This window comes from Luteimonas sp. J29 (genome assembly GCF_000472505.1).
In the GTDB taxonomy this organism is placed as follows: Bacteria; Pseudomonadota; Gammaproteobacteria; order Xanthomonadales; family Xanthomonadaceae; genus Luteimonas.
Window position 1 is genome coordinate 506,237 of record NZ_AWZR01000001.1, and the last position, 53,679, is coordinate 559,915.

Here is a 53,679-nt window from a genome sequence, read left to right on the forward strand (position 1 = left end):
CTGTTCGACCTGCTGCACGAGGACGTGGAGTGGGTCGTGGCCGGAACCAGCCCGGTGTCGGGCCGCTACGGCTCGCGCCAGGCCTTCCTGGAGCAGGCGGTGGCGCCGATCGGGGCGCGCCTGGCCACGCCGATCGCGCCCGAGGTCAGGCAGGTGCTGGCGCAGGGCGATGCCGTGGTGGTGCTGTGGGACGGCGTGGCGACCCGCCGCGACGGTGGCACCTACCGCAACAGCTACGCGTGGCACCTGGTGTTCGAGGACGGGCGCATCGTGCGCGCGACGGCCTTCCTCGACACCTGGGCATTGCAGCGGCTGATGGAAGACTGACGGGCGTCCCGCGCGGGGCTTGCGTCACGCGGGGCCACGCATGTCGTGGCGCGACCGGGGCGCAGGTGTCGGCGCGCCATCACCGGCGCCGATCGGACGGGCGCAGCGCGGCAGCGCGTCCTCGGGCACCAGGGCCGGCGGCGGGGCCGGTGGGAACGCGCCCTGGAGACCTGGCGCCCGAAGCCGCGCCTGCGACAGGGAAGCTGGCAGTGAGGCCTCAGTCGGACGCGCTGCCCGGGGCCGGCGCACCGGGTTGCCACAGCCAGCGCAGCACCTCCGGCAGCAGCCGGCCGCCGTGGTCGTCGGAGTGGCCGCCGTCGCCCCAGGCGTGCGCCAGCTGGTAGCGCGGGCCGTCGTCGCCGCGGCGGTCCGCTTCCGTGTTCGCCCACTGCAGCGCCGCCAGCATCTGCTGGTTGGCGAGGAACCAGTTCCCGTGCTCGTTGTCGAGGTCGTTGCGCCCGTCCTGCAGGAAGATGCGCAGCGGCCGGATCGGATGCTTGCGCACGAGCGTGGGGTAGAGGTCGCCACCGGGCACCATCGGCCGGCCGTCCTCCTCGGGGCGGTAGCCGATCGAGACATAGCTGCCGATGAAGCTCACCACGTTGCCGAACACGTCGGGCCGGTGCCAGGCGACGGTGAAGGCGGCGATCGCGCCGCTGCTGGTGCCGCCGATCGCGCGCCGTGCCGGATCGTCGCTCAGCGCGTAGCGCTCGCCGACCAGCGGCAGCAGCTCGTCCACCAGCATCCGCGCGTAGGTGTCGTCGAGCGCGTCGTACTCCTGCGCGCGGTGGTCGGGGTTCGACATGCCGAGGTCGTCCGGATAGCGCTCGCCGCGATGCCCGGGCGTCACGAACACGCCGATCGTCGGCGGGATGTCGCCCCGATGGACCAGGTTGTCCAGCACCGCCGGCACGCGCAGCGAACCGTCCGGGTGGGTCGCGCGCTGGCCGTCGTGGAAGACCAGCAGGTTCGCGGGGCGGGACGGATCGTGCCCGGCGGGCACGTGGATCCAGTAGCGGCGCACGGTGCCGGGAATGACCCGGCTGTGGAACTCGAACGGCCCTTCGAGCCGGCCCCGGGGCACCCCGGGCTGGACCAGCGAATCGGCGGTCAGTCCATATCGGCGCGGCGCCTCATCCGACGCGGCGCCGGCGCCGGGCACCGCGGCGGCCAAGGCGAGTGCAAGTGCCATCCACGGCATGCGCATGCGTGTCGTCCCCGTCGTTCCCGGACGCAGCCTAACCCGGGGCGGCTGGCGCCGGAAGCGTGTCGGCGCCATGGCCCATGCTCACAGCCCCATGTAGCGCTCCGCGTACCCGCGCCGGATCGCCTCGAGCAGCGACTCCTCGCTCGCGTATCCGCCCTTGGCCCTGCGTTCCTCGTACAGGGTGCGGAACTCGTCCGTCTGACGGAAGGCCTCGAACTTCGCCTCCTTGAACCGGGCGAACTCCTCGTGCGACAGGTCGAGGCGTTCCAGCACCTTGCCCTCGGCGATCCGGAACACGACGTAGCGCTCGTACACCGACTCGTAGCCCATGTGCACGTATTCGACCACCTTGCCCTGCGGCACGACCAGGGCGCCGCTGTACCAGTCGGCCAGGATCGGTGGACGCGGCCGCCGGAACAGCTTGCGCAGGATGCTGCGCTCCTTCATGCGCGGGCCAAAGTCGCCGGTGAAGATCTTGGCATCGAGCAGCCGCAGCTCGCCGTCCGCGATCTCCCAGTACGCGACGTAGCCCCGCCACAGCGCGCTGTTGGTGACCGCTTCCTCCGGAAGCGTCCACTCGATCCTGTCCAGGTGCGGCCAGAGCGGGTTGTTGTGGAGCGAGTGCTCCTCGCCGTCGAAGGTGATCCGGTCCGGGGCCTGCGCCGTGGCGTGCGCGGCGGCAGGCAGTAGCAGGGCGAGGCAGAGCGCGAAGATCGCGGGAATCCGTACCATGGCATTGCTCCTTGCAGGTCGGCGGCCCTCCGCGGCCGCGTGCAGCGGCGAGCCTACACCCGCGATGGCCCGGGCGGAACGCTCAGTCGCCGCCCAGCTCCCGGTCGATCCCGCTGGCGGCGAGGAAGGCGTCGAAGTCCTGGATGTCGAGCATCTCGCGCAGGGCGGCGGACTTGTCGTCGGCGCGCTCGTAGTAGGCGCGGGCGATGCGGTAGCCGATCCAGTAGCCGAGGTCGGCGGGACGGTCGCCGCGGGCGTTGGCGCCTTCGTACAGCCAGCCGGCGTAGTCGGTGCCGTGCATCCGCGCGCCGAACTCCTGCCACAGCGCGGCGGCGCGCGGTTCGGCCCAGGCGTGGACGTGGTCGTTGATATGGCGTCCGGCGCCGAGCTCGGCGATGAAGTCGGCCACGCCCTCGCCGATGGCGGCCTGGAGGAGGGTGGGCTGGCCGTCGATGCGCGCGCGCTGCTGGAAATGCACCCATTCGTGGGCCACGATCGCCGGCAGGTTGTCGAACTCGCCGACGACGGCGCGGTGCCAGTCGCCCAGTTCGTCCAGCGGCGTGCCGGGTGCGCGGCCGAACATCTCGACGCCGATCATGAGCCCGGTGGCGTCCGCCGTGCCGCCCGAGTTCATGCGCCCGACCAGGAAATAGACGTCGGGGAACACCGCATCGGGCACCAGGGTGCGCATGCGTCGCAGCGTGTCGCGGATCCGCGGCACCTGGTCCTCAAGCTTCGGGGTGAGCCTGCGCAGCGAGGCGTAGTAGCGCGGATGCGCGTCGATGGCGGCGACCAGCTTGCCGGCATCGCCGATGCGCAGGCGGACGAAGGTCTCAAGGCCCGGGCTGCCCGGCTCGAGGTAGCGGGCCTGGAAGATGCGTGCGCGGGCCTCGGCATCCGTGGCGTCGGCGGCCTCGTCCCAGGCCTGCCAGAAGCGGTCGATGTCCTCGGTGACCAGGCGCGCCTCGTCCGGTTCGAGCGGGAAGGCCGGGGCCTGCGCGCAGGCCGACAGCGGCAGCAGGCAGCACAGCAGCAGCGGGAGGAGGGTTCTACGCATGGCGGATCGCGAGGTGGTGGCAGCGTCGCGGCAGGCTAGGGCCACGCCGGCGAACGGACATCGGCCGGAGGACACCGTGACCGTCGTCATGGGTGGTCCACGGCGTGTCCGGTTCCTGGCCGCGACCGCGTGGCCGCCACCCGGACGGACCCTTCTCCCTCCCCCGCCTGCGGGGGAGGGCCGGGGTGGGGGCAGGGCCGCGTACGGCGCACGGCCGGGAATGGCACGCCGCCCACGTTCCGGCAGCGGTGCGAGCACGGGCGGCGGGCGCCGCTGCTGGCGCGAATGGCGGCCGCGGTCAGCGGCAGCGGCCGCCGCGTTACCCGCCGCGCTCGCGGGCGTCGAACTCGGCGCGCGCCTGCTCGATCTTCTCGAGGTTCCGTTCGGCCCAGATCCACACGCCGCAGAACGCATCGCCCAGGCCCAGGCCCAGGTCGGTGAGCCGGTACTCGACGCGCGGCGGCACCACCGGGTGCACCGTGCGCAGCACCAGCCCCTCGCGCTCCATTTGCCGCAGGGTCTGGGTCAGCATCCGCTGGCTGATGCCGGGCACCAGGCGCGCGATGCGGGTGAAGCGCAGCTCGCCGTGCTCGGCGAGCACGTCGATCACGATCATCGTCCACTTGTCGGCGACGCGGCCGATGATCCCGTGCACCAGCGCCTCGACGCGTGGATCGGCCTGCCGCGCTTCGGCTGCCAGCTTCCTGCGCACTTCCTCGTGCCTGGCGCTGTCGATGGGCATGGCTTGCTTCCCGTTGGGTAACCGACTTACCGCGAAGTCAAGAACGCACTTTCCGGTGCCGTCTTTCGAATCGGATGTGTCGTTCCTATCCTGCTCTTCGCGCCTCGTGCAAGGCGTCATTCCCCCACACGACGAACGCATCTCCATGACACGACGAACCCGAAACCGGCTGCTGGCCGCCATCGCCGGGTGGTGCCTGGCCACGGCGGTCTCCACTTCACACGCGAACAATACGCAATCCGGCGCGGAGCACAACAGCATGAAACAGACTGGCAACACCATCGTCATCACCGGCGGCGGCTCGGGCATCGGCCGCGAGCTCGCCCGCCGCTTCCACGCGCTCGGCAACACGGTCATCGTCGCCGGCCGTCGCCTCGAACCGCTGCGCGAGACCATCGGCGACCGCGACCGCATGCACGCGATGCTCGTCGACGTCGCCGATCCAGCCAGCATCGCGGACTTCGCCCGCGAGCTCGTCGCCCGGCATCCGGATACGAACGTGCTGGTGAACAACGCCGGCATCATGCGCTTCGAGGACATCTCCCGCCGTCGCCCGCCCGGCGACGCGGAAGCCACCGTCGCCACCAACCTGCTCGGCCCGATCCGCCTGGTCGACGCGCTGGTCGAGCACCTGGCCACGCGCCCGGACGCGGCGATCGTGAACGTGTCCTCGGGCCTGGGCTTCGTCCCGCGCACCGACGCGGCCACCTACAGCGCGACCAAGGCGGCGGTACACTCCTACAGCGTTTCGCTGCGTCACGTGTTGCGCGGCCGGGTGCAGGTGATCGAGCTGGTCCCGCCGGCGGTGCAGACCGAACTCACGCCCGGCCAGTCCACGCGCGATGGCTACATGCCGCTGGAGCAGTTCATCGACGAGGTGATGGAGCAGTTCACCCGTTCGCCGGTGCCCGACGAGGTCCTGGTCGATCGCGTCAACTTCCTGCGTCGCGCCGAGGCCGAAGGCCGGTTCGCCGACACGCTCGAGCGCCTCAACGCGCACTGACCGCGGCCCGAACCGGGCGGGTGCGCCGCCCGCGTCCCGTGCGCGGTTGGCGCGCCTAGGGCGACCCGGTGTCGGCGCCGGCGCAGTAACGTTCGATGACGTTGCGGGCCACCTCGGGTGGCGCGATCCGGTCGAGGTCATCCTGGCCGACCATCTCGCTGCCGTAGAGCACGCCGCCTTCCCACTTCGCGGTGCGCGCCTCGCAATCGACCGCCAGCGTGGCCGAGAGCTCGCCGCTCTTGCCGTCGCGCAGCACGTTGTACAGGCCGGGCACCGGTTCGTCGAACTCCACCAGCGGCCAGACGTACCAGCGGTCGAAGTAGAGGCCGTCCTCCATGCGCTCGGTGTGGACGATGGCCCCGTCGTCGAGCGCGCGGCGTTCGCCCAGCGGATCGTCGCCGTCCTGCGCCAGCGCCAGGCCGCAGGCCGCGGCGATCGCCAGCATGCACGGCATCCTGCTCCAGCGGCCCATGGCGTCCTCCCGGGGGTGTGCTCGCCGGGAAGATACACCGGGCGTGGCCCGGGCGGCCCGCCTGGCGCGGCCCGGCGTGCCGCAGCGCGTTGACGATGACCCGGCGGGCGTCGAAGCCGCCCATGCCGAAGACGTCCGCGAACCAGGGGGGCGGCGCGCACCGGGGGCGCCTCGCGGGGTCGCGCGGACGCGATGCGCGGCCGGAAACGACAACGGGAAGCGCGCCGCGCTTCCCGTTCCAGCGTTATATCCCGGTGGGGGACTTGCGGCAATGCCCGCGGCGCAGGGCAGGATCGCCGTCCTTCCGCGACAGCCCCCTGGAGGACCCGATGCTTGAAGCGCCGATCTACTACCACGGCACCCGCGCCGACCTGCGGCCTGGCGACGCGATCGTCCCCGGCCATCCCTCCAACTTCGGCACCCGGCGGCCCTCGCGCTACGTGTACCTGTCGGCCCGGCTGGAGTCGGCGATCTGGGGCGCGGAACTGGCGGTGGGCGAAGGCCCGGGGCGCGTGTACATCGTCGCGCCGACCGGCCCCATCGAGGACGATCCGAACCTGACCGACCGCAAGTATCCCGGCAACCCCACCCGCTCCTACCGCACCGCGCAACCGCTGCGCGTGCTCGCCGAGGTGCACGGCTGGATCGGCCATCCGCCGGAGCAGCTGGAACGGATGCGCGCCTTCGTCGCCTCCCTGGGCCCGAAGGCCGACCCGGAGGAGGACTGAGCGGCGCGGCCCGGCCTGCGCGGATCCCGCGGATTTTCCATGCCCGGGCCGGGGCCTCTAAGATCGCGCGGACCAGCCTCAGGGGAACCGACACATGGGCATGTTCTCGTGGACCGCGCGGCCGCCGTCGATCCTGCGCGACGGTGGCGTCATCGCCCCCGACGAGCGCCTGCCCTGGCCACAGACCGGGCTGATGGGCGTGCAGCACGTGATCGCCATGTTCGGCGCCACCGTGCTGGCGCCGATCCTGATGGGCTTCGACCCCAACCTCGCGGTGCTGATGAGCGGCATCGGCACCCTCATCTTCTTCGTCGTCACCGGTGGCCGGGTGCCGAGCTACCTCGGTTCCTCGTTCGCCTTCATCGGGGTGGTGAACGTGGCCACCGGCTACGTCGCGGGGCAGGGCGCCAATCCGGCGATCGGCGTGGCCCTGGGCGGCATCATCGCCTGCGGCCTGGCCTACATCGTGGTCGGCGTGCTGGTGCACCTGGCCGGCACCGGCTGGATCGAGCGCCTGATGCCGCCGGTGGTCACCGGCACCGTGGTCGCGGTGATCGGGCTCAACCTCGCCTCGGTGCCGGTCCGCAACATGGCCGCGGACAACTTCGACGCCTGGATGCAGGCGCTCACCTTCGTCTCGGTGGCGCTGGTGGCGGTGTTCGGGCGCGGCATGGTGCAGCGGCTGCTGATCCTGCTCGGCCTGCTCGTCGCCAGCGTGGCCTATGCGGTGCTCACCAACGGCATGGGGCTGGGCAAGCCGGTCGACCTCGCGCCGGTCCTCGCCGCGCCGTGGTTCGGGCTGCCGTCGCTGCACGCGCCGGCGTTCGACAGCCGCGCGGTGATGCTGATCATGCCGGTGGTCATCATCCTGGTGGCGGAGAACCTCGGCCACATCAAGGCGGTCACGGCGATGACCGGCCGCGACCTCGACCGATACATGGGCCGCGCCTTCATCGGCGACGGCGTGGCGACCGTGGTCTCGGGCGCGGCCGGCGGCACCGGCGTGACCACCTATGCCGAGAACATTGGCGTGATGGCGGCGACCCGGATCTATTCCACCGCGGTGTTCGTGGTCGCGGCCGCGCTGGCGATCGCGCTCGGTTTCTCGCCCAAGTTCGGCGCGCTGATCCAGGCCATCCCGCTGCCGGTGATGGGCGGCGTGTCGATCGTGGTGTTCGGCCTGATCGCGGTGGCCGGGGCCAGGATCTGGGTCGACAACCGGGTCGACTTCTCCGACCCGCGCAACCTCGTCGTCGCCGCCATCCCGTTGATCCTGGGCACCGGCGAGTTCACCCTGAAGTTCGGCGAGTTCGCCCTCGGCGGCATCGGCACCGCGACCTTCGGCGCGATCGCGCTGCAGGCGCTGCTGGGGCGCGGCGGAACCCGGCGCCGCGCCTGAGCGCGGTGGCGGGTCACTTGATCGCGGAGGTGTCGGACAGCACCATCCCCGGTTCCCAGCCGCTCTCGCGCAGGAAGGCTTCGGGATCGTCCATGTCGAGGATCCGCGCCACCGCCGCGCGCTTGTCCGGGGCGTTGGTGAAGTACGCCTTCACGATCCGGTAGCCGACCCAGTAGCCGAGATCGTAGGGTTCGTCCGAGCCCGGCTGGTAGTTGAACATCCACGGATCGAGGTCGGTGCCGTGCATGTCGGCCACAAACCGCTCCTCGATCTCGCGTTCGCGCCCGCGCGTCCACTCGGCATGGCGCGCGTTGCCCACGCCGCCGGCGACCAGCTCGGTGAGGAACTCGGCGGCCCCTTCGAGCAGCGACATGCGCAGCACCGTCGCGTCGGGGTCGCCAGGCTCCAGCCCCGCGCGCGCCAGCGCCTGCCGGGTGTGCACGTACTCGTGCACGACGACGTACACGAAGCGGTCCTCCGGATCGGGATTCATGAAGTCGGCCGCGCACAGGGCCTCGAGGCCGATCGTGGCGCCGGACGCGTCCGCCATGCCCACCGGGCGCCCGCGGCCGACGACGATCGCCACTGGCGGCCAGGCGGCGGTCGGATAGAGCTCCGACAGGCGTCCAAGCGCATCGGCCAGGCGCCGTTCCACCGCTGGCAGCACCGCCAGGCAACGCCGCGCATTGGCGTAGATCTCCGGCTCCGACTCCAGGCGCTGGGCGATGCGTTCGCCGGTCACGCGCCGCGCCTGCGCGAACGCGCGCAGGCTCCGGCTGCCTTCCGCGAGGTAGCGGTCCAGCTGCTCGACGCCTGGCCGGCCGCCGGTGGCCTCGTACAGGTCGTAGAAGCGCGTCACGTCCTCGGTGACGATCACCGGCCTGGGGCCTGCATGGGCCGGCGCCACGCAGGTGCCGCACAGCAGCATCGCCAGGGTGGCGCGCGCGATCACGTTCATGGGTCGAACCTATCGCGGCCGGTCACATGCCTGCAGTGTCGATCGTCATGGACACGACATCGTTGCCGGTGCGCGGGCTGGCGTGGTCTGATCCGCGTGCGGGCGCATGCGGCCACCCGTTCGCGACGAGGAGAGCGCCATGTGGAAGACCAGGCTGTCGGGCCCACTGTTTGTTGCCCTGCTGTGCGTCGCGCAGGCCGTTGCGTCGGAGCTGTCGCCGGCGATGTCGCGCGCCGACGCGGTCGGCGTGATCGCCGAACTGCGCCGCATCGTGGCGCCGCGAGGCGTCGAGCGCTACGAGTTCGTGGACGTTGGCGGCATCCGCCAGTTCGTCAGCATCCGCGGCCAGGACCGCGCCAATCCCGTGCTGCTGGTCGTGCATGGCGGACCGGGCTTCCCGACGTCCGGCATCGCCTGGTGGGCGACGCGCCCGCTGGAGGAGTACTTCACCGTCGTGCATTGGGACCAGCGCGGCGCCGGCAGGACCCACCTCGCCAATGATCCCGCCGCGGTCGCGCCGACCATGACGCGGGCGCGTTTCGTGGACGACATCGAGGAGCTCGTCGCCTGGCTCAGGACCGAGTTCCGGCAGGACAAGGTGTTCGTGCTCGGGACTTCGTGGGGCAGCGTGATCGGCCTGGAGTTCGCCAGCCGCAGGTCCGACTGGCTGCATGCCTACATCGGCATGGGCCAGGCCGTCGACATCCCCGAGAGCGAGCGCCGCGGCCACGCATACGCACTCGCGGCCGCGCGGGCCGAAGGCAACGCGCAGGCGATCGCCGAACTCGAATCCGTCATGCCCTACGCGGCACCGGGCAAGCCGATCCCGCTCGAGCACATCGTGCTCGAACGCAAGTGGTCGGACCACTACGGCGGGGTGATGGCCTACCGCCAGGGCCAGGTGGACGGCATGGCGGTGCGCCTTTCGCCCGAGTATCCGGACGAAGACGCCGCGCGCGCCTATGCCGGCAACGGCTGGTCGCAGGACTTCCTGCTCAGCGACGTGCTGGGCGTGGACCTCGGCCACGTCACCCGACTCGACTGCCCGCTGCTGGTCCTGGCCGGCCGCCACGACCGCACAGTCAACTCATCCGTCGCGCGCGAGTGGTTCGACGCGGTGGAGGCCCCCTACAAGCACTTCGAGTGGTTCGAGCACTCGGCCCACGAGATCCTCGCCGAGGAACCCGGCAAGCTGCTCCTCACCCTGGTCCAGCACGCGCGCCCGCTCGCCGACCCACCCCCCGCCGCCGGCGGCGCCCCGTAGGAGCGGCTTCAGCCGCGACCCGGCCATCCTCGCGGCGACGGGCATCGCGCCCCGTCCCACGGCACCCGGGCACTCAGCCTGTGGTCTCGAACGCCGCGTGGTAGGCGACGGTGCCGGCTGGCAGGTCGTGGCCGAAGGGCAGGGCCTGGAAGTACTCCGCCGGGACGTCCGGCAGCACCAGTCCGGGCACCGTGCGGAACCCGAAGCGCCCGTAGAAGGACGGCTCGCCGAGGACCACGCAGCCGGGGCCGACCCGGCCGTGCGCAGCGCGTCGAGTACATGCACGACCAGGCGCGTGCCGATGCCGCGGCCCTGGTGCCCCGGCGCCACCGAGACCGGGCCCATGCCGTGCCAGCCGGCCGCGCCGCCGCTGATCTCCACGGGCGACGCACCCGCGTGCCCGACCACCACGCCGTCCTCCGTCGCCACCAGCGAGACCGACAGGCAGCCCGCCTCGCGCAGCGCGCGCACGATGAACTGTTCGGTGCCGCTCGAATAGGCGACGGTGCCGAACGCCGCGCGCGTGACGGCCTCGATCGCCGCCGCGTCCTGGTCCCGCTCGTCGCGAATGTCGAAGGGGTGCATCTGGCGGGGCCACGGTGCCTGGGGATCCAATCCTGACACGTGGGCGCCGCCGCTGCCCGGCCAACGCCTTTGGACCGGACACGACGGGAAGAAGCGCCGCCGGACGGACGGGTGGGAGGAGGAGGCCGTCCGCCCGGCGGCGCGGGACGGGTGCTAGAGGACCGCGTAGGCACGCACCGGGAAGGTGCCCATGCCCTGGACCTTCACCGGCACCGCGGAGAAGCGGAAGCCCGACGACGGCAGCTGCTCCAGCCCGCGCATGTGCTCGACGATCGGGATCCCGGCCGCGAGCAGCAGGGTGTGCACCGGCCGGCGCCTGTCTTCCATGTCGTCGATGTTGAGCGAGTCGATGCCCACGAGCACCGCGCCCTGGTCGCGCAGGTGGCGCGCCGCGTCCTCGGTGAGGTAGGGGTGGCCCTGGAAGTACCGCTCCGTGCGCCAGTGCCGCGCCCAGCCGGTGTGCACCAGCACCGCCTTGCCCGCGACGTCGAGGCCCTCGAAGTCGGCGGCGGTGATCGCGCGCTGTCCGCGCTCGGGCACGTGCAGCGCCACCGCGGGCAGGTCGGCCACCGAGGAGAGCTCGAGGCCGGCCAGGTCGGTGCCGCCGTCGAAGCGGTGGGACGGCGTGTCCAGGTAGGTGCCGGTGTTCGCCACCATGCTGATCCGGCCGATCTGGAACTCGGTGCCCGGCGCGTAGTGCGCGCGGGACTGCACGTAGGCGATGTGGTCCTCGATCCGCGCCGCGGGCAGGCCGGGGAAGGTTTCCATGCCGTCCTCGATGGCGTGGCTGAGGTCGATGAAACGTCGGGGCGTCGGTTGCATGTAGGCCTCCGGGGGATAGGCGAGCAATGCGAACAGCAGCGGCAGCAGGAACTGCGCGAGCGCATGGGCGGCCGGCCTCATCGGGCGCCTCCCTCGAGCTCCGCCAGCCAGGCGTCGTCGGACCCGTCGCCGATGTCGCTGAACAGGGGCGTGGAGAAGTATCGCTCACCCGTGTCGGGCAGCATCGCCAGGATGCTGGCCCCGGGTCGCGCGGACGCCGCCGCCTTGAGCGCCGCGGCGACCGTGGCGCCGGCCGAGATGCCGACGAGGATGCCCTCGTGCGTGGCCATCCGGCGCGCGGCGTCGATGGCTTCGTCGTCGCCGACCGTGAGCAGCACGTCGCAGGCATCTCGGTCGAGCACCGCGGGCAGGAAGTCGGGCGTCCAGCCCTGGATCCTGTGCGGCGCCCACGGCCCGCCGCCGAGCAGCGGGGCGCCAGCGGGCTCGGCCACCACGATCGACTTCTCCGGGCGCGCCGCGCGCAGCACGGCGCTCACGCCGGTGAGGGTGCCGCCGGTGCCCCAGCCGGTCACGAAATGGTCGAGCGGGCGGCCGGCGAAGTCGCGCAGGATCTCGGCCGTCGTGCTCTGGCGGTGGTAGGCGGGGTTGGCCTCGTTCTCGAACTGGCGCGCGAGGAACCAGCCGTGCCGGCGCGCCAGCTCCTCGGCCACGCGCACCATGCCGCTGCCGCGTTCGGCGGCGGGCGTCAGGATCACGTGCGCGCCGAACGCCTTCATCAGGCGGCGGCGCTCGACCGAGAAGGTCTCGGCCATCACCGCTACGAACCGGTAGCCGCGCGCGGCCGCGACCATCGCCAGGGCGATGCCGGTGTTGCCGGAGGTGGCCTCGACGATGGTGTCGCCTGGCCTGAGCAGGCCGCGCTTCTCGGCGTCGAGGACGATGGCCAGGGCGAGGCGGTCCTTGACCGAACCGCCGGGGTTGAAGGACTCGACCTTCACGTACAGGTCGACGTGCGGAGGCGCGATGCGCTGGAGCCGGACCACCGGGGTGTGGCCGATGGTGCCGAGGATGCTGTCGTGGATGGGCATGGGAAGTCCGTGCTGCAGGGGGTGGGGCCGTCCCGCGGGGGGCGGGTGGCCGGGCCATGTTCCCGGGGCCGGCCCCGCCACGCTTGAGGAATCGGCTCGGGAAAGCTTGGGAAATCCTTGGGCCGGGCCGCCCGGCGCCGCGCTTTGCGTAAGACATCGCAGCCCCGTTCCCGCCGCGATGACCACTCCCCTGTCCATCCACGACGTGTTGATCGACTTCGACGGCCACCGCGTGCTGCGCGGCGGCGTGGAGCAGCCGCTCGAACCCAAGGCCTTCGCGGTGCTGTCGCTGATGGCGTCGGCGCCGGGGCGGGTGTTCGCCCGCGACGAGATCCTCGATGCCGTGTGGGGCCATCGTCACGTCAGCCCCGGCGTGCTCAACCGGGTGATGTCGCTGTTGCGCCAGGCGCTGGGCGAGGACGCGCAGGCCCCGCGCCTGCTGCATACCGTGCATGGCGTGGGCTACCGCTTCGAGGCCGGGACGGCGCCGGTCGCGGTCGAAACGGTCGCGTCGCCCGCCGGCGATGCACCGGTGCCGGCCGGCGGGCGTCCGTCGCTGGCGGTGCTGCCGTTCCGCACCCTCGGCGGCGGCCGGCACCGCACCGCCCTGGGCGCCGCATTCGCCGCGGAACTGATCGCGGAGCTCTCGCGCCTGCGCTGGCTGTTCGTGATCGCGCGTGGTTCCTCGTTCCGCTTCGCCGCCGACGACGGCGACTTCGACCGCATCGGCCGCCTGCTCGGCGCCCGCTATTGCCTGCGCGGCCTGCTCGAACTCGACGAGCCGCGCGCGGCGATCACGGTCGAGCTCGTCGACACCGGCGACGGCCACGTGGTCTGGGGCGACCGCCTTGCCGGTCCGCTGGACGGCCTGCACGCGCTGCGCGAGGAAGTGCGTGCACGCACGCTCACCGCGCTGGAGCTGCATATCCCGCTGCACGAAGCCGCGCTGGCGCAATCGCGCCAGCCCCGGGACATCGATGCCTGGGCCGCCTTCCACCTCGGCGTGCGCCACCTCTACCGCTTCACCCGCAGCGACAACGACGCCGCGCTGCGCTGGTTCGGCCGCGCCGTCGAACTGGACCCGAAGTTCCCGCGCGCGCACGCCGGGCTGTCCTTCGGTCATTTCATGACCGCGTTCCTGCGCCACACCGACGACGTCGCGGCCGAGACCTCGCGCGCCCGCCGCTGCGCCGAGCACGCGTTCGAACTCGACCCGCTGGACCCGTTCGTCAACCTCGCCCTGGGTCGCAGTTTCTGGCTGGAGGGCGATCTCGAATCCGGCCTGGCCTGGCTTGAGCGCACCACCGGGCTCAGCCCGAACTACGCCCAGGCGGTGTACTCGCGCGCCTTCGTCGAGGCCCTGCACGGTCAGGCCCACGGTGCGAAGCAGCACGCCGACCTGGCGATGCGGCTCAGCCCGCTCGACCCGCTGTACTACGGCATGCAGGGCACGCACGCCTTCGCCCACCTGGCCCTTGGCGAGGACCGCGAGGCCGCCGCCTGGGCCGCGCGCGCCGCGCGCTCGCCCGGCGCGCACGAGCTGATCTCGATGAATGCCGCGGTCACCGCGCTGCTTGCCGGCGACGCGCCGGCTGCCGCACGCTGGGCCGCCGACGTGCGCGCACGCAACCCCGCGCTTGGCCGGGACGACTACTTCCGCGCCTTCCCGATGCGCGTGGACGCGGCGCGCAGGCGGGTCGAGGGCGCACTGCGGCGGCTGGGGTTCTGAGTGCGCCCGGCCGCAGGCCGCATCCGGGAATGCCTGGTCGGGTCAGGGCGAGGGTCCCGGGTGCGCTGCGCTTACCCGGGCTACGGATGGGGCATCGTGTCGCGGAGGTGCGTAGCCCGGACAAGGCCACAGGTCGCATCCGGGTTGCCTCGTCGCGTCAGGGCGAGGGTCCCGGGTGCGCTTCGCTTACCCGGGCTACGGCCATGCGGGTCAGTGGGTGACGCGGCCCGGCAGCAGGTCGGGCAGGCGTTCGAGGGGCAGGTAGCCTTCGGATTCCGGGTCGGCGGGCAGGGCGCCGACCTGGAGGTGGTGGACCTGCGCGGCCAACGCAAGCTCGCCGATGCCCACTTCGAGCATGGTGTAGGCCGCATCGAGGAAGTCGTCCTCGCGTCCGGCATCGTAGTGCGGGAACGCGACCTCGAGGCCAAAGAAGCCAGGATCGTCGGGATCCTCGAGCGCCGCGAAGCGCGCCTGCTTCGGATCGACCGCGATCCCCGAGCGGTTGAGCACGAAGCCGAACCCGCGCGGCGGCTTGAACGCGGTGATCTCCCAGCCCTCGAGCCGGGGCGCCGCGTCCACCAGCGCCACCACGTCGGGGAAGGCCTCGGCGTTGCCTTCGGCGGTGATGATCAGGTGGCCGGTACCGTCGCGCAGGACGCCCATCTCGAACCACAGCTGGTCGGAGACCTGGTGCAGGTGCTCGAGCAGTTCATCGGTCAGCGCCTCGCGGCCCGGATCGGTCCGGTCCTTGAACTGCCGTTCGTGGGCGGTGAACCATTGCCAGAAGTCGTCGGATGCCGTCACGTGGCGCCTGCGCGGGAAGAGCAGGCGCCAGTGTGCACCGGCCCGACCGCGCGCACCACTGCCGCGGTGGTGCCCGCGCAGCGGCTGCCGGCGCGGCGGTGGCCGGACGGATCAGTCCAGCCAGGTGCCGCCGCCGGCCTGGCAGCTGGCCGGCAGCGAGGCGAGGTCGTCGTGGCTGCGCTCGTAGTAGAACGCGTGCAGTGAGGACTGGCCGAAGAGGCCCTTGCAGCTGCCCTGGCTGGGGCTCGGGCAGGTGTCCAGGTAGGTCACTTCGCCCGCCTTGCCGCCCATCTGGGCCGAGGTCTGCGCCAGCGACTCGCACAGTTCGCGGTGCGCCTGTTCCGGGATGTCGGCGCCCGCCTGCAGGCAGTCGCGCGAGCGCACGCGCTGGCCGAGGATCTCGAATTCGCCGGCGATCATGCAGGCGCGGGTCGCGGCGTCGGTGGCGACCGCCGGCGCCGCCACTGCCTCGGCGTGCGCGGATCCGGTCGTGGCCGGTTCGGCCGGCGCGGCCGCATCGGCGGGCGACGTTGCCGGGCCATCGGCCTGCGAGCAGGCGGTGGCGACCACGGCCAGGAACAGGGAGGCGGCAAGCATTCCGTTTCGCATCGTTGGGCCTTCGTGGTGGAAAGCGGGGCATCCTGCCATCGCGGCCCGGGTCGCCAAGCGTGGCGAACGTCACGTGTATGGCGGACCCGGGTGCGCTGCGCTTACCCGGGCTACGGGGCGTCGCCCGGACAAGGCCATCGGCCGCATCCGGGACCGCGTGGCAATGATCGACGCGGCGGACCCGGGTGCGCTGCGCTTACCCGGGCTACGAGGACTACGGCGGCGTCAGAAGTCGAACTCGCTGGTGAGGTGGCCCAGCAGCAGCTCGAACGTCTCCAGCTGGCTGATGATGTATTCCTCCACCCTGGCCATCGGAAGCTCGAAGTCGAACTGCAGGTAGGGATCCATCTCCTCGTCCAGGTAGATCCGGCCGTAGCGGTACTTGCGGTTGTACTCGTTCGCGAACTGGAAGCTGGAGCCCGGGGTCAGGTCCAGGGCCGTCTCCAGCTGCAGCGAGCGGCAGCGGCTCTGGCGGCAGTCGAAGAAGTTCATCCGCGCGTGCAGGCCGTCCATCTGGAACACGATCCGCGGATCGCCCGCGCTGTCGCGTCCCAGCTCGGGCGACAGGTCGAGGTCACGGAGGATACGCAGGGCCTCGGGGCCCGAGATGGTGCCCGGCGACGACTGGGCGAAGGCCGCCTGCGGGGCGGCGAAGGCGAGCGCGAGGAGCGCGGCGAGCAGGAGCTTGCCTGGCAGGTGCATGGTGGATCCCCCCTGGGTTGTGCCGCGTGATCCTAACCCGTTCCCCCGGCCACCCGGCAAGATGCCTGGGGACGATCGCGGGCTGGCGGAAGGCGCCTCGACGGCCGGTGCCCGAGTTCCGGGCACCGGTATGGCAGGGGTCCTGCAACGACGGTGGCCGCGTTGTCGGCTCCCGCTCCCGCGTCCGCGTCCTCGACGGAGGCGTTCGTGGGATGCGTGTCGATCCGCGAGGTGGGCGAGGGCGAACGTGGCTAGGCCCTGTTCCTGTCGAGCGTAGTCGCGTTCAACGGCACGACGCCGGACACCGCGGCCGTGGCGGACCAGTTCGACGCCGACCTGCGCGCCCGCTACGGGCGGCCTGGCTCGACCTTCTGCACCACCCAGGCCAGCGAGCGGGCGATGCGCGACCTGCTGGAGCAGTCGGCGCGCCAGCACGCGGGCAAGGAGATCGTGCGCACGGGCATCGTGCCGCGGCGGTAGCGCGGCGAAAGCCCGGAGCTTGTCGGGAACGGGTGGTCGCGTCGGGAACGAGACCCCGGACGGACTGCGCCTGGCCGGGCGCGGGGCCAGGCAGGGCGCGCTGCACGTCCGCTTCATCGCGCGGGCGGCACAGTGGCGCCCCTGTCGTTCCCGGAGCCCGCCATGCCGTCACGCCGCCAATCCCGCGCGGGCGCGTTGCTGTGGCAGGACGCGGGCGCCGCGGCGGCCAGTGTCGTCGCCGCCCGCGCGCAGGCGTTCTCCGGGTTCCCCGGGCCCTGGTCGGCCTGGCACCAGGCGGAACTGCTGCGCATGGGGAGTGAGAAGGTCGAGGCCGCCGGGCAAGGGCTGCAGGCGGCCGGCATGGCGCTGGCGATGCTGCCCTGGCGGCTCATGCAGGTCGCCATGCGGCCGGCTTCGTGGACGCCCGCCGGCAGCCTGCATGCGTGGTCGGCGATCGCGGAGCTGTGGTGCGGCGTGGGCAACGCCGCCCTGCGTCCGGCCCGCGACACCGCCGTGCGCAACCGTGCGCGGCTGGCGCGCCGGAGCGCACGCGCCGCGCGGAACTGAACCGGACCACGCGTTCCGGTCGGCCTTTCATGCGGCCGACACGACGGGTGTGGGATCCATCCGCACCCTGTTCGCGTCCGGAACCCCGCCATGCGTCTTGCCCCATCCCTCGCCGCCGCGGCCGCGCTGCTGCTGTCGACTGTCTTCGTCCACGCCCGGGAACCCGAGGCCGTGCCCTCGGTCGACCTGGAGCGCTACGTCGGCACCTGGTACGAACAGGCCCACCTGCCGCTGTTCTTCCAGCGCAACTGCGTGGCGAACACGACGGCGCAGTACGCGCTGCGCGAGGACGGCCGCATCGACGTGGTGAACCAGTGCGACGACAAGGACGGCGATCGCATCGAGGCCACGGCCATCGCGCGCCGCGTGGGCGACAGCACCTCGAAGCTCGAAGTGCGGTTCGCGCCGGCGTTCCTGTCGTTCCTGCCGATGGTGTGGGGCGACTACTGGATCCTCGACCTGGATCCCGACTACCGCTGGGCCATCGTCGGCTCGCCCGACCGCAAGTACCTGTGGTTCCTCACCCGCGAGCAGGCCTTCCCCGGGGACCGGCTGGACGCGCTGGTCGCCAGGGCGCAGGACATGGGGTTCGATACGTCGAAGCTGATCCGCACCGTTCAGACCAGCACGCCGTAGCCGTGGCCCGGGCGACGCGTCGCCCGGACAAGGCCGGAGGCCGCATCCGGGACCGCGCGGTACTGATCGATGCCGTGGGTCCCGGGTGCGCTGCGCTTACCCGGGCTACGGCCGGGTGGCGTCGCCCGGACAAGGCCGGAGGCCGCATCGGGGACCGCGCGGTATTGATCGATCTGGTGGGTCCCGGGTGCGCTTCGCTTACCCGGGCTACGGCGTGGCGTCACTTGCCGGCCGGGTTTCCGACGCGGACGAGCGGAACCAGAAACGCCATGTAGTCGGCCTTGCCCAGCGGCACGCCCAGATGGCGCAGGATCGCGTAGGCCATCGAGATGTGGAAATAGAAGTTCGGCAGCAGGAAGTCGCCCACGTACTGCCGTCCCGGCAGGTCGCAGTACCGGTCGGGGCCGACCACGATGCGCTTGACCTGGTCCAGCCGCTCGTCCTGCGCATCGATGGCCGCCACCTGCTCGCGCGTGCGCTGGATGTGTTCGCGCGCGAGCGCCAGCGATGCCACCTCCGGCGGCAGGTTCTCCACCGGCAGGCCGGCGCACCACCACGCGAACCCGTGCGGCTGGTTGCAGGCGAACACGACCTGCGTTCCCAGCGGCGCCATGTCCGGCGCCAGTCGCGCCTGCAGGGTCGCGTCGAAATCCTCGATGTGCCTGGCGCCCGTGTCCAGGATGTGCGCCAGGGTGTCGAGGCGCGACACGAACACCCGCTTGATTTCCGCGATCTCCCGATCAGCCATCGGCAACCCTCCTCGCGTGGTGGAAGGCGCGTAGTCTAGCCGTGGGCCGGCGCGCCGCGCGGGCATTGCGGCGCCGGATGTCGCGTTCGCGCGCGAAACCGCAATACCCGCACATGCAAGTGCGCGTGCGGGGAACGCGCCGCGACGAGGGCCGTCCGGTCGCCGCGAGGCGCCGCCGGGCCTTCGCCATCGCGCAGCCGCGTTGCCTAGAATGCCGCGCTCGATGGAGACGCTCGTCATACGGGAAGCGCGGACTCGAGATGCCGGGGCCATGGCCGGCATCCTCAACGCGATCATCGCCATCGGCGGCACCACCGCGCATCGCGAGCCGTTCGATGCAGCGCGGATCCAGCGCGAGTTCATCGCCCCCGCACGCGGCATCTGTTGTTTCGTCGCGCTGGACGCAGGCGCCGTGCGCGGCTTCCAGGCGCTGGAGTGGTCCGACCCCGACTGGCCGGGCGCGGACCGCCTGCCCGCCGACTGGGCCTTCATCTCCACCTACGTCGCACCCGGCCGGCACCGCCGCGGGATCGGCCGCGACCTGTTCGACCGCACGCGCGCCGCCGCCAGGGCCGCCGGCGTTCGCTTCATCGACGCCTGCATCCGGCTGGAGAACGCGGGCGGCCTGGCGTTCTACGACCGGATGGGCTTCAAGGAATACCGTCGCGGCGCGCAGACCGTGTCCAGGCGGCTGCGACTCTGAGCCGACCGGCGTGTTCCAGCCGCATCCCGCCACCCGGAATCAACGGGGGCATCCAATCCCGCGACCACGTAGCCCGGATAAGGCCACAGGCCGCATCCGGGACCGCGCGGCAACGATCGGTGCAACGCGCCCCGGGTGCGCTGCGCTTACCCGGGCTACGGCCGGGCAATGCGTTGCACCCGTAGCCCGGATAAGGCCGCAGGCCGCATCCGGGACCGCGCGGCACGCAGCGATGCGGTGGACCCGGGTGCGCTGCGCTTACCCGGGCTACGGCCGGGCAGTGCGTTGCACCCGTAGCCCGGACAAGGCCGCAGGCCGCATCCGGGGCCGCGCGGCAAGCGGCGACGCGGTGGACCCGGGTGCGCTGCGCTTACCCGGGCGACGCATGATGTCGGGCGACGTGCTCATCCGCGCCTGGTCGCCAGCAGGACCGCACCGATGCCGCCGAGCACGAACAGCGCCGAGACGGCGGCACGGGCGCTGACCTGCTCGCCCAGGACCACGACCCCCAGGACGGCGCTGATCACCGGGACCGACAGCTGCACCGCGCTGGCGCTGATCGAGGCCAGGCGCACGCGCACCCAGTACCAGATGACGTAGCCGATGCCCGAGGTCAGCACGCCCGACACCAGCGCGCAGGCCACCCCCGCCGGGTCCAGGCGCAGGCTTCGGTAGTTCAACAGCACCAGGGTCAGGGCGAGGGGAATGGCCAGCAGGAAGCTCAGCGCCGTGCCCGCGAGCGGATCCTGGCCTCGATGCCCCGACAGCGAGAACGCCCCCCAGGCGAATCCCGCCAGCGCCATCAGCGCCGCGGCGCCCAGCGGCGGCGCCGAGGCCCCGGGCGCCAGGAACGCCACCAGTCCCCCGCAGGCCACCAGCAGGCCGATCCAGCTGGTCCGCTCGCCCCGGACGAGTCCATACGAGATCATCAACAGCTGGACCGCGGCGAACAGCACCAGCGCGCCCGCGCCGGTGTCCATGTCGCGATAGGCGAACGAGTAGGTCGCCGCGTAGGCGAACAGCATCGCCGCCGGCAGCCAACCGTCCCGCAGCCGTCCCGGACGCGTTCGCTGGAACAGCAGGATCGCCAGCAGCGTGAGCGCGCCGGACACGATCCGGATCGCGGTGAACGACGCCGCATCGATCGACGTCGTGCCCATCCCCATCCGCACCAGCAGCGAATTGCCGGCGAACGCCAGCATCGCCACGCAGGTGAGCAGCGCGACCTTGCCGCGCCCGGCGGTGGATTCCCCCATTGATCGATCCCGGCCCTGCAAGGGCACCGTGGCCTGGCAGGCTGCTGGATCAGGGACGCAAGGGCAAGCCGTCCATGTGTCCTCCCGCCAGGGCCGGCCCGGATCGGGCACTGGAGTGGCCCGGCCTGGCGGACACCTGGCGGGGGCACGGTGCCGGAGGCGTTGGAGGGTCGAGAGGCCTCGGCTCGCGGCCGGCGCCCGGCGCGGGCCGGGGGACGCGACCCCATTCCCTCGTGCCGCGCCCGTCGCCCGGACAAGGCCGCAGGCCGCATCCGGGACCACGCGGCAACACGGAACCCGACGCGGCCCCGGGTGCGCTTCCCTTACCCGGGCGACGGCTCCGACAGGCAGCGCTCGACGGCCACCTTGTCGATGACCGACCACACCCGGGCGATCTTCCCGTCCGCGTACCCGTACATCACGTTCTCGCAGAACCTCACCCGGCGGCCGTTGACGCCCAATCCCAGGAAGCGGCCCGCCGGATGGCAGTCGAACGCCAGGCGCGCCGCCACCGTGGACCCGTCCGCCACCAGCAGCTGCACCTCGAAGCGCAGATCGGGGATCGCCCGGTAGTCCCGCTCGAGCATCCGGCGGTAGCCCTCCAGGCCGATCGGCTCGCCGTTGTAGGCCACCTCCCCGGCGACGAACTCGCCCAGGCGGGACAGCTCGCGGCTGTTGAGGCAGGCGATGTAGTCGCGGTAGAGGCGTACGAGCGGCATGTCGTTCCTGGGTTGCACATCGGAGTCACACCGTAGCCCGGACAAGGCCGCAGGCCGCATCCGGCACCTCGCGACCACCGGGATGCGACGGGTCCCGGCTGCGCTTCGCTTACCCGGGCTACGCGGGCTGACCACTTTTCCCTGGGGGTCGAAGTAGAGGTCCAGCCCTTCGGTGGGATTCGAACCTGTTCCGGCCATCGCTGGGTTCCAGCCAGGTTCGTCGCCCAGGATGGGCTAGTCCAGCACACGCACCAGGAAGTCCGCGACGACCCGCCAGCCTGCGCTGTCGAATGCCAGGGTCTCGAACACGTGGTCGGCAACCAGGGCACCGCCCAACCAGAGCGTAACCGGATGCACCCGCCCGAGGGTGCGCCAGTCGTGCCAGGCCATGACCAGAAGCAGCGAGTCGGCGGCGATGACGGCGAACACCCATTCGGGAAAGGGAACGGCGGGAAAGAGATGCCGGAACCGGAGCCACGCCGGCCAGAGCAGGGCGATCGTGGCGATCAGCATCAGCCGCCTGTGCACGTCGGGACGGCGGCGCTGGTGGACTGCCGCCGCGACGAGCAGCAGGAATCCCAGCATGGCGGTGCAGCTGCCGACGATGCCCGACGTCGCGGATGGCCCCAGCCCGGCGGCGACGTCCCGCTGCACTCCCTGCATGCCGATCGCCACGGTCGACCACGCGACCGCGATGGCGAGCAGGACGCCCAGCCAGCCGAGCCGGCGATGAAGTCCATGGGCACGCGCGCCGATCAGCGTCGCCTGCAGGGCAAACAGCAACACCCACGAGAACATCAACGCGCCGTGCACGTACGCGGCGGGCAAGGGCACGAACGTGCCCTGCGCAAGCGGCAGGAAAAAGGTCTTGCTGAAGCCGGCGACGGAAACGGCCAGCGCAACCCAGGCCATCACCGCGAAGAAGCGCGAACGGGATGGACGGGGACCGGTGGGCAGCCTCATTTCGGCAGTCCTGGCAGGCAATCCGGGGAGGTCGGGGACCACAGCGCGAGTCGAGCAGGAACATGCCGGTCCCGCCCCGGGCCGCGCGAAAAGGTGCGGGCCGCACGGCCGGGCCCTGCTGGCCGTGGAAGTGCATCTGCTGATGGACTACACGGAACGATCGCTTGCGTCCGGCCATCGAGGCCTCGCCCTGCGGGCCGGCGCCATCCTGGACCCGGATGGAAGCAGCGCGGCGAGTGCCATTCCGTCAATGAACCGGCGTCGCATCGACCGGGACGGCGTGCCGGCCGCCAGCGGTCTCGCGGATGTCACCAGCGTCAGCACCTCGAAGTCGCCCGCGAGCATGTCGCGCTCGCCGGCCAGGCCGATCGACGGCGCGTTGTGCTCAACGGGCAAAAATGAACCTGACCCCATTCCCCTTGAAAATTTGGGGTTCAATTTCTGTACAAGGGGTCGCGATAGAAAATGAACCTGACCCCTTTTCTCGACTGGCGCGCCGGCACGCGCGCAGGCAGGCGATCGGCAGCCGGGTGGTCCGCTGAGAAGAGGTCTCCTGCGTCCCGTTCTACGCGGTCCCTTCTCCCGGGATCCCGCCGTGCCCATTGCCGTCGCGGACGTCCGTGCCGAGCTCGCCGGACACGTGCTCGACCAGCTCCCTGGTGTTCTTCGTGAACCCGGCCGCCAGGTCAATGGCGCACCTGTCGGCCTGACCTCGTTCTTGCGGACCCGTTGCCGTCATCTGTAACCGACCACCTCGGTGAAATGCTCCAGCAGCGTCCCGAATATCCCCAGCTGGCTTTCGAGGTACTCGCCCACGCGCGCGTGCGGCAGCTCGAAGTCGTACAGCAGGTATGGATCCATCTCCTCGTCGAGGTACGCCCGCCCGTAGCGGTACCGCCGGTTGTACTGGTTGACCACCTGCGGCGTGGTGCCCTCTTCCAGGTCCAGGCCGACTTCCAGCTGCAACGAACCGCAGCGGTCGTTGCGGCAGTCGAAGAAGTTCATCCTGCAGGTCAGCCCGCCCTGCTGGAACATGATCTCCGGGTCGCCATGCCGGTCGCGCCCCAGCTCGGGCGACAGGCCCAGGGCGGCCATCACCTCCACGGCCTGCGAGCCGGAGATGGTGCCGGGCGATTGCGCGGTGGCCGCGTGCGGGGCGGCGAGGGCGAGTGCGAACAGCGCGGCGAGCAGGCGCCAGCCTGGCAGGTGCATGGTGGATCCCCCCTGGGTGTGCCGGGCGAATCCTAACCCGACCGGTGGTGGCCGGGCGCCACCGCCAGGGCCATCCGGGCGTTCGAGCCCTGGCGTCGTGCGGCGCCGGAAGCGTCGGGTCCAGGGCTGGCCACGGTACCGGCGCGCGCTTCCCCCCGCCACGGTCCCCGCTCGCTGGGGGATCGACGGCGTCGCCCTATACTCGTGGGCCGCAGCCACCACCCCAAGGATCCGGTCATGACCGATCGCAGCCGCCGAGATGTCATCCTCGCCGCCACCGCCCTGGCTGTCGGCGTCACCGCCACCGGCACCCGCGCCGCCGCTTCCACGCCCGCCAGCAAGGCATCGTTCCCGCCAGTCGTGCACCACGTGTTCTTCTGGCTGAAGAATCCGGATTCCAAAGAGGACCTTGCGAAACTGCTTGCCGGATTGCGGACGCTGGCGGACATCGACACCGTGCGGGGCATCCATATCGGCGTGCCGGCCGATACCGAGCAGCGCGGCGTCGTCGACGGCAGCTACAGCGCCTCGGAGATCCTGTTCTTCGACGATGTGGAAGGGCAGAACGCGTACCAGGTACATCCCATCCACAAGCAGTTCGTCGCCGACTGCGAGCACCTGTGGGAGCGCGTGGTGGTGTATGACGCCAAGGCCGTCGCGCCGTAACGGGGCTCAGGAGATCGTCCCTGTGGCAGGAAAAGCAATCTGTCTTGGCCGCCTCACTTGGGCTGGAAGTTCACTTGGCCTGCTTTTTCGAACAAATCCATGGGAAAAGAAAGTCGACTCTGACCCCTGTTTCCCTGGCAAGCGAACCGCACCGAAGAGGGTCGGTTCGTTGGATGCTTCAAAAAATGAACCTGACCCCTTTAACCCCTTTCCTTCGTCGACCAGTGAGAAAGTCGACCTGACCCCAGTTTTCTTCAGTCAGTCGGGGGCACGTGCGTGGACGAACAAATTGACGCCTTCGGGCTCGCAGTCGACCCGAACAGTGCGGGGACACGCACCTGCCTGGGTCGCCAGCGCGAGCAGTTCGTCCTCTGACCGATGGATGAGGGTCCAGTCGCCCATCAGTTCCATGTAAGCACGTGATGTGTTCCGCCGCGCGAAGTTGCCCACCACCAGCTCGCCGGCTGGTTCGAGCGAGGCAAGCATCCGACGGCAGATGGAGGCGAACCGGCGATCATCGAAGTAGTCGAGGAGCCCGGCTGCCCATATCAGGTTGTACTTCGCTGCCGGTTTGAAGCGGAGCGCATTCCCCTGAATGAACCGGATATGGTCCAGGTGTTGGGCGTTTAGGTTGCGCGCGTACTCGATGGCCTTGGGGTCCAGCTCGACGCAATCGAATGTTACCGTCGCGCTGGGGTTGCGGTTGAGCCACTCGTACATGCTCCTACCAGGCCCGACACCCAGCTTCAGCACGCGACCGCCGCCTTCCCTCGCGAGTCGGTCCAGCAATGCGTGGAAGTAGTCCTTCCTGTTGCGCACGGCCTTCGGCGCTGGCTGGGCGTGAAAGTAGCGGTCCCACGGCGCCAAGCGCGGATCAGGGGAAGTCCAGTAAGTGTAGATCCGGTCGATGATCTCAAAGTCGCCGGCATACCCATGAGGCTTAGTTAGGCCGAAGCCCTGCACGCCATTGGGGTCGGTCAACAGCGGAATGGACATGAGTGCCTTCAGGACGTCGTCCTTGCTCAGCTGCCGACCCTCGACGGCCGCGTGGAGCTTCGCAAGCTGGGCATCCAGGAGAACGTACTCGGCATCGGTAGGCCCGCCAGAGGCGATCAACCGTTCGAGGTACTGTACGAAGTCCGAGATCAAGGCACACGCCCCTGCTGTGCATCTTTCGTGGCTAACGGCGGAACGCAGCCGGCCCGGCCACCCCCAAATGGCCTACAAAGGTACGGCCTACAAAGGGGTCAGGTTCAATTTTTTCGGGTAAATGAGCCTGTCCCCTGACTTTTCGTGACCTTGGGCTAGGTGCAAAGGGGTCAGGTTCAATTTTCGGGTAAATGAACCTGACCCCTTTAACTGGATGGTCTCTTTGCGTTCCGGCGGCAACTGGCGGAATGGTGACCAGATGCAAAGGAGTCAGGTTCAATCTTCGGGTAAATGAACCTGACCCCATTCCTTAGAGCTGCGCTGGTAAGTGCACCTGCCCCAATCCTCCGCAACAAATGAACCTGACCCCTTCTTCGCCCTTCTTCCTGCAACGATGATCCTGGCAAGCGAACCGCACAGAAGATGGTCGGTTCGTTGGTTGTCTCAAAAATGAACCTGACCCCTTTAACTGCAACCTTCCCGCAGCGGTGAGGCGGAGGGGAAGGCCAGTGCGGGCAACGGAAGTGGAGGGAACGATGGATTAATTACCTCCGTCCCCTTTTGTTCGAACGCATGCACCAGCTCTCAGGGTTGTTGCACTTGGGGTGTTAATTCACCCTCCGTACCCTCTGTTGCCCTCCTTCACGATCACCCTTTGATAACAGTGAAGTCGCCTGCGCTGGTGAGGATCTCTAGCTCAAGGACAGTATCCGCGCTGCAAGCCAGCGGAAGCCGCAACTGCTCTGCAAATTTTAGCTTAGCCGGAAAATGATCGCGCGGTACCTCGTAAACATCCCGCTTGTAAAGCGACTCGGGTGCCACGATCCACTGCGGCGGCAATAACCCGAGCTTTCGCATGTCATCTCCAAGGGCATCTGCGTCCAGTTGCCGCGCACAGGATTCAAAAGTCTCACCGCTACTGACAATCTGGTACTCCCAAGGGCAGTAGCGGCCTCCCCTAGTTTGTTTCACCGCGAGTTCCCCCTCCATCAGCTCTTCAGCCGGAACTGCTAGATACCTCTCCTCAATGGCACAGTTGCCTCTGTTGACACTGACGCGTTCGACTACAAGCTCGTCGACTTTAGAGGTAATAACGGCAACAGAGCCGAGCACTAGCCGATCGACCATTACGTCCATTACTTGTCGCGAGTCGAGGACTTCACCTTCGTCACGTCCTGCACCACTCCCGTTAGCGCCTAGCGGCGAGGCGGAGTTGCCGACTACGGAACTCGGAATGGTTGCTTCAGGCGTGTCGGCGTCTCCGGCTCCAGTTCGGCCTGCCTGCTCAGACCCACAAGCAGCGAGGAACGCTCCAATGCTGCATAGTAGAAATAGTCGCATGACTCGGAATCTCCTTGCACAACCGAATACTAGAAGGGCGGCTAATCAACGCATGTGCCGCGTCGATAGGTCTCGTCATCACGTCGGACGTCAATTTCTTGCTGCTGAATAGGGCCTTTGTTGGTCCGTTCGCCGGAGGAAAGCTACACCTGGGCGCACTCCTCTTATGCCTGAAGCGCGACAAGCTCAGCAATCTTCTTGGCTACTACCTCCAATGTGTCCTCCGAGGTATCCAGGCCGCTTCTGGAGGCCAGCATGGGGCTGACGTTGCGAAGGGCGTCATAAGTGGTGTTATGGACAATGGGTACCAGCTGATTACGTGCGAGCAAAGTCGAGAGCTCTTTATCAGAGACGCTTTCTTCTTTTGGAAGGCGTTCAAGAAGTGCTGGCGTTACGAGGACAAGCCCAATTTTTGAGTTTGCTAGTCCCTTGTCGATAGCGCGCATCATCGGCACGCCGAGCCCGAGGTCCTTCTCGCTGAACCAAACCTTTACGCCAGCAGCCACAAGTAGTTCATGCAGATGTCTGGCTGAACCTTGTCGGTCATCCCATGCATGACATAGGAACACATCGCGAAGATCTGGTTGCTGTGCTGTGCGCGCCTCGACGACTTCGCGGACCGGCGTGAGTGAGATGATCTGGGTTGGCGTGTACAAGACGGATGATCCCGCTCGCGACCAGCGCGGCCGCGAACTACCGACGGACCGGGTGTTGCCGCCCCCACCGCTATAACTGCTCCCGCTACTGCTAGATGACGGATACGACGACGGTGTATAGCCACTGTAGCTGCTGTAACCGCGATAGCTGCGGTGGCGACAGGCTGGACAAGCAGCTTGAGCTGCCGCTGAGTGGTGCCCGCGAACCGGGGCCGTGCATTGAGCCATTGTCATGCCTCCGTTTGGACTCTACGCGTGGACTAGCGCCTGTGTTGATGCGCTTCAACTGTTGGTTCTGCTGCGGCAAAGTACACTTGGCCCCGTTTCTCAGGCCTGCTCAAGCGCAGCCCACCTCACGAAGGCGTTTCATAAAACGAGCGAACTCACGTAAGGCGCTTAGGTCGTCAGGGTCAACGCCGTCAGGATCGAAGTGCATTACGTCATTCCGGATTGCTCTTACCCGGTTGAGTTGAGAAATAAACCCGACCCGGTCGATTTTGAGGTTTAGCTTTTCCCAGTTGGTGGGTGCTTCAAGGAGGCGAACATACTCGCCGAGAGTCAGGTCGCTGACTCCATTGACTTCCCTTCCTGAGTCGGCCGTGTCGAGTGCGCACCTAAGTTCGACTTGAGTAAACTTCTGATGCAACAATCGTCGCAGCCCAATCTCAATTTCGCCACTGAGTAGGAATGGCTCTGCCAAGCTCTGGAACTGAAGATTGAAGTCGCTAGCGGTGATGATTCCGGTGATGGTCCGATCATTGCCTTGAACTAGGAGGTAGTCATTTGCCGCAACCTTCAAGACAGCGTCGAACAATGGCTCATCGGCCTTTGATATGACTGGCTCCTCCATCGCATCCTGCGCAACATTGCACTCCCTTCCGAGCGCCAAGCGACTGCCGATCGTCTTCCAACTAACCACCCCCTTAATATCCCTCGGGCCAGTCGCGACCGGGACTTGCGAGAAATCGTTAGTGAGCATGACAGTTACCACGCGAGACAATGAGTCGGTGGGGGCGACCATAGTCGGAGGGTGGTTCGCAGCCTCAATTCTGCCGATACGCACAACGGGGTCGACGAGGTCTGCTCCATCGGGGGAGGTGGATTGCTCGAATAAGATTTCTTCGTCGAGCCATACGGTCTCGAAGTCTGGGGTCGTCTTGAGGTTATAACGCTCTAGGGCGGCTCGAATCTCCCGCACCACCTTTGGGCCTCTCCGCTCGGCCTTGAACCAGAGCAGAAGAGAGCGGACGGTCTCGTGCGACGGTGTGACACCGTCGTTTAGCTGCTCGCTGATCGTCGCGAGCTTCTCTTCAAATAATTCGGACAATTACTTCCCCATAGCACGGGCATTTGGTCAATGCTTCGTCCGGCCAGCTATTCACCCGCACTTGCTATACCCACAATTCAAACAAGTCGCACACCCATCCATGATCACCAGCGCCTTGGTGCTGCACTTGTGGCACATCGTCGCGCTGGGCGGGAAGCTGGTGCCGTCGCCGGTGACTTCCACGTCTTCTTCGTGGTGAGAGGACGTCGCGACAGAGCCGCCCCCATCCCGGCCTTCCCCCGCTGGGGCGGGGGAAGGGGCAGGGCCGTCGCTCACGTCACTGTTTTTTTTTGAGCGCGCTTCGTACTGCTTGCGCTTCTCGGCGATCAGGGCCTTCTGGGCCGCGCTCATCTGCGGGTCGTGGAGCAGGCCGATCGACTTGAGGTGCTCCTCGACGATCGAGCCCAGTTCGGCCACCAGCGAGGGCATGTATACGCCGCCGGCCTTGAAGTAGCCGCCCTTGGGGTCGAACACGGCCTTCATCTCTTCCACCAGGAAGGTGACGTCGCCGCCCTTGCGGAACACGGCGCTCATGATGCGGGTGAGCGCGACGATCCACTGGAAGTGCTCCATCGACTTGGAGTTGATGAAGATCTCGAACGGGCGGCGGTGCTCGTGCTCGGTGCCGGCGTTGAGCACGATGTCGTTGATGGTCACGTACATGGCGTGCTCCACCAGCGGCGACTTGATCTTGTAGGTGCTGCCGACCAGCACGTCGGGGCGCTCGATGCGCTCGTGCATCTGGATCACGTCGGCGGTCGGGAGCTCGGCCGCGGCCGGCTCGCTCTTCACCGGGGCGGCCGCGGCGGCCTTCTCCTTGTCATCGGCGGTGACGACGGAGTAACCGGTGATTTTCTTTTCGATCTTGACGGCCATGACGTGTTCCTGGGTATTGCGGGGGACGAGGTTCCGGGGTGACCGCCCGGCCCCCTCGGGGGAGGGGGCGGGCAGGGACTGCATTACTTCTTCTTCGCGGCCTTCCTGGCCGGCACCTTCTTCTTCGCGGGCGCCTTCTTCGCGGTGGCCTTCTTCGCCGGGGCGGCCTTCTTCACCGCCTTGCGGGCCGGGGCCTTCTTCGCGGCGGCCTTCTTCGGCGCCGCCTTCCTGGCGGTGGCCTTCTTCGGCGCGGCCTTCTTCGCCGTCGCCTTCTTCGCGGCCTTCTTCGTGGCCTTCTTCGTGGCCTTCTTCGTGGCCTTCTTCGCGCCGGCCTTCCTGGCCTTGGCCGCGGCGACCTTCTTCTTGTTGGCGGCGCTGGTGTCGGCCAGGGCCTTCTTGGCGGCCGCCACGCGCTTGCTCACCGCCTTGCCGGCCTTGGAGGCGGTCTTCTTCACCGCCTTCTTCGCCTTGCTGGCGGTCTTGCGCGCGCGCTGCACGGCGGTGCTCGCTTTCTCCACGACCTGGGTGCCGAGTTCCTTCGCCGTTCCGGCGACGGTCTCGGCGGCTTGGGTCAGCGTGTCGGTGACCCCGGTGCCGTTGCTCATGGGTAGGTCCTCGTCTGGTTGCTCTGTTCCGGTAATCGGGTGACGGGCAAGGGGCCCGTCGGGCGAAATGTAGCGCGAAGCGCGCGCCACGCAAGCAGTCGAACGAGGCCGTTTCCCGCGTCGCCCCGTCCCTGTTTCCAGGGGGTCGGGGCGGGTGCCCGGGGCGGGTGCCTGGTGGTGCCTGGAACCCGCCGCGGGCGTTGGTGGGGAGCGTCCCGGTGGGCCGTCCTGGCCCATGGTCTGGCGTCCCGTGGCCGTGCCGGCGGCGAAGCCGTCAGAACTTGCCGTAATAGCCTTCCTTCAGGGCGTCGAACAGGTTGGCGGCGGTATGGACCTCGCCGTCGTACTCGATCTGCTCGTTGCCCTTGACCTCCAGCACGCTGCCGTCCTCGAGCTCGAAGCGGTAGGTGGTGTTGGCCAGGTCGGTTTCCTTCACCAGCACGCCCTGGAAGGCGGCGGGGTTGAAGCGGAAGGTGGTGCAGCCCTTCAGCCCCTTCTGGTAGGCGTAGCGGTAGATGTCCTTGAAGTCCTCGTACGGGTAGTCCGTGGGGACGTTCGCGGTCTTGGAGATGGACGAGTCCACCCACTCCTGGGCGGCGGCCTGCACGTCCACGTGCTCCTTCGGGGTGATGTCGTCGGCGGAGACGAAGTACTCGGGCAGCTTCGCCTCCGGGTCGTCGGAGAACGGCATCGCCTTGGGGTTGACGAGGTGGCGGTAGGCCAGCAGCTCGTACGACCAGACGTCCACCTTCTCCTTGGTCTTCCTGCCCTCGCGGATCACGTTGCGGCTGTAGTGGTGCGCGAAGGAGGGCTCGATGCCGTTGGAGGCGTTGTTGGCCAGCGACAGCGAGATGGTGCCGGTGGGCGCGATCGAGCTGTGGTGGGTGAAGCGGGCGCCGGTCTCGGCCAGGCGGTCGACCAGCTCGGGCGCGACCCGGGCGATCTTCTGCATGTAGCGGCTGTAGCGCGCGTGCAGCACCTTGCCCTGGATCTTCTGGCCCACGCGCCAGCCGTCCTTCGCCATCTCCGGGCGCTTGCGCAGCATGGCCGGGGTGACTTCGAACACCTCCTCCATGATCGGCGCCGGGCCCTTCTCCTCGGCCAGCGCCAGGCCGGTCTCCCAGCCCGCCACCGCCATCTCGCGGGCGACGCGGCCGGTGAAGTCGCAGCTCTCGGCCGAGCCGTACTTCATGCGCAGCATGGTCATGGTGCTGCCCAGGCCGAGGAAGCCCATGCCGTGGCGGCGCTTGCGCAGGATCTCGGCGCGCTGCTGCTCCAGCGGCAGGCCGTTGATCTCGACCACGTTGTCGAGCATGCGGGTGAACACGCGCACGACCTCGCGGTACTCCTCCCAGTCGAAGGAGGCCTTGTCGGTGAACGGGTCGCGCACGAACTTGGTCAGGTTGACCGAGCCCAGCAGGCAGGCGCCGTAGGGCGGCAGCGGCTGTTCGCCGCAGGGGTTGGTGGCGCGGATGGTCTCGCACCACCAGTTGTTGTTCATCTCGTTGACGCGGTCGATCAGGATGAAGCCCGGCTCGGCGTAGTCGTACGTCGAGACCATGATCATGTCCCACAGGTGCCGGGCCTTGACGTGGCCGTAGACCTTGCAGGCGACCATGCCGTCGTCGCGGGTGATGTAGCCCTCGGTATAGGGCCAGTCGCGCCAGACCACGGCCGAGGCGTCGGCCAGGTCGATGTCGGCGGCTTCCTTCTCGCTGAGCGGGAACACCAGCGGCCAGTCGCCGTCGGCCTCGACCGCCTGCATGAAGCCGTCGGTGATCAGCAGCGAGAGGTTGAACTGGCGCAGGCGCCCGTCCTCGCGCTTGGCGCGGATGAAGTCGCGCACGTCCGGGTGGCTGACGTCGAAGGTGCCCATCTGCGCGCCGCGGCGGCCGCCGGCCGAGGACACCGTGAAGCACATCTTGTCGTAGATGTCCATGAAGGACATCGGGCCGGAGGTGTAGGCGCCGGCGCCCGCCACGAACGCGCCGCGCGGGCGCAGCGTGCTGAACTCGTAGCCGATGCCGCAGCCCGCCTTCAGGGTCAGGCCGGCCTCGTGGACCTTGCCCAGGATGTCGTCCATCGAGTCGGTGATGGTCCCGGACACGGTGCAGTTGATCGTGCTGGTCGCGGGCTTGTGCTCGAGCGCGCCGGCGTTGGAGGTGATGCGGCCGGCCGGGATCGCCCCGCGGCGCAGCGCCCACAGGAAGCGGTCGTACCAGTACTTGCGCTTCTCGTCGGTCTCCTCGGCGTCGGCCAGGGCGCGCGCCACGCGCTGGTAGGTGCCGTCGATGTCGGCGTCGACCGGGACCCCGTGCTTGGTCTTGAGCCGGTACTTCTTGTCCCAGATGTCCTGCGAGGCGGGCTGCATCGGGATCTCCCGTTCCACGTGCGTCTTCACTGCCTCCAGACGAACCGTGCTCATGCCTGTGCTGTCTCCTGGTTGCCGGCCGGGATCGGTGCCCCGCCTTCTAGTTGTTGTTGTAGTGGGGAACCGTCGCGTCCCGTGGGACGGAGACGGCGAAGCCCGGCGCAGGCGCCGTGCCCCTCTCTAAAGTGTGTGCCTTGCCGCGTTATCGTCCTGATGATCCATGCCCGGTCCCCCCCGTCGCACCCGTGGTCCGGATGGAGCCGTCCGCGGCCAAACCCCAGCAGCTGGGATTCAGTCCGTCAACAGACCCCAAGATGTTGTGGCGAGCCCGGCCAAGCTACGCGCGCCCTACGGGGAAGTCAACAGGATCCGCGAAGCCCTCCAATCGACCGCTGCGGCGCCCGTCCCGAGTGCCTTGGGGTGGCCGCGGGCGGGGCCTGGTTGGCCGCGCAAGGCCGCGTGGGCCGTTTCCCGGGGGCATCGACATTGGTTGTGTCGGAGCCGCGCAAGGGGGCGGGATCCGGATCGATCCGCGAAGGGGACCGGAATGGGAAACGGACGTCTGCTGGCCTGGCTGTTCGCCGTCGCCTGGCCCGCCGCGCATGCCGCCGGTGATGCACTGCCGCATGCCGATGCGCCGGCGCAGGCGCGCGAAGAGGCGCGCGACGAGCTGCAGCGGCGCGCGGAGCAGGCCGGCGCACGGTTGGCCGCGCGGCTGGAGCGCGCGGCGCACGCGACATCGCCGGTGGCGTGGTCGGCGCAGGCATCGCTGCATCCGCTCGGCCAGTCCGTCGAGGACGTCGAAAGCGGCGTCGACCTGTGGCTGTCGCCGCGCCTGCTGCTGGGCGGGAGCCTGTCCAGCGGCGAGGCCTGGCTGCAGTTCGATGCGCTCGGCGGTGGCGGACAGGCGCGGCTGCCGATGGCCAGCCTGCATGCGCACTACCGCGGCGACGGCTGGCATGCCACCGGCGCGGTCGGCGCGGCGCAGGGCCGGGCGCGGCTGCAGCGGCCGATCCAGGCCGGCGAATCGCTCCACCTCGCCAATGCCGACCGTCGCTTCGGCCAGGTGTTCGCGCACGGCGAGGTCGGCCGCGCGCTGGCGCTGGGCGAGGCCCGCGTCGTGCCGTTCGCGGCGCTGGACTACGGCCAGGTGCGCAGCGACGGCTTCGTCGAATCCGGACCGACCGGGCTGGAACTGCTGGCCGGCCCATCGCGCCAGTCGCGGCTGTCGGCGGCGGTCGGGGCGCGCGTCGCGCGCGACTGGCACGGAGCGGGCTGGTCGCTGGGACTGTCCCTGGACGCGCGCTATCGCCGCGGGCTGGTGGACGGCGAACCGCTGGTGGCCGCGTTCCGCGGCGTGCCCGGGGCGACATTCGCGCTGCCCCGCGAGGACCGCGACGGCGTGGAGCTGGGCCTGGGCCTGTCCGGCGCCGGCGCGGGCGGCCTGCGCTGGTGGTTCGACTACGGCCTCGAGGCAGGGTCCGCCCGCGACGGCCGGCGCTGGATGCTGGGGCTTCGGCGCGGGTTCTGAGCGCGCCGCGGTGCCTGCGGGCGACGGGCACCGGCACCCGCGTGGTGCCGGTGCCCACGCTTTGTTTCAGCATCGATTGTACGATCGGCGTCGAGACTGTCCGGCCCCAGGGCCGCTCCCTTCCCGATGCCGATGAAGAATTCGACCAGGACCCTCCTCGCCCTCACCGCCGCGGCCGCGTTCGGCGGCTTCGCCGCGACCGCGATCCGCGAGGCGCTGCAGGCGCCGGTCGGGGCGGCGGAGCCGGTGGCGGCGGCCGCGCAGGTGGCCACCGCGCCGCCTGCGCTGGCGATGCAGGCGCTGCCGGCGGCGGTCGACGGCCAGCCGATGCCGACGCTGGCGCCGATGCTCAAGCGCGTCACCCCGTCGGTGGTGAGCGTGCACGCGGCGCAGCGGCGCCAGGTCAGCCCGTTCGGCAACGATCCGTTCTTCCGCCGCATGTTCCCCGAGCTGTCGCAGGAGCGCATCGCGCGTTCGCTGGGGTCGGGCGTGATCGTGGACGCGACCAACGGCTACGTGCTGACCAACCACCACGTGATCGAGAACGCCGACGAGGTGTCGGTGACGCTGTCCGACGGGCGCACGCTCGCGGCCGAGTTCATCGGCTCCGACCCGGACACCGACGTGGCCCTGATGCGGATCCCGGCCGAGCGCCTGCAGGCGATTCCGCTGGCGCGCGGCGGCGAGCTGGAGGTGGGCGACTTCGTGGTCGCGGTCGGCAACCCGTTCGGCGTCGGCCAGACGGTGACCTGGGGCATCGTGTCGGCGGTCGGCCGCAGCAACCTGCCGGGCGTGGGCTTCCAGAACTTCATCCAGACCGATGCCTCGATCAACCCGGGCAATTCCGGCGGCGCGCTGGTGAACCTGCGCGGCGAACTGGTCGGCATCAACACCGCGAGCTTCAACCCGCGCGGCAGCGCCGCGGGCAACATCGGCCTGGGCTTCGCGATCCCGGTGGAACTGGCGCGCAACATCATGCAGCAGCTGGCGTCCACCGGCACCGTGCAGCGCGGCACCCTCGGCATCGAGACCCAATCCGTCGACGAACGCCTGGCCAGGGGCCTGGGCCTGGACGAGGCGCGCGGCGTGGTCGTCACCCGCGTGTACGGCGACTCGGCCGCGGGCGCGGCCGGCGTGCGCACCGGCGACGTGATCACCGCGGCCAACGGCCAGCGCATCGACAGCCCGGTGGCGCTGCGCAACTTCCAGGGCCTGCAGCCGATCGACAGCCCTGTGACCCTGGACGTGCTGCGCGACGGCCGCCCGCTCAAGCTCACCGCGCGCCTGCGCGCGCTGCCGCGCGACGGCGCCAGCTACGACGAGCGCCTGGCCGGCGCCACCCTGGCCGACCTGCCCGAGGCGGTGCGGCGCCAGAACCCGGACGCGCGCGGCGTGCTGGTCGAGCGGGTCGAACGCGGCAGCCGGGCCTGGAACAACGGACTGCGCGAGGGCGACTACATCTTCGCCGCCAACTCGGGCGAGTTCCGCGACCTGGTCGGTTTCCGCGACAGCCTGGCCGACCGCCCGGAGCGGCTGGTGCTGCGCATTTCACGCGGCCGCCGCGTGGGTGACCTGATCATGCAGTAGGCCGGCGCGCGCCGGCACCCTCCGCGCGCAACGACGCGCCCTTTCCCGAGGAGACGACGATGAGCCCGAGTTCGACCGATGCGATGAAGACCAACCTCGGCACGGCCGGGGCCCACCTGAAGAACGCCGCCGCGGATGCCGGCAGCGCGGTCAGGAACGCCGCCCAGGTCGCCGGCGAGGAACTGAAGGTCGGCGGATCCGCGGTCAAGGCCGACCTCGCCGATTCGGCGCTGGCCGGGATCGCCGCGCTGGAAGAAGGCGGCGACGTGGCCCGCGAGCAGGTCGATGCGCTGCTCGACAAGGGCCGCGACCTGATCGACAGCGCGGCCGACCTGATCCGCGAGCGCCCGATCGCCTCGTTCGGCGTCGCCTTCGCCGCCGGCTGGATCATCGCCAAGCTCGCCCGCAGCGGCGGAGACAAGTAAGCCCGCGACGTGGCAGGGGACGCGCCAGACGACGGCGGCACCGGCGGCGGGGAGCGCAAGCCGGGGCTGGACGAGAGCCTGCGGGCGATCAACGCCGCGCGCCGCGAGGCGCTCGACGCCAGCCGCGGCACGCTGCGCGCCCTGCGCCGGCTGGCCTCGGCGGACTTCGCGCTCGCCCGCAGCGCCTTCGGCCGCGCCCTGGCCTGGGCCGGCGCGGCGACCGTGTTCGGCGCCTCGGCGTGGCTGTACCTGACCGGCACGCTGGTGGCGCTGATGCAGGGGGCCGGGCTGTCGTGGCTGCAGTCGCTCGCCGTGGCGGCGCTGGTCAGCCTCGCCGCCGCCGGGTTCGCCGCCTGGCGGGTGGCACGCTACTTCGAGCACATGGGCATGCACGCCACCCGGCGCCAGCTGACCCGGCTGGGCCTGTTCGACGAGGACGGCAGCGGCGACGACGATGACGACGACGATGTGCCGCCGGACCTGGCCGCCGATGCCGCGCGTGCGGCGCGGGCGGCGCAGGCGGCCGCGGCCGACCCGTCCGTGACCCCGCCGGGAGGGCCGTGATGCGCTTCGAGCAGCTGCGCGACGAGGTGGCCCGGGCCGAACGGCGGGTGGAAACCCGGCTGCTGCGGGCGAAGACCAACTGGCGGGTGCTGGGCACGACCTGGCGCGAGGCCTGGACACCCGGGCGCATCGTCATCGTCGGCCTGGTGGGCGGCCTGCTGTTCGCCCGCGCCAGGCCGCTCAAGCGGGCCGGCGGCCTGGGCGGGATGCCGCTGGCCCGCTGGATCCAGCTGGCGACGAGCCTGTCGGGCCTGGTGACCGCGTTCCGCGCCCGCGATGCGGCCGAGACCGCGCAGGCCGCGGCCGACGACGCGGGGCAGGTGGCCGGGGAGGCGGCAGACACCGTCGAGGCGGCGGTCGACCCGGCCGCCGCGCAGGCCGGGCAGGCGACCGGACCGGTGCTGCGCCACGTGTCGGACGCGCGTCGCCGTCCCGAGCCGCCCTGGACCGGCGAGCCGCGCGCCGCCGAAGCCGCGACCGAACTGTCCGAACCCTGAGCCGGCCGGCCCGCGGTCGAACGCGCGGTGAACCGGCAAGGGCGTCATCACGGGGCCGTGTTCCGGGGCCCTGCATGATCGCCGCGCCTTTCCGACGGTCCCGCCATGCCGCAGTCCGCCACGCCCGACGCTCCCGACGCCAACCTGCCGCAGCCGCGGCCGCGCGCGCCGGCGGCGGTGGTGGTGCTGGCCACGCTGGCGGTGGGCTACACGCTGTGGGCGGCGCAGGCGGTGCTGCTGCCGGTGCTGCTGGCGATGTTCTTCGCCCTGGTCAGCAGCCCGCTGCTGCGCGTGCTGCGGAGGATGTGGGTGCCGCGCTTCCTGGCGGCGCTGCTGGTGCTGTGTGGCGGGCTGGCCGCGACCGGCGCGCTCGGCTACCTGATGGCGCCGTCCGCGGTGGCCTGGGCGCGCGAGGCCCCGCGCGAACTGAGCCAGCTCGCGCCCAAGCTGCGCGAACTGGTCAAGCCCATGCACGAGGCCAACAAGGCGGCCGAGAGCCTCGCCCGTGCCGCCGGCGGCCAGACCGGCCGCCAGCCGCAGCTGGTGCGCACCGAGGCCGATCCCTGGCGGCACCTGGTCACCACGCCGCGGCTGCTGGCCTCGCTGCTGGCGGTGGTGCTGCTGGCGTTCTTCTTCATGGTCTACGGCGAGAAGCTGCAGCGCTCGGCGATCGCGCTGCTGCCCGGGCGACAGCAGCAGAAGTTCACCGTCGACATCCTGCAGTCGATCGAGCGCGAGGTCTCGCGCTACGTGCTGACCATCACCGTGATCAACACCGTGGTCGGCCTCTCGTTCGCGTTCGCGCTGTACCTGATGCAGGTGCCGCTGCCCGAGGCGCTGATGTGGGGCACGCTGGTGGCGCTGCTCAACTTCGCGCCCTACGTGGGTCCGCTGATCGGCGTGCTGGCGATGCTGCTGGTGGGCGTGATCACCTTCGACACGCTGTGGATGCAGCTGCTGCCGGCGGCGGTGTACCTGGCGCTGCACACGATCGAGGGCCAGCTGGTCACGCCGATCATCCTCGGCCACCGCATGGCGCTGTCGCCGCTGGTGCTGATCCTGGCGCTGATGCTGTTCGGCTGGTTGTGGGGCCTGGTCGGACTGCTGCTCGCGGTGCCGCTGCTGGTGTGCGTGAAGCTGGTGCTGGAGCGGGTGGAAGGCATGGAAGGCTGGGCGAAGCTGCTGGAGTAGCCCGCGCGGCCTACAATGGTCGGGTGAAGTTCCCCGTCCGCGCCGTCACCCTCGACCTCGACGACACCCTGTGGCCGTTCGCGCCGATCGGCGCGCGCATCGACCGCGTGCTGGACGAGTGGATGCTGGCGCACAGCCCGGCCACGGCGCGGATGTTCCCGGTCGAGGCCATGCGCGCGCTGCGCGAGGCGGTCTGGCGCGAGAACCCGCGCCTGGCCCACGACATGGGCGCGCTGCGGCGGATGACGCTCGAGCGCGCGCTGCGCGAAAGCGGCGGCGACCTCGCCCTGCTCGATGCCGCCTACGAGGCCTTCTACGCCGAGCGCAACCGGGTCGAGTTCTATCCCGACGCGCTCGACGCGCTCGAACGCATCGCCGCGCGGGTGCCGGTGGTGGCGCTGAGCAACGGCAATGCCGACCTCGTGCGCTGCGGCATCCACCAGTACTTCGCGTTCCAGCTGCATCCGCGCGAGCACGGCGCGGGCAAGCCCGAGGCCAGCTTCTTCCTCGCCGCCTGCGAGCGGCTGCGCCTGGCCCCGCGCGAGGTGCTGCACGTGGGCGACCACGTCGACGCCGACGTGCGCGGGGCCGCGCTGGCCGGGCTGCGCAGCTGCTGGATCAACCGCGTGCAGGCGCAGTGGCCGCACGGGGACGTGGCGCCCGACCTGCACTTCGAATCGCTGGCCGAGCTGGCCGACTGGCTCGAACGTGTGGCCGAACCGGCCTGAGGCTCAGTCCGCGGCCAGGCGCCAGGCCAGCGGCCGCCACGCGCGCGCCGCATGCAGGGCCAGGCGCGCGCTGCGCGACAGCGAGAACGCGCCGCTGGCCACGGGCTCGCGGTCGGGCAGCAGTTCGGCCATGTAGCCGTGCTCGCCGGACATGCTGTCGAAGCAGCGCACCTGCGGCCAGGTGGCCGGCAGCGCCCGCACCAGCAGCCATTCGTTGAGCCGGCCCGGGCTGTAGCGCCTGAACGCCGGGTCCCAGCCGCTCTTGAACGCGTGCAGGGTGTCGCCGAGCAGCATGTTGCTGGTCGAGGCGATCGCTTCGCCGTCGACCACGATCTCCGAGAACACCATCGCCCCGATCGCGCGGAAGCGCGCGCACATCTCGCGGAAGAACGCGGCCTGGCGATCGCACGACAGCAGCGAGGTGCCGGCCTCGCCCTTCCAGCCCTGGTGTTCCAGGCGCATGTGGCGATCCACTGCGGCCTCGTCGGCGGCGGCGCCGTGCAGCAGCCGGAATTCCACCGCGCCGCGCTCGCGCAGGCGCCTCAGGCGCCGGTCCAGGTCCTTGCGCACCCCGGCGGGCATGCGCGCGTCGACGGGGCCGCCGTCCAGGTACAGCACCGGGCGCTCGAAGCGGGCGTGCTCGTGCCAGGTGCCACCGTGCCGCGCGGCCGCGCGCGCGAGCTCGTCGCTGAGCGGATCGCCCAGGGCCATGCGCTCGAACGACAGGCCGTGCCGGCGCCGCGGCGCGTCGGCACGGGCCGACTGCAGCAGGGCGTGGGCGACGGCGGCGTCCTCGCCCTCGCGCACCAGCAGGCCGCAGCGGAAGGAGTGTTCGCTGCGGAAGGTGCCCAGGCGCCGCAGCGGGGCGAACAGGTCCGGGCCGCGTTCGACGAAGCAGCCGACGCCGATCAGCGCGTCGCCGCGCAGCACCCGGACCACGGTGGGTTCGACGCCTTCCAGCCAGCGGGCCGCCGGCAGCACGAATTCGGGCATGGCGAACGGGCTCGACCACGGGGCCGTCCGGCCCAGTCCGCTCCACTGTGCGAGTTCGCTGGCGCCGAGGGACCACAGCGGTCCCCAGCGCACGTCGATGTCATCCAATTGTCCAGCTCTTGATACCGGTCCCCGTCATGGAGAACGCGGAATCGACGGCGTTCCGGCCAGGGCGCGTGGGCAAGCGGCGACGATTGGTTCAAACTGGCGCGATGGACGCACACGCACTTCCGCCGGGCTTCGCGCCCCACGACGCCGACGCCGCGCCGCTGCACGTCGTCGGCCAGGACCGCTTCCGCGACTGGCTGCAGGCCCAGCCCGGGCCGGTGCAGGCATGGCTGTCGCGGCAGCGTTTCGACGCTGCGGCCGGCACCGTGGCACTGCTGCCGGGCGAGGGCGGCGTCGCCGGCGCGGTGCTCGGCATCGGCGATCCGCTCGACCCGTACTCGTACGCGCACGCGCCCACCGCGCTGCCCGAAGGCGACTGGCGGCCGGCCGAGGCGCCGGAACCCGCGGCGGCGCGTGCGCTGCAGCTGGGCTGGGGCCTGGGCGCCTACCGCTTCACCCGCTACCGCGGCGGTGGCCGCGCGCCGGCGCGGCTGGCGCTTCCGGTCGATGCCGAGGCGCGGGACGTGCTCGCCGCCTGCGTGCGGGTGCGCGACATGGTCAACACGCCGTCGCAGGACATGGGCCCGGCCGAAGTCGAGGCCACGATGGCCGCGGTCGCGCACGCGCACGGTGCGCACTTCTCCAGCATCGTCGGCGATGCCCTGCTGGAGGAAGGGTTCCCCGCGATCCACGCCGTGGGCCGCGCCTCGCACCGCGCCCCGCGCCTGCTGCGCCTGGACTGGGATGCCGGCGGCGCGGGCCGCCGTCCGCACCTGGTTCTGGTGGGCAAGGGCGTGTGCTTCGACACCGGCGGCCTGGACATCAAGCCCGCCGATGGCATGCGCAACATGAAGAAGGACATGGGCGGCGCCGCGCACGCGATCGCCCTGGCCGAACTGCTGATGGCGCGCGGCCTGCCGTTGCGCCTGACCCTGCTGGTGCCGGCGGTGGACAACGCCATCGGTCCCGACGCCTACCGCCCGGGCGAGGTGGTGGCCACGCGCAAGGGCATCAGCGTGGAGATCGACAACACCGACGCCGAAGGGCGCGTGGTGCTGTGCGATGCGCTGGCCCTGGCCGGCGAGCTGCGCCCGGACCTGGTGCTGGACTTCGCCACCCTCACCGGCGCGGCGCGCATCGCGCTCGGCCCCGACCTGCCGGCGCTGTTCGCCAACGACGATGCGCTCGCCGCGGACTGGCTCGCGGCCGGCCAGCGCGAGCGCGACCCGCTGTGGCGGATGCCGCTGTGGCGTCCGTACCTGCGCTACCTCACCAGCCACGTCGCCGACCTGGCCAACGCCGGCTCGCGCATGGCCGGCGCGGTCACCGCCGCGCTGTACCTGGAGCGCTTCGTGCCCGAGGGCACGAAGTGGGCGCACCTGGACGTGTACGCGTGGAACGACAGTTCGCGCCCCGGGCGTCCGGCCGGCGGCGAGGCGCTCGGCCTGCGCGCGGCGTACGCCATGCTCAAGGCGCGCTGCGGCGGCTGACCGCCGCGGCGCGCGGCCGCTTCAGCGCAGGCAGCCGCGCCTGGCGGCGAGCCGCGCGTACCACCACAGGAACAGCCCGACCAGCGCGATCACCACCGGGAAGATCGCGCCGCGCGCGCCCATCATTTCCCACAGCGGCGTGGTCAGGTAGTTCGAGGTGAACTGCACCACGATCGCGAACAGCGACAGCGCCAGCACCGGCACCGACCAGCGCCGCCGCAGCAGCAGCCCGATCGAGCCCAGCAGGCCGCCCAGGGTCGCGGCCGCGAACGGCACGAACAGCCAGCGCGGCATCGCCTCGAACACCGCCTGCTGTTCCGGCGGCCACGAGGCCACGGTCTCGGGCGTGGCGGTGAGGTGGAACCAGAAGGACGCGACACCGGCCAGGTTCCAGAGCACGGCGAGGACGGCGACGAGGCGGAACAGCGGGGGGCACTGGCTTGGGGACATCGCGTTGGCTCCCGGGTTGGGTGGATGGCAGCGTAGCGCTCCCTGCGGCGGCAGTGGCGGCCGTCCGTCGCCATCGCCGCGCTACAGCCAGCCCTTCTCCCGGGCCAGCCGGTACGCCTCGATGCGGTTGCCCACGCCGAGCTTGCCGATCGCCTCGGACAGGTAGTTGCGCACCGTGCCGTGCGAGAGGTTGAGGCGGCTGGCGATCTGCCCGGCCGACAGGCCCTCGCCGGCCAGGCGCAGCACCTGGCGTTCGCGGTCGCTGAGCGGGTCGGGTTCGCTCCAGGCTTCGAGCGCGAGCTGCGGGTCGATCGCGCGACCGCCGCGATGCACCTGGCGCAGCGCATCGGCCAGCTGTTCGACCGGCGCGTCCTTGAGCAGGTAGCCCGACACGCCCGCGTCCAGGGCCCGGCGCAGGAAGCCGCCGCGGGCGAAGGTGGTCACGATCACCACCTTCACCGGCAGTTCGTGGCGCTGGATGCGCTGGGCGAGTTCGAGGCCGGTCAGGCCGGGCATCTCGATGTCGGTGACCAGCACGTCGGGCGAGAGCCGCTGCAGCTCGCGCCAGGCCGCCTCGCCGTCGCCGGCGGTGCCCACCACCTCGATGTCGGACTCCAGCGCGAGCAGCGCGGCCAGTGCGCCGCGCAGCATGGCCTGGTCCTCGGCCAGCACGACGCGGATCACGGCGGGAAGCGGGACGACGGCATGGGCGCCACGTTAGCAGCTTGGCCCGTCGCGCCGCACGCTACGGCGGCGCGGCGTCGTCGTTGGCCGCCAGCGGCACCCGCGCCTCGACCGTGGTGCCGCCGCGCCGGCTGCTGTCCACGCGCAGCCGCCCGCGCACGCCCTCGATCCGCTCGCGCATCCCGGACAGGCCGTTGCCGGGCGTGATCGTGCCGCCGCGGCCGTCGTCCGCGATCCGCAGCACCGCCTCGCCGTGCTCGATCGAGAAGCGGGCCTCGGCACGCGCCGCGTGCGCGTGGCGCTGGATGTTGGTGGCCGCCTCGCGCACCGCGAGCGCCAGCGCGCTCTCCACCGCCGCGGGCAGCGCGCCGTCGCTGAAGCCATCGTCGAAGCGGTAGGTGAAGGCGACGCCGTCGGTTTCCAGCAGCAGCTTGGCCGAGGCCAGTTCGGCGGCGATGCCGGCCGAGCGGATGCCGCTGACCGCGCGCCGCACCTGCGCCAGCGCCTCGCGCGCGACGCGGCTGACTTCGCCGATCTCGGCGCGCGCGGCATGCGGGTCGCGCTCGAGCATGCGCCCGGCGAGGTCGGACTTGAGCGCCACCATCGACAGCGTGTGGCCGAGCAGGTCGTGCAGGTCGCGACCGATGCGTTCGCGCTCGGCCAGCGCGGCCAGCCGCCGCACCTCGTCGTGCGACAGGCGCAGCGCCGCCTCTCGCTCGACGTTGGAACGGTCCACCACCACCAGCGCGCCGATGATCGCGGTCACGGTCGGCATCCACACCAGCGCCTGCCAGGGGTAACCGATGGACAGCGCGTAACCGATCAGCAGCGCATTGAGCCCCACCAGCGCCGCCAGGTAGGGCAGCATCGCGCGCCCGCGGCGCGGCTGCAGCATCACGCAGCCGAACACGAAGTAGCTCAGGCCCGACGGATACCACGGCAGCACCACCAGGCACATCGCCACCATCGCCAGCGCCGCGGCGTAGGCCTTGCGCGGAGTCTGCACGATGCTGGTGGCGTACAGCCACAGGAACAGCGGGAAGGTGACCGCAGTGGTCGCGGCCCAGCGCAGGCTGTAGCCGTACTCGCCGCCGGCGAAGGCGGGGGTGATGAACACCCACACCGCCCACACCACGTGCACCATCGCGCCCCAGGGCGGGCGCCCCATGCGCTGGTCGCAGGCGGCGATCGAGCCAGGGCGCGGCGGGAACCAGCGCCACAGCGCCCGCGCGACCGCGGCGCGCAGGCCGCGCCCGCGCGGCGTCGCCTGCGGCGCGGCCGGCGCGGCTGGCAAGGCGTCGTCGCTGGGGCCGGGCGTGGTCGTGTTCATGGCGGGCCTCGCGGGTTGCCGGCGTCACTCGGCCGCGTGCAGGCGGCGGCGGGCGAGGGCGAAGAAGACGACCGCCACCAGCGCCAGCACCGCGGCGTGCACCCAGGCACGGCCGCCATCGTCGTGCCCGACCACCTTCAGCGCAAGCCGGCCCAGGTGGTAGGCCGGCCACGCGGGGGCGATCCCGGCCAGCCAGTCGGGCAGCATCGACAGCGGCATCCACAGCCCCGACAGGAACGACATCGGCAGGTACAGCACGTTGAGCAGCGCCGGCGCGGCGTTGCCGCCGACCAGGGTGCCGACCCACAGCCCGATCGCCGCGAACGGCAGCACCCCGGCCATGTTCACCAGCGCCAGCCCGGCCCACTGCGCCGGCGCCAGGCGCACCCCGCCCGCGGTCGCGGCCAGCGTGGCCAGCAGCAGCGAGATCGCGGCCGCGAACAGCACCGCCATCGCCATCTTCGCCAGCAGCATCGACCCCGGCGGCGTGGGCAGGGTGCGGCGCAGGCGCAGGTAGCCGCGCTCGCGGTCCATGGCGATGGTGACGCCGAAGCCGAACAGCGCCGCGCCGACCACGCCGAACGCGCCGTAGCTGGCCAGCAGGTAGGCGGCGGCGCCGGGGTTGCCGCGGTTGAGCACCACCGCGAACAGCAGGTAGAACATCGCCGGGAACGCGAGCACCGGCACGCCGAACGCGGGTTCGCGCGCCAGCCGCACCAGTTCGCAGCGGGCTTCGGCAAGGTGGGCGCGCAGCGGCGCGCGCAGGGTGGTGGTATGCATCAGGCGGCCTCCTGCAGGGCGTCGGTGGACCGGGTCAGGGCGAGGAAGGCGTCGGCCAGGCCGGCGCGGCGGATCTCCAGGTCGCACGTGCCGGGGTCGGCGTCGAGCAGGCGCCGCACCACCGGCTCGGCCGGTTCGGCGACGATCCGCAGCGCCTCGCCCTCGCGCACCGCCTCGACCACGCCCGGCCACTGCGCCACCACGTCGGCGGCCAGGCGCGAGCGGCACTGGATCCGGCGCAGCGACACCCGCGCGCGGACCTCGTCGACGCTGCCTTCCGCGACCAGGCGGCCGCCGTCGAGCACCGCGACCCGGTCCGAGAGCGCCTCGGCTTCCTCCAGGTAGTGCGTGGTGAGCAGCACCGCGCTGCCGTCGGCCACCAGCTCGCGCACCGCGGCCCACAGGCCCTGGCGCGCGTCGATGTCCAGGCCGGTGGTCGGCTCGTCGAGGAACAGCAGGCGCGGGCGGCCGCAGATCGCGAGCGCGAACTGCACGCGCCGCTGCTGTCCGCCCGACAGCTTCCCGTAGCGGCGGCCGACCAGGCCGTCGAGGCCGGCGAGCGCGACGCAGTCGGCCACGCTGCGCGGCTGCGGATAGCCGGCGCGCACCATGTCGAGCAGCTCGCCCACCTGCAGCCGCTCGGGCAGCGCGGCCGACTGCAGCATCGCGCCGCACCGGCGCCGCACGTCGAGGCTGCCGGGCGCCTGGCCGAAGACCGAAACCTCGCCGGCATCGGCCGCCAGCAGGCCGAGCAGCAGGCCCACCGCGGTGCTCTTGCCGGCGCCGTTGACGCCCAGCAGGGAGGTCACCTGGCCGGCGCGCAGCTGCAGGTCGACGCCGTCGAGCGCGCGGGTGGCGCCATAGCGCTTGCAGGCGCCGCGCAGGACGGCAAGCGGTCGTGTCGATTCCATGGTGCGTGCTCCGTCGTATCCCGCGATGCCGGCATGCTCGCGCCGCCCGCGCGCGGGCGGCAGCCACGTGCGTCAGCACATCCGGGTGACAGCTGTCAGGGGCCCCGGACGCGCCTGGCGGCTAGCCTGTGCCGGCCTCGCGAAGGGCCCGGGCCGGTGCATCGCGGCCTGCTGGGTCACAATGGGCGCCCTTCCACGTCCTGTCTGTCATGAACACCAACGCCGACCTGCTCAGGGAACTCCGCATCGACCGCACGCCCGGACCGCCGCCGTCGCGCAAGGGACTGTGGATCGCGCTGGCGTGCATCGTGCTGCTCGCGCTGCTGGCGCTGGGCGGCTGGTGGCTGTTCGGGCGCCAGGCGCCGGTGCCGGTGCAGACCGCCACCGCGGTATCGCTCGCGTCCGGCAGCGCGCCGGCCTCGGTGCTCGACGCCTCCGGCTACGTGGTGGCGCGGCGCATGGCCACGGTCTCGGCCAAGATCACCGGGCGCGTGCGCGAGGTGCTGATCGAGGAAGGCATGCGGGTGGAGGAAGGCCAGGTGATGGCGCGGCTCGACCCGATCGACGCCGACGCGCAGCGCGCGCTCTCGCAGTCGCAGCTGGAGGCGGCGCGCAGCCAGGCCGGCAGCGTCGAGGCGCGGCTGAAGGAAGCCGAGGCCAACGCCGCGCGGCTCGCGCAGCTGGTCGGCCGGCAGCTGGTGTCGAAGGCGCAGTACGACGAGGCCGTCGCCCAGCGCGATGCGCTGCGGGCCGAGCTGGCCGCCGCGCGGCGCAACGTCGAGGTCGCGGCCGACGGCCTGCGCATCGCCGACATCGGCGTGGACAACACCGTGGTGCGCGCGCCGTTCGCGGGCGTGGTGATCGCCAAGGCCGCGCAGCCGGGCGAGATCGTCTCGCCGCTGTCGGCCGGCGGCGGCTTCACCCGCACCGGCATCGGCACCATCGTGGACATGGATTCGCTGGAGGTGGAGGTCGACGTGGGCGAGGCCTACATCGGCAGGGTGCAGCCGAAGATGCCGGTCGAGGCCACGCTCACCTCGTATCCGGACTGGAAGATCCCGGCCGAGGTGATCGCGATCATCCCCTCGGCCGACCGCGGCAAGGCGACGGTGCGGGTGCGCGTGGCGCTGAAGCAGAAGGACGCGCGCATCGTCCCGGACATGGGCGTGACCGTGCGCTTCCTGGAGAAGGCGCCGGAGGACGGCGAGGAGCCGCGCCGCGGCGTGCGCGTGCCCGCCTCGGCCGTGGTCCAGCGCGACGGCGCGAGCGCGGTCTACGTGGTGCGCGGCGACGGCACCGTGGAACTGCGCCGGGTCGAGGCCGGCGCCACCCTGGCCGATGACCGCGAGGTCCTGTCCGGACTGGCGCCGGGCGAGAGCGTGGTGGTGAAGCCGCCCGCGGAACTGGCCGACGGCGCGCGCGTCGCCACCGGGGCGAAGTGAGCGCGGCCGGCACTGCATGACCTCCGTGCGCCGCGCCGCGAAGCGTGCCGCACGGTTCCACGGGGACGTCCCCGACCCATCCGACACAGCGAGGCAAGCCATGGCATCCCTGGTATCGATCCGCAGCCTGACCAAGACCTACCAGCGCGGCCCCGAGAAGGTGGAGGTGCTGCACGGCATCGACCTTGACATCGAGCAGGGCGATTTCGTGGCCCTGATGGGCCCGTCGGGCTCGGGCAAGACGACGCTGCTCAACCTGATCGGCGGCCTGGACTCGCCGACCTCCGGCAGCATCGAGGTCGACGGCCAGCGCATCGACCAGCTCTCGGGCAGCCGGCTGTCGCACTGGCGCAGCCAGAACGTGGGCTACGTGTTCCAGTTCTACAACCTGATGCCGGCGCTGAGCGCTCAGAAGAACGTCGAGCTGCCGCTGCTGCTGACGAAGCTCGGCGCGGCGCAGCGCAAGCGCAATGCGCAGATCGCGCTGACCCTGGTGGGCCTGGCCGACCGCATGTCGCACAAGCCGGGCGAGCTGTCGGGCGGCCAGCAGCAGCGCGTGGCGATCGCGCGCGCGATCGTCTCCGACCCCAAGCTGCTGATCTGCGACGAGCCCACAGGCGACCTCGACCGCCAGTCGGCGGAGGAGATCCTGGGCCTGCTGCAGACGCTCAACCGCGAGCACGGCAAGACCATCGTGATGGTCACCCACGATCCCAAGGCCGCCGAGTACGCCAGCCACACGCTGCACCTGGACAAGGGCACCCTGGTCGGGCACCAGGCCCACGCGGCCTGAGCCGGGAGGCGCGCGATGAAGTACTTCCACCTGATCTGGGCCGCGCTGTTCCGGCGCAAGGCCCGCACCTTCCTGACCCTGGCGTCGATCATGGCGGCGTTCCTGCTGTTCGGCATGCTCGACGGGATCCGCACCACGTTCGCCCAGATCGGCCAGAACGCCGACGGCGCGCAGCGGCTGCAGACCACGTCGCGGCTGTCGATGGTGCAGATGCTGCCGCTCGCGCTGCGTTCGCGGATCGAACAGGTCGACAACATCGAGGCCGTGACCTGGGCGAACTGGTTCGGCGGCGCCTACCAGGACCCGCGCAACCAGCTGTTCACCATCGCGGTCGCGCCCAACTACCTCGACCTGTACCCGGAGATCGTGGTCGATCCGGCGGAGCTCGAGAAGTGGAAAGCGACCCGCAACGGCATGCTGGTCGGCGAGGACATGATGGCCCGCTTCAACTGGGAGGTGGGCCAGACCCTGCCGCTGCAGTCGACGATCTTCCCCAACAGCGACGGCAGCCTCAACTGGCAGTTCCAGATCGTGGGCGTGATCCGCCAGCGCGAGGACTCCGACAACGGCTTCTTCGGCGCGATGATGCTGATGCACTACGACTATTTCGCCGAATCCACGCCGTACGTGAACGACGAGGTGGGCTGGTACATCAGCCGGGTGTCGGACGTGAACCGCAGCGACGCCGCGGCCAAGGCGATCGACGCGCTCACCGCGAACTCGCCCCACGAGACCCGGACCATGACCGAGCAGGCCGCGATGGCCGCGCAGATCAAGCAGGTCGCCGACATCGGCCTGATCGTGGGCTCGATCATGGGCGCGGTGTTCTTCACCCTGCTGCTGCTGACCGGCAACACCATGGCCCAGGCGGTGCGCGAGCGCACCTCGGAACTGGCCGTGCTCAAGACCATCGGCTTCGCCAGCCACAGCGTACTGGCGATGGTGCTGGCCGAGTCGGTGCTGCTGGTGGTGCTGGGCGGCGTGCTCGGCCTGGCCCTGGCCGCGGTGCTCGGGCCGGTAGCCGGCGCGGTAAGCCGCGGCGCGGTCAACCTGCCGCCGATCGGCCCGGGCAGCTGGGCGCTGGGCCTGGGGCTGATGGTGGCGATCGGGCTGCTGGTGGGCGCGCTCCCGGCGATCCGGGCGATGCGCCTGAACATCGTCGATGCGCTCGCCGGGCGCTGACGCCGGACCCATGAGGACATGCGGATGAACATGATGAAGAAGTTGCTGCGCGCCCTCGGCCTGCTCGCGCTGGTGGTCGCGTTCCTGGTGGTGTGGGTGATGCTGCCGTGGCAGGGCGCGCTGGCGCTGGCCGCCGCGCTGGCGCTGTGGATGGCGCTGACCCGCGCCGGCCGCCAGGCGGCGTCGGTCACCTGGGTCGGCGTGGCGACGCTGCGCCAGCGCCTGGGCGCCTCGTCGGTGGTAGTGGTCGGCATCGCCGGCGTGGTCGGCGTGCTGGTGGCGCTGCTGGCGATGGCCGAGGGCTACCGGCACACGGTCAACAGCGCCGGCAGGGAGGACGTGGCGATCGTGCTGCGCGGCGGATCCTCGGCCGAGCTGATGTCGGTGCTGTCGCGCGACGAAATCCTGGCGATCGAGCGCGCGCCGGAGATCGCGCGCGACGCCGAGGGCCGGCCGCTGGCCTCGGCCGAACTCGTGGTCTCGGCCAACGTGCCGCGCCGCGACGGCGAGGATGGCAGCGTGACCCTGCGCGGCGTCGGCGAGATGGCGTGGGCGGTGCGGCCGGAGGTCCGGCTGGTGGACGGTCGCCGGTTCGAGACCGGCCGCCGCGAACTGGTCGTCGGCCGCGGTGCGCAGCGCCAGTTCCAGGGCCTGGAGCCGGGCAACGAGGTGCAGCTGGGCAACGAGCGCTGGACCGTGGTCGGCGTGTTCGAGTCCGGCGACGCGACCGAGTCGGAGATGTGGGCCGACGCCGAGGTGGTGGGGGCGACCTACCGCCGCGGCAGCAGCCGCGCTTCGCTGTACGCGAAGCTCACCTCGGCCGAGGCGATGAACGCGTTCAAGGCCACCCTCGCCGCCGACCCGCGGCTGACGGTGGACGCGGACACCACGCTCGGCTACTTCGCCAGCCAGTCGCGCACCCTGACCACGGTGCTGCGGGTGGTGGGTATCGTGGTCGGTTCGATCATGGCGATCGGCGCGGTGTTCGGCGCGCTCAACACCATGTTCGCCACGGTCGCCTCGCGCGCGCGCGAGATCGCGACCCTGCGCGCGATCGGTTTCTCCGGCTTGCCGGTGGTGGTGGCGGTAATGCTCGAGACCATGCTGCTGGCCCTGCTCGGCGGCCTGGCCGGCGGCCTGATCGCATGGCTGCTGTTCAACGGTTACACCGCCTCGACCCTGGCGGGCGGCGTGGCCAGCCTGAGCTTCGAGTTCCGGGTCTCGCCGCAGCTGCTGTGGGAGGGCCTGAAGTGGGCCCTGGCGATCGGCTTCATCGGCGGCCTGTTCCCGGCGGTGCGCGCGGCCACGCTGCCGGTCACCGACGCCCTGCGCGCGATGTAGGGCGCGCGCAGTCCCGCTCCTTCCCCCGCCCGCGGGGGAAGGCCGGGATGGGGGCGCACCGCGAGCGCGTGGCCCGGTCGACGCGGCGACCTGCGGGCCCCCGCCGAACCCCCCCCGCAAGCGGGAGAGGGAGCCGTGGCGTGGGGCTACGCCAGCAGGCCCGCCTCGCGCAGCGCCGCCTCGACCGCCGGCCGGTTCCCCTCGGCCAGTTCGGTCATCGGCAGCCGCAGCGTGCCGCCGCAGCGGCCCAGCCGCGCGAGCGCCCACTTCACCGGGATCGGATTGGCCTCGACGAACAGCTGCCGGTGCAGCGGCAGCAGGCGCAGCTGGATCTCCATCGCGCGGGCTACGTCGCCGGCCAGCGCCGCCGCGCACAGCTCGTGCATCAGCCGCGGCGCGACGTTGGCGGTGACGCTGACGTTACCGTCCCCGCCGCACAGCATCAGGGCGACCGCGGTGGCGTCGTCGCCGGAATAGACCAGGAAGCCCGCCGGCCGTTCGCGGATCAGCCACTGTGCGCGCTCGATGTTGCCGGTGGCCTCCTTGATCGCGCGGATGCCCGGCACCTGCGCCAGCCGGAGCACGGTGTCGTGCAGCAGATCGGCGCCGGATCGGCCGGGCACGTTGTAGAGCACGACCGGCAGGTCGCCGGTGGCCTCGGCGATCGCGCGGAAGTGGCGGTACATGCCTTCCTGGCCGGGCTTGTTGTAGTACGGCACCACCTGCAGCTGCGAGTCGGCGCCGACCTTGCGCGCGTACTCGGCCAGCGCGATCGCCTCGCGCGTGGAGTTGCCGCCGCAGCCGGCCATCACCGGGACCCGGCCCGCGGCCTGCTCGACCGCGACCCGGATCACCTCGCAGTGCTCCTCCACGTCCACGGTCGGCGACTCGCCGGTGGTGCCGACCACGCCGATGCAGTCGGTGCCCTGCTCGACGTGCCAGTCGACGAGCGCGCGCAGCGCGTCGTAGTCGACGCTGCCGTCCTCGTGCATCGGCGTGACGAGCGCGACGATGCTGCCGCGCGGGAGTGGGCTGCTGGCGTTCATGGCGGTGGCTTGCGACGTGCGTGGATGCGAATCCTTCGATTGTAGGCCAGCGCATGGACCCGCGCGCACCGCGCCCGCGTTGCTCACCGTTGCAACCGTTTCCGCTGCGCGCGGTCGATCCCTCAGGCCTGCTGCGCCACGATCCGGCGCCGCGCGGCGAGCACGCCGTCGGTGGCGAACACCGCCAGCCCGACCCAGATGAAGCCGAATCCGATCGCGCGGTCGGCGCCGAAGTACTCGCCGAAGAAGAACACGCCCAGCAGCAGCTGCAGGGTCGGGCCGATGTACTGCAGCACCCCGACCACGCTCAGCGGTACGCGGCGCACCGCGTAGGCGAAGAAGATCAGCGGGATCGCGGTGAGCGCGCCGCCCGCCACGAGCAGGGCGTCGGTCCAGCCGCCCCAGCGCAGGGAGAAGAACCCGCCCTCGCCGCTGGTCTCGATCCAGGCCAGGCACGCCAGCGCCGGGACCAGCACGAACATGTTCTCCACGCCCAGCCCGCGCACCGCCTCGACCGCGGCGAACTTGCGCAGCACCCCGTACAGCGCGAACGACCCGGCCAGGCACAGCGCGATCCACGGGAAGTCCCCGTAACGCGTGGTCAGCCACAGCACGCCGCACGCCGCCAGCAGCACCGAGCACCACTGCGGCGGCGACAGCCGCTCGCGCAGGAACACCACCCCGATCAGCACGTTGAGCAGCGGGTTGATGAAGTAGCCCAGGCTGGCCTCGACCACGTGCCCGGCGTTCACCGCCCACACGTACAGGCCCCAGTTGACGGCGATCAGGACGCCGGACGCGGCGAGCATCGCCGCCAGCCGCGGCTGCACCAGCACCTCGCGCAGCCAGCCGCGGCCGTTGCGCAGGGTCAGCCAGGCGGCCACCAGCACCGCGCACCAGATCGCGCGGTGGAGCACGATCTGCAGCGACGGCACCGCGCGCAGCAGGTGCCAGTAGAGCGGCATCAGGCCCCAGATGACGAAGGCGCCGACCGCCACCCACAGGGCGCGCCGGTCGGGGATCGCCGGGCTCACGCGTCGCTGCCCGCGGCCGGGCGCACAGGCGTGGGGCGCGCGCGCGACAGGGTGATCGCGACCACGCCCGACAGCACCACCGCCATCGCGCCGATCTCGTGCAGGCCGAAGCGTTCGTTGGCCAGCCAGGCGCCGAGCAGCACCGCGATCACCGGGTTGACGTAGGCGTAGCTGCCGGCGAGCGCCGGGCGCACGTGGCGCAGCAGCCAGATGTAGGCGCTGAAGCCGACCAGCGAGCCGACCACGGCCAGGTAGGCGACCGCCCACAGCCCGCCCGGCGTGGGCCAGCCGTCGAGGCGTTCGCCGCTGGCCAGGCCGGCCACGGTCATGGCGGCCCCGCCGCACAGCATCTGCGCCGCGGCCGACATGAAAGGCGGGGGCAGGTCGCGTCCGCGGCTCCAGATCGAGCCGTAGGCCCAGGCGATCGACGCGACCAGCAGCGCCACCAGTCCCATCGGCGAACCGGTCAGGCTGCTGCCCGCGTTGAGCCAGGCCACGCCGACGAAGCCCACGCCCAGGCCGATCCATTCCGCGCGCCGCGGATGCTCGCCGCGCAGCACCGCGAACAGCGCCAGCCACAGCGGCACCGACGACACCGCCACCGCCGCGAGTCCCGAGGACACGCTCTGCTCGGCGATGCAGACCAGGCCGTTGCCCATGCCGACCAGCAGCACGCCGACGAAGGCCGCATTGCGCCACTGTCGCGCGGTCGGCGCAGGCACGCCGCGCCAGCGCAGGAAGGCGTAGAGCACCAGCCCGGACGCGAGGAAGCGCAGGCCGGCCATGAGCAGGGGCGGCCAGCCGCCTTCGAGCGCGAAGCGGATGCCGAGGTAGGTCGATCCCCAGACCAGGTACACCGCGGCCAGGGCGAGGGCGATGGCGAGCGGCGACGCGGCCGGGACGACCGGTGCGGGGTCAGGACGCATCGGGCACCGGGGGTGGGGGAAACACGGCCGACGCGCCTTGCGTTGCGCCGGGGCGACATTCTACGGCGGGTCCGGGGCGCCCTGCGCGGCCTCGATGGGAAAGTGCTTCCCGTGATCGCGCCGGTGCGCGGCCCTAGACCGCGAGCACGGCGCGCAGGGGCGCCGGGTCGTCCCAGCCGGCG

The 53,679-nt window shown here is 70.9% G+C and carries 57 protein-coding genes and 1 pseudogene (2 of these 58 only partly in view); 24 read left to right on the forward strand and 34 right to left on the reverse strand.

Features of this window, described 5'->3' with window-relative positions:
- A protein-coding gene (locus tag LUTJ29_RS0102155; RefSeq protein ID WP_027071107.1) for a nuclear transport factor 2 family protein crosses the window boundary here: on the forward strand, positions 1-327 show its 3' portion. Its footprint begins 159 nt before the window's first position; 327 of the gene's 486 nt are visible here — the last part of the coding sequence; the start codon falls outside the window, past its left edge; its stop codon occupies positions 325-327.
- A 217-nt stretch (positions 328-544) separates the two neighbouring features.
- Here the strand turns inward: LUTJ29_RS0102155 and LUTJ29_RS0102160 are convergent, their stop codons facing one another.
- The 4 genes from LUTJ29_RS0102160 to LUTJ29_RS0102175 all read right to left on the reverse strand — a co-directional run bounded on the left by LUTJ29_RS0102160 (position 545) and on the right by LUTJ29_RS0102175 (position 4,065).
- Positions 545-1,519 carry an alpha/beta hydrolase-fold protein gene (locus LUTJ29_RS0102160; RefSeq protein WP_027071108.1) on the reverse strand — a complete coding sequence of 325 codons (975 nt, stop codon included), beginning with the start codon at positions 1,517-1,519 and terminating at the stop codon, positions 545-547.
- A 96-nt stretch (positions 1,520-1,615) separates the two neighbouring features.
- Complete coding sequence (locus LUTJ29_RS0102165; protein ID WP_051322603.1) at positions 1,616-2,266, reverse strand: hypothetical protein; 651 nt, start codon at positions 2,264-2,266, stop codon at positions 1,616-1,618.
- 82 nt (positions 2,267-2,348) lie between these two features.
- Positions 2,349-3,323 carry a DUF2268 domain-containing putative Zn-dependent protease gene (locus LUTJ29_RS15825; RefSeq protein WP_051322604.1) on the reverse strand — a complete coding sequence of 325 codons (975 nt, stop codon included), beginning with the start codon at positions 3,321-3,323 and terminating at the stop codon, positions 2,349-2,351.
- 319 nt (positions 3,324-3,642) lie between these two features.
- Positions 3,643-4,065 carry a helix-turn-helix domain-containing protein gene (locus LUTJ29_RS0102175; protein ID WP_027071110.1) on the reverse strand — a complete coding sequence of 141 codons (423 nt, stop codon included), beginning with the start codon at positions 4,063-4,065 and terminating at the stop codon, positions 3,643-3,645.
- A gap of 259 nt (positions 4,066-4,324) precedes the next feature.
- Between LUTJ29_RS0102175 and LUTJ29_RS0102180 the strand changes: the two genes are divergently transcribed.
- A complete protein-coding gene (locus LUTJ29_RS0102180; protein ID WP_027071111.1) occupies positions 4,325-5,068 on the forward strand; it encodes an SDR family oxidoreductase in 744 nt (247 codons plus the stop codon).
- A 55-nt stretch (positions 5,069-5,123) separates the two neighbouring features.
- Here LUTJ29_RS0102180 and LUTJ29_RS0102185 read toward each other — a convergent pair whose 3' ends face one another.
- Positions 5,124-5,513, reverse strand: coding sequence for a hypothetical protein (locus LUTJ29_RS0102185; RefSeq protein WP_027071112.1), 390 nt, complete (start codon positions 5,511-5,513; stop codon positions 5,124-5,126).
- Positions 5,514-5,869: 356 nt separating this feature from the next.
- Between LUTJ29_RS0102185 and arr the strand changes: the two genes are divergently transcribed.
- Positions 5,870-6,268, forward strand: a complete 399-nt coding sequence (gene arr / locus LUTJ29_RS15830; RefSeq protein WP_043740041.1) for an NAD(+)--rifampin ADP-ribosyltransferase — start codon at positions 5,870-5,872, stop codon at positions 6,266-6,268.
- A gap of 100 nt (positions 6,269-6,368) precedes the next feature.
- Positions 6,369-7,667 (forward strand): solute carrier family 23 protein, encoded by a 1,299-nt coding sequence (locus tag LUTJ29_RS0102195; RefSeq protein ID WP_343122686.1) that lies wholly within the window; start codon positions 6,369-6,371, stop codon positions 7,665-7,667.
- A 13-nt stretch (positions 7,668-7,680) separates the two neighbouring features.
- On the opposite strand, the gene LUTJ29_RS0102200 is transcribed toward LUTJ29_RS0102195, so the two are convergent.
- A complete protein-coding gene (locus tag LUTJ29_RS0102200) occupies positions 7,681-8,625 on the reverse strand; it encodes a DUF2268 domain-containing putative Zn-dependent protease (RefSeq protein ID WP_027071114.1) in 945 nt (314 codons plus the stop codon).
- Between the two features lie 139 nt (positions 8,626-8,764).
- Here LUTJ29_RS0102200 and LUTJ29_RS0102205 point away from each other — a divergent pair, with 139 nt between their 5' ends.
- A complete protein-coding gene (locus LUTJ29_RS0102205; protein ID WP_027071115.1) occupies positions 8,765-9,889 on the forward strand; it encodes an alpha/beta hydrolase in 1,125 nt (374 codons plus the stop codon).
- 73 nt (positions 9,890-9,962) lie between these two features.
- Here the strand turns inward: LUTJ29_RS0102205 and LUTJ29_RS15835 are convergent.
- The 3 genes and pseudogenes from LUTJ29_RS15835 to cysK all read right to left on the reverse strand — a co-directional run bounded on the left by LUTJ29_RS15835 (position 9,963) and on the right by cysK (position 12,345).
- Positions 9,963-10,474: pseudogene (locus tag LUTJ29_RS15835) on the reverse strand (N-acetyltransferase).
- Positions 10,475-10,627: 153 nt separating this feature from the next.
- Positions 10,628-11,377, reverse strand: coding sequence for a cyclase family protein (locus LUTJ29_RS0102215; protein ID WP_084524546.1), 750 nt, complete (start codon positions 11,375-11,377; stop codon positions 10,628-10,630).
- On the reverse strand, positions 11,374-12,345 hold the full coding sequence (cysK, locus tag LUTJ29_RS0102220) for a cysteine synthase A (protein ID WP_027071117.1): 972 nt from the start codon (positions 12,343-12,345) through the stop codon (positions 11,374-11,376). The genes LUTJ29_RS0102215 and cysK overlap by 4 nt, the downstream gene beginning before the upstream one ends.
- A 178-nt stretch (positions 12,346-12,523) precedes the next feature.
- Between cysK and LUTJ29_RS0102225 the strand changes: the two genes are divergently transcribed.
- Positions 12,524-14,074, forward strand: coding sequence for a winged helix-turn-helix domain-containing protein (locus LUTJ29_RS0102225; RefSeq protein ID WP_043740042.1), 1,551 nt, complete (start codon positions 12,524-12,526; stop codon positions 14,072-14,074).
- Positions 14,075-14,284: 210 nt separating this feature from the next.
- Here the strand turns inward: LUTJ29_RS0102225 and LUTJ29_RS0102230 are convergent, their stop codons facing one another.
- The 3 genes from LUTJ29_RS0102230 to LUTJ29_RS0102240 all read right to left on the reverse strand — a co-directional run bounded on the left by LUTJ29_RS0102230 (position 14,285) and on the right by LUTJ29_RS0102240 (position 16,189).
- Entirely contained in the window at positions 14,285-14,878 is a 594-nt protein-coding gene (locus LUTJ29_RS0102230; RefSeq protein ID WP_027071119.1) for a hypothetical protein, read from the reverse strand.
- Between the two features lie 111 nt (positions 14,879-14,989).
- Positions 14,990-15,475, reverse strand: a complete 486-nt coding sequence (locus LUTJ29_RS0102235; RefSeq protein ID WP_232221134.1) for a hypothetical protein — start codon at positions 15,473-15,475, stop codon at positions 14,990-14,992.
- Between the two features lie 237 nt (positions 15,476-15,712).
- Entirely contained in the window at positions 15,713-16,189 is a 477-nt protein-coding gene (locus LUTJ29_RS0102240; protein WP_043740047.1) for a YbjN domain-containing protein, read from the reverse strand.
- Positions 16,190-16,501: 312 nt separating this feature from the next.
- Here LUTJ29_RS0102240 and LUTJ29_RS18560 point away from each other — a divergent pair, with 312 nt between their 5' ends.
- From LUTJ29_RS18560 to LUTJ29_RS0102255, 3 genes are all read left to right on the forward strand, one after another.
- Positions 16,502-16,669, forward strand: coding sequence for a hypothetical protein (locus tag LUTJ29_RS18560; protein WP_156911527.1), 168 nt, complete (start codon positions 16,502-16,504; stop codon positions 16,667-16,669).
- A 162-nt stretch (positions 16,670-16,831) separates the two neighbouring features.
- Positions 16,832-17,236, forward strand: a complete 405-nt coding sequence (locus LUTJ29_RS0102250; protein WP_156911528.1) for a hypothetical protein — start codon at positions 16,832-16,834, stop codon at positions 17,234-17,236.
- A 90-nt stretch (positions 17,237-17,326) separates the two neighbouring features.
- Entirely contained in the window at positions 17,327-17,872 is a 546-nt protein-coding gene (locus tag LUTJ29_RS0102255; RefSeq protein ID WP_027071123.1) for a lipocalin family protein, read from the forward strand.
- Between the two features lie 220 nt (positions 17,873-18,092).
- Here the strand turns inward: LUTJ29_RS0102255 and LUTJ29_RS0102260 are convergent, their stop codons facing one another.
- On the reverse strand, positions 18,093-18,620 hold the full coding sequence (locus LUTJ29_RS0102260; RefSeq protein ID WP_027071124.1) for a DUF1993 domain-containing protein: 528 nt from the start codon (positions 18,618-18,620) through the stop codon (positions 18,093-18,095).
- A 271-nt stretch (positions 18,621-18,891) separates the two neighbouring features.
- Here LUTJ29_RS0102260 and LUTJ29_RS15840 point away from each other — a divergent pair, with 271 nt between their 5' ends.
- Positions 18,892-19,323: a GNAT family N-acetyltransferase gene (locus LUTJ29_RS15840; RefSeq protein WP_051322605.1), complete on the forward strand. Its 432-nt coding sequence runs from the start codon at positions 18,892-18,894 to the stop codon at positions 19,321-19,323.
- A gap of 404 nt (positions 19,324-19,727) precedes the next feature.
- Here the strand turns inward: LUTJ29_RS15840 and LUTJ29_RS0102270 are convergent, their stop codons facing one another.
- The 3 genes from LUTJ29_RS0102270 to LUTJ29_RS0102280 form a co-directional block, all read right to left on the reverse strand.
- Positions 19,728-20,579, reverse strand: a complete 852-nt coding sequence (locus tag LUTJ29_RS0102270; RefSeq protein WP_051322606.1) for a DMT family transporter — start codon at positions 20,577-20,579, stop codon at positions 19,728-19,730.
- A 323-nt stretch (positions 20,580-20,902) separates the two neighbouring features.
- Positions 20,903-21,298: an ester cyclase gene (locus LUTJ29_RS0102275; protein ID WP_027071126.1), complete on the reverse strand. Its 396-nt coding sequence runs from the start codon at positions 21,296-21,298 to the stop codon at positions 20,903-20,905.
- A 234-nt stretch (positions 21,299-21,532) separates the two neighbouring features.
- Entirely contained in the window at positions 21,533-22,261 is a 729-nt protein-coding gene (locus tag LUTJ29_RS0102280; protein WP_144774581.1) for a hypothetical protein, read from the reverse strand.
- Between the two features lie 124 nt (positions 22,262-22,385).
- On the opposite strand from LUTJ29_RS0102280, the gene LUTJ29_RS18565 reads away from it, so the two are divergent.
- Positions 22,386-22,730 (forward strand): hypothetical protein, encoded by a 345-nt coding sequence (locus LUTJ29_RS18565; RefSeq protein WP_144774580.1) that lies wholly within the window; start codon positions 22,386-22,388, stop codon positions 22,728-22,730.
- Between the two features lie 266 nt (positions 22,731-22,996).
- Here the strand turns inward: LUTJ29_RS18565 and LUTJ29_RS0102295 are convergent, their stop codons facing one another.
- Positions 22,997-23,473: a YbjN domain-containing protein gene (locus LUTJ29_RS0102295; RefSeq protein WP_027071129.1), complete on the reverse strand. Its 477-nt coding sequence runs from the start codon at positions 23,471-23,473 to the stop codon at positions 22,997-22,999.
- Between the two features lie 237 nt (positions 23,474-23,710).
- Here LUTJ29_RS0102295 and LUTJ29_RS0102300 point away from each other — a divergent pair, with 237 nt between their 5' ends.
- Positions 23,711-24,139 (forward strand): Dabb family protein, encoded by a 429-nt coding sequence (locus tag LUTJ29_RS0102300; RefSeq protein ID WP_027071130.1) that lies wholly within the window; start codon positions 23,711-23,713, stop codon positions 24,137-24,139.
- Positions 24,140-24,397: 258 nt separating this feature from the next.
- Here the strand turns inward: LUTJ29_RS0102300 and LUTJ29_RS0102305 are convergent, their stop codons facing one another.
- From LUTJ29_RS0102305 to LUTJ29_RS0102325, 7 genes are all read right to left on the reverse strand, one after another.
- Positions 24,398-25,288, reverse strand: a complete 891-nt coding sequence (locus LUTJ29_RS0102305) for a class I SAM-dependent methyltransferase (RefSeq protein ID WP_027071131.1) — start codon at positions 25,286-25,288, stop codon at positions 24,398-24,400.
- A gap of 648 nt (positions 25,289-25,936) precedes the next feature.
- On the reverse strand, positions 25,937-26,425 hold the full coding sequence (locus tag LUTJ29_RS18570) for a hypothetical protein (protein WP_144774579.1): 489 nt from the start codon (positions 26,423-26,425) through the stop codon (positions 25,937-25,939).
- 368 nt (positions 26,426-26,793) lie between these two features.
- Positions 26,794-27,285: a toll/interleukin-1 receptor domain-containing protein gene (locus LUTJ29_RS18285; protein WP_232221135.1), complete on the reverse strand. Its 492-nt coding sequence runs from the start codon at positions 27,283-27,285 to the stop codon at positions 26,794-26,796.
- Between the two features lie 337 nt (positions 27,286-27,622).
- Complete coding sequence (locus LUTJ29_RS18795) at positions 27,623-28,612, reverse strand: CBS domain-containing protein (RefSeq protein ID WP_198012646.1); 990 nt, start codon at positions 28,610-28,612, stop codon at positions 27,623-27,625.
- Between the two features lie 51 nt (positions 28,613-28,663).
- Positions 28,664-29,488, reverse strand: a complete 825-nt coding sequence (locus LUTJ29_RS0102315; protein WP_027071132.1) for an NrdJb — start codon at positions 29,486-29,488, stop codon at positions 28,664-28,666.
- An 83-nt stretch (positions 29,489-29,571) separates the two neighbouring features.
- A complete protein-coding gene (locus tag LUTJ29_RS15845) occupies positions 29,572-30,093 on the reverse strand; it encodes a hypothetical protein (RefSeq protein ID WP_043740051.1) in 522 nt (173 codons plus the stop codon).
- A 274-nt stretch (positions 30,094-30,367) separates the two neighbouring features.
- Complete coding sequence (locus LUTJ29_RS0102325) at positions 30,368-32,518, reverse strand: adenosylcobalamin-dependent ribonucleoside-diphosphate reductase (protein WP_043740054.1); 2,151 nt, start codon at positions 32,516-32,518, stop codon at positions 30,368-30,370.
- A gap of 493 nt (positions 32,519-33,011) precedes the next feature.
- Here LUTJ29_RS0102325 and LUTJ29_RS0102330 point away from each other — a divergent pair, with 493 nt between their 5' ends.
- The 7 genes from LUTJ29_RS0102330 (at position 33,012) to LUTJ29_RS0102360 (ending at position 38,987) form a co-directional block, all read left to right on the forward strand.
- Positions 33,012-33,995 (forward strand): autotransporter outer membrane beta-barrel domain-containing protein, encoded by a 984-nt coding sequence (locus LUTJ29_RS0102330; protein WP_027071134.1) that lies wholly within the window; start codon positions 33,012-33,014, stop codon positions 33,993-33,995.
- Positions 33,996-34,127: 132 nt separating this feature from the next.
- On the forward strand, positions 34,128-35,582 hold the full coding sequence (locus LUTJ29_RS0102335; RefSeq protein ID WP_027071135.1) for a trypsin-like peptidase domain-containing protein: 1,455 nt from the start codon (positions 34,128-34,130) through the stop codon (positions 35,580-35,582).
- A gap of 59 nt (positions 35,583-35,641) precedes the next feature.
- Entirely contained in the window at positions 35,642-36,007 is a 366-nt protein-coding gene (locus LUTJ29_RS0102340) for a hypothetical protein (RefSeq protein WP_027071136.1), read from the forward strand.
- 9 nt (positions 36,008-36,016) lie between these two features.
- Positions 36,017-36,571, forward strand: coding sequence for a phage holin family protein (locus LUTJ29_RS15850; protein WP_084524553.1), 555 nt, complete (start codon positions 36,017-36,019; stop codon positions 36,569-36,571).
- Positions 36,571-37,068, forward strand: coding sequence for a hypothetical protein (locus tag LUTJ29_RS0102350; RefSeq protein ID WP_027071137.1), 498 nt, complete (start codon positions 36,571-36,573; stop codon positions 37,066-37,068). The genes LUTJ29_RS15850 and LUTJ29_RS0102350 overlap by 1 nt, the downstream gene beginning before the upstream one ends.
- A 105-nt stretch (positions 37,069-37,173) precedes the next feature.
- Entirely contained in the window at positions 37,174-38,259 is a 1,086-nt protein-coding gene (locus LUTJ29_RS0102355; RefSeq protein ID WP_027071138.1) for an AI-2E family transporter, read from the forward strand.
- 23 nt (positions 38,260-38,282) lie between these two features.
- Entirely contained in the window at positions 38,283-38,987 is a 705-nt protein-coding gene (locus LUTJ29_RS0102360) for an HAD-IA family hydrolase (RefSeq protein ID WP_027071139.1), read from the forward strand.
- A 3-nt stretch (positions 38,988-38,990) separates the two neighbouring features.
- Here the strand turns inward: LUTJ29_RS0102360 and LUTJ29_RS0102365 are convergent, their stop codons facing one another.
- Entirely contained in the window at positions 38,991-40,088 is a 1,098-nt protein-coding gene (locus tag LUTJ29_RS0102365; RefSeq protein ID WP_027071140.1) for a GNAT family N-acetyltransferase, read from the reverse strand.
- 104 nt (positions 40,089-40,192) lie between these two features.
- Here LUTJ29_RS0102365 and LUTJ29_RS0102370 point away from each other — a divergent pair, with 104 nt between their 5' ends.
- Positions 40,193-41,578: a leucyl aminopeptidase family protein gene (locus tag LUTJ29_RS0102370; RefSeq protein WP_027071141.1), complete on the forward strand. Its 1,386-nt coding sequence runs from the start codon at positions 40,193-40,195 to the stop codon at positions 41,576-41,578.
- 21 nt (positions 41,579-41,599) lie between these two features.
- Here LUTJ29_RS0102370 and LUTJ29_RS0102375 read toward each other — a convergent pair whose 3' ends face one another.
- From LUTJ29_RS0102375 to LUTJ29_RS0102395, 5 genes are all read right to left on the reverse strand, one after another.
- A complete protein-coding gene (locus LUTJ29_RS0102375) occupies positions 41,600-42,028 on the reverse strand; it encodes a hypothetical protein (protein ID WP_027071142.1) in 429 nt (142 codons plus the stop codon).
- Positions 42,029-42,109: 81 nt separating this feature from the next.
- Positions 42,110-42,712 carry a response regulator transcription factor gene (locus LUTJ29_RS0102380; protein WP_027071143.1) on the reverse strand — a complete coding sequence of 201 codons (603 nt, stop codon included), beginning with the start codon at positions 42,710-42,712 and terminating at the stop codon, positions 42,110-42,112.
- Positions 42,713-42,773: 61 nt separating this feature from the next.
- Positions 42,774-44,042 (reverse strand): sensor histidine kinase, encoded by a 1,269-nt coding sequence (locus LUTJ29_RS15855; protein ID WP_084524555.1) that lies wholly within the window; start codon positions 44,040-44,042, stop codon positions 42,774-42,776.
- Positions 44,043-44,066: 24 nt separating this feature from the next.
- Positions 44,067-44,822 carry an ABC transporter permease gene (locus LUTJ29_RS0102390; RefSeq protein WP_051322607.1) on the reverse strand — a complete coding sequence of 252 codons (756 nt, stop codon included), beginning with the start codon at positions 44,820-44,822 and terminating at the stop codon, positions 44,067-44,069.
- Positions 44,822-45,733: an ABC transporter ATP-binding protein gene (locus LUTJ29_RS0102395; protein ID WP_027071145.1), complete on the reverse strand. Its 912-nt coding sequence runs from the start codon at positions 45,731-45,733 to the stop codon at positions 44,822-44,824. The genes LUTJ29_RS0102390 and LUTJ29_RS0102395 overlap by 1 nt, the downstream gene beginning before the upstream one ends.
- A gap of 209 nt (positions 45,734-45,942) precedes the next feature.
- Here LUTJ29_RS0102395 and LUTJ29_RS0102400 point away from each other — a divergent pair, with 209 nt between their 5' ends.
- From LUTJ29_RS0102400 to LUTJ29_RS0102415, 4 genes are all read left to right on the forward strand, one after another.
- On the forward strand, positions 45,943-47,175 hold the full coding sequence (locus LUTJ29_RS0102400; protein WP_027071146.1) for an efflux RND transporter periplasmic adaptor subunit: 1,233 nt from the start codon (positions 45,943-45,945) through the stop codon (positions 47,173-47,175).
- Between the two features lie 100 nt (positions 47,176-47,275).
- Positions 47,276-47,968: an ABC transporter ATP-binding protein gene (locus tag LUTJ29_RS0102405; protein ID WP_027071147.1), complete on the forward strand. Its 693-nt coding sequence runs from the start codon at positions 47,276-47,278 to the stop codon at positions 47,966-47,968.
- 15 nt (positions 47,969-47,983) lie between these two features.
- Positions 47,984-49,150 carry an ABC transporter permease gene (locus LUTJ29_RS0102410; RefSeq protein WP_027071148.1) on the forward strand — a complete coding sequence of 389 codons (1,167 nt, stop codon included), beginning with the start codon at positions 47,984-47,986 and terminating at the stop codon, positions 49,148-49,150.
- 33 nt (positions 49,151-49,183) lie between these two features.
- A complete protein-coding gene (locus tag LUTJ29_RS0102415) occupies positions 49,184-50,491 on the forward strand; it encodes an ABC transporter permease (protein ID WP_043740230.1) in 1,308 nt (435 codons plus the stop codon).
- A 146-nt stretch (positions 50,492-50,637) separates the two neighbouring features.
- Here LUTJ29_RS0102415 and dapA read toward each other — a convergent pair whose 3' ends face one another.
- The 4 genes from dapA to LUTJ29_RS15865 form a co-directional block, all read right to left on the reverse strand.
- Positions 50,638-51,537, reverse strand: coding sequence for a 4-hydroxy-tetrahydrodipicolinate synthase (gene dapA / locus LUTJ29_RS0102420; RefSeq protein ID WP_027071150.1), 900 nt, complete (start codon positions 51,535-51,537; stop codon positions 50,638-50,640).
- 122 nt (positions 51,538-51,659) lie between these two features.
- Complete coding sequence (rarD, locus tag LUTJ29_RS0102425) at positions 51,660-52,571, reverse strand: EamA family transporter RarD (RefSeq protein WP_027071151.1); 912 nt, start codon at positions 52,569-52,571, stop codon at positions 51,660-51,662.
- Positions 52,568-53,497, reverse strand: coding sequence for a drug/metabolite exporter YedA (gene yedA, locus LUTJ29_RS15860; protein ID WP_051322608.1), 930 nt, complete (start codon positions 53,495-53,497; stop codon positions 52,568-52,570). The genes rarD and yedA overlap by 4 nt, the downstream gene beginning before the upstream one ends.
- Positions 53,498-53,630: 133 nt before the next feature.
- Positions 53,631-53,679, reverse strand: the 3' end of a protein-coding gene (locus LUTJ29_RS15865; RefSeq protein ID WP_051322609.1) for an adenine phosphoribosyltransferase. It continues 470 nt past the right edge of the window; 49 of the gene's 519 nt are visible here — the last part of the coding sequence; its start codon lies beyond the right edge, outside the window — the gene reads right to left on this strand; it ends in the stop codon at positions 53,631-53,633.

Bases quoted from the DNA above. Each gene is read 5' to 3' on its own strand.
- cysK (WP_027071117.1), bottom strand. From the start codon at position 12,345: ATGCCCATCCACGACAGCATCCTCGGCACCATCGGCCACACCCCGGTG.
- dapA (WP_027071150.1), bottom strand. From the start codon at position 51,537: ATGAACGCCAGCAGCCCACTCCCGCGCGGCAGCATCGTCGCGCTCGTC.
- LUTJ29_RS0102370 (WP_027071141.1), top strand. From the start codon at position 40,193: ATGGACGCACACGCACTTCCGCCGGGCTTCGCGCCCCACGACGCCGAC.
- LUTJ29_RS0102275 (WP_027071126.1), bottom strand. From the start codon at position 21,298: ATGCCGCTCGTACGCCTCTACCGCGACTACATCGCCTGCCTCAACAGC.
- LUTJ29_RS0102325 (WP_043740054.1), bottom strand. From the start codon at position 32,518: ATGAGCACGGTTCGTCTGGAGGCAGTGAAGACGCACGTGGAACGGGAG.
- LUTJ29_RS15840 (WP_051322605.1), top strand. From the start codon at position 18,892: ATGGCCGGCATCCTCAACGCGATCATCGCCATCGGCGGCACCACCGCG.
- LUTJ29_RS0102280 (WP_144774581.1), bottom strand. From the start codon at position 22,261: ATGAGGCTGCCCACCGGTCCCCGTCCATCCCGTTCGCGCTTCTTCGCG.
- LUTJ29_RS15845 (WP_043740051.1), bottom strand. From the start codon at position 30,093: ATGAGCAACGGCACCGGGGTCACCGACACGCTGACCCAAGCCGCCGAG.
- LUTJ29_RS0102255 (WP_027071123.1), top strand. From the start codon at position 17,327: ATGCGTCTTGCCCCATCCCTCGCCGCCGCGGCCGCGCTGCTGCTGTCG.
- LUTJ29_RS15825 (WP_051322604.1), bottom strand. From the start codon at position 3,323: ATGCGTAGAACCCTCCTCCCGCTGCTGCTGTGCTGCCTGCTGCCGCTG.
- LUTJ29_RS0102400 (WP_027071146.1), top strand. From the start codon at position 45,943: ATGAACACCAACGCCGACCTGCTCAGGGAACTCCGCATCGACCGCACG.
- LUTJ29_RS0102160 (WP_027071108.1), bottom strand. From the start codon at position 1,519: ATGGCACTTGCACTCGCCTTGGCCGCCGCGGTGCCCGGCGCCGGCGCC.
- LUTJ29_RS0102395 (WP_027071145.1), bottom strand. From the start codon at position 45,733: ATGGAATCGACACGACCGCTTGCCGTCCTGCGCGGCGCCTGCAAGCGC.
- LUTJ29_RS0102205 (WP_027071115.1), top strand. From the start codon at position 8,765: ATGTGGAAGACCAGGCTGTCGGGCCCACTGTTTGTTGCCCTGCTGTGC.
- LUTJ29_RS0102235 (WP_232221134.1), bottom strand. From the start codon at position 15,475: ATGCTTGCCGCCTCCCTGTTCCTGGCCGTGGTCGCCACCGCCTGCTCG.
- LUTJ29_RS0102165 (WP_051322603.1), bottom strand. From the start codon at position 2,266: ATGGTACGGATTCCCGCGATCTTCGCGCTCTGCCTCGCCCTGCTACTG.
- LUTJ29_RS0102375 (WP_027071142.1), bottom strand. From the start codon at position 42,028: ATGTCCCCAAGCCAGTGCCCCCCGCTGTTCCGCCTCGTCGCCGTCCTC.
- LUTJ29_RS0102315 (WP_027071132.1), bottom strand. From the start codon at position 29,488: ATGGCCGTCAAGATCGAAAAGAAAATCACCGGTTACTCCGTCGTCACC.
- LUTJ29_RS0102260 (WP_027071124.1), bottom strand. From the start codon at position 18,620: ATGGCTGATCGGGAGATCGCGGAAATCAAGCGGGTGTTCGTGTCGCGC.
- LUTJ29_RS18570 (WP_144774579.1), bottom strand. From the start codon at position 26,425: ATGGACGTAATGGTCGATCGGCTAGTGCTCGGCTCTGTTGCCGTTATT.
- LUTJ29_RS0102350 (WP_027071137.1), top strand. From the start codon at position 36,571: ATGCGCTTCGAGCAGCTGCGCGACGAGGTGGCCCGGGCCGAACGGCGG.
- LUTJ29_RS0102355 (WP_027071138.1), top strand. From the start codon at position 37,174: ATGCCGCAGTCCGCCACGCCCGACGCTCCCGACGCCAACCTGCCGCAG.
- LUTJ29_RS0102215 (WP_084524546.1), bottom strand. From the start codon at position 11,377: ATGAGGCCGGCCGCCCATGCGCTCGCGCAGTTCCTGCTGCCGCTGCTG.
- LUTJ29_RS0102340 (WP_027071136.1), top strand. From the start codon at position 35,642: ATGAGCCCGAGTTCGACCGATGCGATGAAGACCAACCTCGGCACGGCC.
- yedA (WP_051322608.1), bottom strand. From the start codon at position 53,497: ATGCGTCCTGACCCCGCACCGGTCGTCCCGGCCGCGTCGCCGCTCGCC.
- LUTJ29_RS0102200 (WP_027071114.1), bottom strand. From the start codon at position 8,625: ATGAACGTGATCGCGCGCGCCACCCTGGCGATGCTGCTGTGCGGCACC.
- LUTJ29_RS0102175 (WP_027071110.1), bottom strand. From the start codon at position 4,065: ATGCCCATCGACAGCGCCAGGCACGAGGAAGTGCGCAGGAAGCTGGCA.
- LUTJ29_RS0102250 (WP_156911528.1), top strand. From the start codon at position 16,832: ATGCCGTCACGCCGCCAATCCCGCGCGGGCGCGTTGCTGTGGCAGGAC.
- LUTJ29_RS0102195 (WP_343122686.1), top strand. From the start codon at position 6,369: ATGTTCTCGTGGACCGCGCGGCCGCCGTCGATCCTGCGCGACGGTGGC.
- arr (WP_043740041.1), top strand. From the start codon at position 5,870: ATGCTTGAAGCGCCGATCTACTACCACGGCACCCGCGCCGACCTGCGG.
- LUTJ29_RS0102300 (WP_027071130.1), top strand. From the start codon at position 23,711: ATGACCGATCGCAGCCGCCGAGATGTCATCCTCGCCGCCACCGCCCTG.
- LUTJ29_RS0102335 (WP_027071135.1), top strand. From the start codon at position 34,128: ATGAAGAATTCGACCAGGACCCTCCTCGCCCTCACCGCCGCGGCCGCG.
- LUTJ29_RS0102390 (WP_051322607.1), bottom strand. From the start codon at position 44,822: ATGCATACCACCACCCTGCGCGCGCCGCTGCGCGCCCACCTTGCCGAA.
- LUTJ29_RS15855 (WP_084524555.1), bottom strand. From the start codon at position 44,042: ATGAACACGACCACGCCCGGCCCCAGCGACGACGCCTTGCCAGCCGCG.
- LUTJ29_RS0102185 (WP_027071112.1), bottom strand. From the start codon at position 5,513: ATGCTGGCGATCGCCGCGGCCTGCGGCCTGGCGCTGGCGCAGGACGGC.
- LUTJ29_RS0102415 (WP_043740230.1), top strand. From the start codon at position 49,184: ATGAAGAAGTTGCTGCGCGCCCTCGGCCTGCTCGCGCTGGTGGTCGCG.
- LUTJ29_RS0102240 (WP_043740047.1), bottom strand. From the start codon at position 16,189: ATGCACCTGCCAGGCAAGCTCCTGCTCGCCGCGCTCCTCGCGCTCGCC.
- LUTJ29_RS0102405 (WP_027071147.1), top strand. From the start codon at position 47,276: ATGGCATCCCTGGTATCGATCCGCAGCCTGACCAAGACCTACCAGCGC.
- LUTJ29_RS0102180 (WP_027071111.1), top strand. From the start codon at position 4,325: ATGAAACAGACTGGCAACACCATCGTCATCACCGGCGGCGGCTCGGGC.
- LUTJ29_RS0102410 (WP_027071148.1), top strand. From the start codon at position 47,984: ATGAAGTACTTCCACCTGATCTGGGCCGCGCTGTTCCGGCGCAAGGCC.
- LUTJ29_RS0102330 (WP_027071134.1), top strand. From the start codon at position 33,012: ATGGGAAACGGACGTCTGCTGGCCTGGCTGTTCGCCGTCGCCTGGCCC.
- LUTJ29_RS0102295 (WP_027071129.1), bottom strand. From the start codon at position 23,473: ATGCACCTGCCAGGCTGGCGCCTGCTCGCCGCGCTGTTCGCACTCGCC.
- LUTJ29_RS0102270 (WP_051322606.1), bottom strand. From the start codon at position 20,579: ATGGGGGAATCCACCGCCGGGCGCGGCAAGGTCGCGCTGCTCACCTGC.
- LUTJ29_RS0102225 (WP_043740042.1), top strand. From the start codon at position 12,524: ATGACCACTCCCCTGTCCATCCACGACGTGTTGATCGACTTCGACGGC.